At 40.2% G+C, this 57,671-nt stretch carries 52 protein-coding genes (1 of these 52 running past the window's edge); 23 read left to right on the top strand and 29 right to left on the bottom strand.

All coding sequences use genetic code 11. The annotated features are described in order from the left end of the window. Nucleotides 1-974 precede the first annotated feature (974 nt). From LA313_RS03260 to LA313_RS03225, 8 genes are all read left to right on the top strand, one after another. Entirely contained in the window at nucleotides 975-1,598 is a 624-nt protein-coding gene (locus tag LA313_RS03260) for a hypothetical protein (RefSeq protein WP_228913182.1), read from the top strand. Between the two features lie 189 nt (nucleotides 1,599-1,787). Continuing rightward, nucleotides 1,788-2,738, top strand: coding sequence for a Fic family protein (locus tag LA313_RS03255; protein WP_228913181.1), 951 nt, complete (start codon nucleotides 1,788-1,790; stop codon nucleotides 2,736-2,738). 159 nt (nucleotides 2,739-2,897) lie between these two features. Next, nucleotides 2,898-3,374 carry a DUF6155 family protein gene (locus LA313_RS03250; RefSeq protein WP_228913180.1) on the top strand — a complete coding sequence of 159 codons (477 nt, stop codon included), beginning with the start codon at nucleotides 2,898-2,900 and terminating at the stop codon, nucleotides 3,372-3,374. Between the two features lie 185 nt (nucleotides 3,375-3,559). Continuing rightward, complete coding sequence (locus LA313_RS03245) at nucleotides 3,560-3,976, top strand: hypothetical protein (protein ID WP_228913179.1); 417 nt, start codon at nucleotides 3,560-3,562, stop codon at nucleotides 3,974-3,976. Nucleotides 3,977-4,125: 149 nt separating this feature from the next. Further along, on the top strand, nucleotides 4,126-5,058 hold the full coding sequence (locus LA313_RS03240; RefSeq protein WP_228913178.1) for a retropepsin-like aspartic protease: 933 nt from the start codon (nucleotides 4,126-4,128) through the stop codon (nucleotides 5,056-5,058). Nucleotides 5,059-5,304: 246 nt separating this feature from the next. Beyond that, nucleotides 5,305-6,087, top strand: a complete 783-nt coding sequence (locus LA313_RS03235; RefSeq protein WP_228913177.1) for an alpha/beta hydrolase — start codon at nucleotides 5,305-5,307, stop codon at nucleotides 6,085-6,087. 132 nt (nucleotides 6,088-6,219) lie between these two features. Continuing rightward, on the top strand, nucleotides 6,220-6,867 hold the full coding sequence (locus LA313_RS03230; RefSeq protein WP_228913176.1) for a hypothetical protein: 648 nt from the start codon (nucleotides 6,220-6,222) through the stop codon (nucleotides 6,865-6,867). A 324-nt stretch (nucleotides 6,868-7,191) separates the two neighbouring features. Further along, the gene (locus LA313_RS03225; RefSeq protein WP_228913175.1) at nucleotides 7,192-9,414 is read left to right on the top strand and encodes an amino acid permease; all 2,223 of its coding nucleotides are present in this window, start codon (nucleotides 7,192-7,194) and stop codon (nucleotides 9,412-9,414) included. 117 nt (nucleotides 9,415-9,531) lie between these two features. Here the strand turns inward: LA313_RS03225 and LA313_RS03220 are convergent, their stop codons facing one another. Then, a complete protein-coding gene (locus tag LA313_RS03220; RefSeq protein WP_228913174.1) occupies nucleotides 9,532-10,344 on the bottom strand; it encodes a response regulator transcription factor in 813 nt (270 codons plus the stop codon). Nucleotides 10,345-10,934: 590 nt separating this feature from the next. Between LA313_RS03220 and LA313_RS03215 the strand changes: the two genes are divergently transcribed. Further along, complete coding sequence (locus LA313_RS03215; protein WP_228913173.1) at nucleotides 10,935-11,816, top strand: cation diffusion facilitator family transporter; 882 nt, start codon at nucleotides 10,935-10,937, stop codon at nucleotides 11,814-11,816. A 109-nt stretch (nucleotides 11,817-11,925) separates the two neighbouring features. Here LA313_RS03215 and xth read toward each other — a convergent pair whose 3' ends face one another. The 5 genes from xth to xseA form a co-directional block, all read right to left on the bottom strand. Further along, nucleotides 11,926-12,702 carry an exodeoxyribonuclease III gene (gene xth / locus LA313_RS03210; protein WP_228913172.1) on the bottom strand — a complete coding sequence of 259 codons (777 nt, stop codon included), beginning with the start codon at nucleotides 12,700-12,702 and terminating at the stop codon, nucleotides 11,926-11,928. After that, nucleotides 12,699-13,865, bottom strand: coding sequence for a PQQ-dependent sugar dehydrogenase (locus LA313_RS03205; protein ID WP_228913171.1), 1,167 nt, complete (start codon nucleotides 13,863-13,865; stop codon nucleotides 12,699-12,701). Before LA313_RS03205 ends, xth begins: the two co-directional genes overlap by 4 nt. Before the next feature lie 348 nt (nucleotides 13,866-14,213). Beyond that, nucleotides 14,214-15,338, bottom strand: a complete 1,125-nt coding sequence (locus LA313_RS03200; protein WP_255702463.1) for a GAF domain-containing sensor histidine kinase — start codon at nucleotides 15,336-15,338, stop codon at nucleotides 14,214-14,216. A 199-nt stretch (nucleotides 15,339-15,537) separates the two neighbouring features. Then, a complete protein-coding gene (gene xseB / locus LA313_RS03195) occupies nucleotides 15,538-15,738 on the bottom strand; it encodes an exodeoxyribonuclease VII small subunit (protein ID WP_228913169.1) in 201 nt (66 codons plus the stop codon). Next, nucleotides 15,738-16,988: an exodeoxyribonuclease VII large subunit gene (gene xseA, locus LA313_RS03190; protein WP_228913168.1), complete on the bottom strand. Its 1,251-nt coding sequence runs from the start codon at nucleotides 16,986-16,988 to the stop codon at nucleotides 15,738-15,740. Before xseA ends, xseB begins: the two co-directional genes overlap by 1 nt. A gap of 200 nt (nucleotides 16,989-17,188) precedes the next feature. Here xseA and LA313_RS03185 point away from each other — a divergent pair, with 200 nt between their 5' ends. Beyond that, nucleotides 17,189-18,259, top strand: coding sequence for an NADH:flavin oxidoreductase/NADH oxidase (locus LA313_RS03185; protein ID WP_228913579.1), 1,071 nt, complete (start codon nucleotides 17,189-17,191; stop codon nucleotides 18,257-18,259). An 83-nt stretch (nucleotides 18,260-18,342) separates the two neighbouring features. Here LA313_RS03185 and LA313_RS03180 read toward each other — a convergent pair whose 3' ends face one another. From LA313_RS03180 to LA313_RS03170, 3 genes are read right to left on the bottom strand one after another with little or no spacing between them, the layout of a single operon-like run. Continuing rightward, nucleotides 18,343-18,699, bottom strand: coding sequence for a phage holin family protein (locus LA313_RS03180; RefSeq protein WP_228913167.1), 357 nt, complete (start codon nucleotides 18,697-18,699; stop codon nucleotides 18,343-18,345). 24 nt (nucleotides 18,700-18,723) lie between these two features. Continuing rightward, nucleotides 18,724-19,377, bottom strand: a complete 654-nt coding sequence (locus LA313_RS03175; RefSeq protein ID WP_228913166.1) for a flavodoxin family protein — start codon at nucleotides 19,375-19,377, stop codon at nucleotides 18,724-18,726. A 9-nt stretch (nucleotides 19,378-19,386) separates the two neighbouring features. Then, a complete protein-coding gene (locus LA313_RS03170) occupies nucleotides 19,387-20,244 on the bottom strand; it encodes an SDR family NAD(P)-dependent oxidoreductase (RefSeq protein WP_228913165.1) in 858 nt (285 codons plus the stop codon). 231 nt (nucleotides 20,245-20,475) lie between these two features. Here LA313_RS03170 and ku point away from each other — a divergent pair, with 231 nt between their 5' ends. Both ku and ligD read left to right on the top strand, forming a co-directional pair. Further along, entirely contained in the window at nucleotides 20,476-21,255 is a 780-nt protein-coding gene (gene ku, locus LA313_RS03165; protein ID WP_228913164.1) for a non-homologous end joining protein Ku, read from the top strand. Next, nucleotides 21,256-23,679: a DNA ligase D gene (ligD, locus tag LA313_RS03160; RefSeq protein WP_228913163.1), complete on the top strand. Its 2,424-nt coding sequence runs from the start codon at nucleotides 21,256-21,258 to the stop codon at nucleotides 23,677-23,679. 2 nt (nucleotides 23,680-23,681) lie between these two features. Here the strand turns inward: ligD and LA313_RS03155 are convergent, their stop codons facing one another. Next, complete coding sequence (locus LA313_RS03155; RefSeq protein ID WP_228913162.1) at nucleotides 23,682-24,728, bottom strand: helix-turn-helix domain-containing protein; 1,047 nt, start codon at nucleotides 24,726-24,728, stop codon at nucleotides 23,682-23,684. A 431-nt stretch (nucleotides 24,729-25,159) separates the two neighbouring features. On the opposite strand from LA313_RS03155, the gene LA313_RS03150 reads away from it, so the two are divergent. After that, nucleotides 25,160-25,789: an NAD(P)H-dependent oxidoreductase gene (locus tag LA313_RS03150; RefSeq protein ID WP_228913161.1), complete on the top strand. Its 630-nt coding sequence runs from the start codon at nucleotides 25,160-25,162 to the stop codon at nucleotides 25,787-25,789. On the opposite strand, the gene ribB is transcribed toward LA313_RS03150, so the two are convergent. The 13 genes from ribB to LA313_RS03085 all read right to left on the bottom strand — a co-directional run bounded on the left by ribB (nucleotide 25,786) and on the right by LA313_RS03085 (nucleotide 38,579). After that, nucleotides 25,786-26,922: a 3,4-dihydroxy-2-butanone-4-phosphate synthase gene (gene ribB, locus LA313_RS03145; protein WP_228913160.1), complete on the bottom strand. Its 1,137-nt coding sequence runs from the start codon at nucleotides 26,920-26,922 to the stop codon at nucleotides 25,786-25,788. The two genes, LA313_RS03150 and ribB, sit on opposite strands and share 4 nt — an antisense overlap. A gap of 31 nt (nucleotides 26,923-26,953) precedes the next feature. Continuing rightward, entirely contained in the window at nucleotides 26,954-28,405 is a 1,452-nt protein-coding gene (locus tag LA313_RS03140) for an LptF/LptG family permease (protein ID WP_228913159.1), read from the bottom strand. Nucleotides 28,406-28,409: 4 nt separating this feature from the next. Beyond that, nucleotides 28,410-29,054 carry a LolA family protein gene (locus LA313_RS03135; RefSeq protein ID WP_228913158.1) on the bottom strand — a complete coding sequence of 215 codons (645 nt, stop codon included), beginning with the start codon at nucleotides 29,052-29,054 and terminating at the stop codon, nucleotides 28,410-28,412. Nucleotides 29,055-29,072: 18 nt separating this feature from the next. Further along, nucleotides 29,073-31,439 (bottom strand): DNA translocase FtsK, encoded by a 2,367-nt coding sequence (locus tag LA313_RS03130; protein ID WP_228913157.1) that lies wholly within the window; start codon nucleotides 31,437-31,439, stop codon nucleotides 29,073-29,075. A 315-nt stretch (nucleotides 31,440-31,754) separates the two neighbouring features. Further along, nucleotides 31,755-32,114 (bottom strand): diacylglycerol kinase, encoded by a 360-nt coding sequence (locus LA313_RS03125; protein ID WP_228913156.1) that lies wholly within the window; start codon nucleotides 32,112-32,114, stop codon nucleotides 31,755-31,757. Beyond that, entirely contained in the window at nucleotides 32,114-32,614 is a 501-nt protein-coding gene (tpx, locus tag LA313_RS03120) for a thiol peroxidase (RefSeq protein ID WP_228913155.1), read from the bottom strand. Before tpx ends, LA313_RS03125 begins: the two co-directional genes overlap by 1 nt. Nucleotides 32,615-32,744: 130 nt before the next feature. Then, nucleotides 32,745-32,993, bottom strand: a complete 249-nt coding sequence (locus LA313_RS03115; protein WP_228913154.1) for a DUF6952 family protein — start codon at nucleotides 32,991-32,993, stop codon at nucleotides 32,745-32,747. After that, nucleotides 32,974-33,285: a thioredoxin family protein gene (locus LA313_RS03110; protein ID WP_228913153.1), complete on the bottom strand. Its 312-nt coding sequence runs from the start codon at nucleotides 33,283-33,285 to the stop codon at nucleotides 32,974-32,976. The genes LA313_RS03115 and LA313_RS03110 overlap by 20 nt, the downstream gene beginning before the upstream one ends. 13 nt (nucleotides 33,286-33,298) lie before the next feature. Further along, nucleotides 33,299-33,937 (bottom strand): peroxiredoxin, encoded by a 639-nt coding sequence (locus LA313_RS03105; protein ID WP_228913152.1) that lies wholly within the window; start codon nucleotides 33,935-33,937, stop codon nucleotides 33,299-33,301. A gap of 142 nt (nucleotides 33,938-34,079) precedes the next feature. Continuing rightward, the gene (gene nhaC / locus LA313_RS03100) at nucleotides 34,080-35,561 is read right to left on the bottom strand and encodes a Na+/H+ antiporter NhaC (RefSeq protein ID WP_228913151.1); all 1,482 of its coding nucleotides are present in this window, start codon (nucleotides 35,559-35,561) and stop codon (nucleotides 34,080-34,082) included. Nucleotides 35,562-35,761: 200 nt separating this feature from the next. Further along, on the bottom strand, nucleotides 35,762-36,460 hold the full coding sequence (gene deoD, locus LA313_RS03095) for a purine-nucleoside phosphorylase (RefSeq protein WP_228913150.1): 699 nt from the start codon (nucleotides 36,458-36,460) through the stop codon (nucleotides 35,762-35,764). Beyond that, entirely contained in the window at nucleotides 36,457-37,107 is a 651-nt protein-coding gene (deoC, locus tag LA313_RS03090; protein WP_228913578.1) for a deoxyribose-phosphate aldolase, read from the bottom strand. The genes deoD and deoC overlap by 4 nt, the downstream gene beginning before the upstream one ends. Before the next feature lie 248 nt (nucleotides 37,108-37,355). After that, on the bottom strand, nucleotides 37,356-38,579 hold the full coding sequence (locus LA313_RS03085) for an aminotransferase class I/II-fold pyridoxal phosphate-dependent enzyme (protein ID WP_228913149.1): 1,224 nt from the start codon (nucleotides 38,577-38,579) through the stop codon (nucleotides 37,356-37,358). A 158-nt stretch (nucleotides 38,580-38,737) separates the two neighbouring features. Here LA313_RS03085 and LA313_RS03080 point away from each other — a divergent pair, with 158 nt between their 5' ends. Continuing rightward, nucleotides 38,738-39,196 (top strand): Lrp/AsnC family transcriptional regulator, encoded by a 459-nt coding sequence (locus LA313_RS03080; RefSeq protein ID WP_228913148.1) that lies wholly within the window; start codon nucleotides 38,738-38,740, stop codon nucleotides 39,194-39,196. Nucleotides 39,197-39,462: 266 nt separating this feature from the next. After that, nucleotides 39,463-40,869, top strand: coding sequence for a dihydrolipoyl dehydrogenase (gene lpdA, locus LA313_RS03075; protein WP_228913147.1), 1,407 nt, complete (start codon nucleotides 39,463-39,465; stop codon nucleotides 40,867-40,869). 339 nt (nucleotides 40,870-41,208) lie between these two features. On the opposite strand, the gene LA313_RS03070 is transcribed toward lpdA, so the two are convergent. Both LA313_RS03070 and LA313_RS03065 read right to left on the bottom strand, forming a co-directional pair. Beyond that, nucleotides 41,209-41,493, bottom strand: coding sequence for a hypothetical protein (locus LA313_RS03070; protein WP_228913146.1), 285 nt, complete (start codon nucleotides 41,491-41,493; stop codon nucleotides 41,209-41,211). A 113-nt stretch (nucleotides 41,494-41,606) separates the two neighbouring features. Further along, a complete protein-coding gene (locus LA313_RS03065; RefSeq protein WP_228913145.1) occupies nucleotides 41,607-43,004 on the bottom strand; it encodes an MATE family efflux transporter in 1,398 nt (465 codons plus the stop codon). A gap of 216 nt (nucleotides 43,005-43,220) precedes the next feature. Between LA313_RS03065 and LA313_RS03060 the strand changes: the two genes are divergently transcribed. The 4 genes from LA313_RS03060 (at nucleotide 43,221) to LA313_RS03045 (ending at nucleotide 46,150) form a co-directional block, all read left to right on the top strand. Further along, a complete protein-coding gene (locus tag LA313_RS03060) occupies nucleotides 43,221-43,364 on the top strand; it encodes a hypothetical protein (protein ID WP_228913144.1) in 144 nt (47 codons plus the stop codon). Nucleotides 43,365-43,554: 190 nt separating this feature from the next. Next, the gene (locus tag LA313_RS03055) at nucleotides 43,555-43,773 is read left to right on the top strand and encodes a hypothetical protein (RefSeq protein ID WP_228913143.1); all 219 of its coding nucleotides are present in this window, start codon (nucleotides 43,555-43,557) and stop codon (nucleotides 43,771-43,773) included. Nucleotides 43,774-43,847: 74 nt separating this feature from the next. Then, nucleotides 43,848-44,717, top strand: a complete 870-nt coding sequence (locus LA313_RS03050) for an SDR family oxidoreductase (protein WP_228913142.1) — start codon at nucleotides 43,848-43,850, stop codon at nucleotides 44,715-44,717. Continuing rightward, a complete protein-coding gene (locus LA313_RS03045; RefSeq protein ID WP_228913141.1) occupies nucleotides 44,717-46,150 on the top strand; it encodes a phytoene desaturase family protein in 1,434 nt (477 codons plus the stop codon). Before LA313_RS03050 ends, LA313_RS03045 begins: the two co-directional genes overlap by 1 nt. Before the next feature lie 205 nt (nucleotides 46,151-46,355). On the opposite strand, the gene LA313_RS03040 is transcribed toward LA313_RS03045, so the two are convergent. Continuing rightward, the gene (locus LA313_RS03040; protein ID WP_228913140.1) at nucleotides 46,356-48,548 is read right to left on the bottom strand and encodes a M3 family metallopeptidase; all 2,193 of its coding nucleotides are present in this window, start codon (nucleotides 48,546-48,548) and stop codon (nucleotides 46,356-46,358) included. Nucleotides 48,549-48,672: 124 nt separating this feature from the next. On the opposite strand from LA313_RS03040, the gene LA313_RS03035 reads away from it, so the two are divergent. Then, nucleotides 48,673-49,236, top strand: a complete 564-nt coding sequence (locus tag LA313_RS03035; protein ID WP_228913139.1) for a TlpA family protein disulfide reductase — start codon at nucleotides 48,673-48,675, stop codon at nucleotides 49,234-49,236. Here LA313_RS03035 and LA313_RS03030 read toward each other — a convergent pair. The 3 genes from LA313_RS03030 to LA313_RS03020 all read right to left on the bottom strand — a co-directional run bounded on the left by LA313_RS03030 (nucleotide 49,233) and on the right by LA313_RS03020 (nucleotide 55,026). Continuing rightward, nucleotides 49,233-50,765, bottom strand: a complete 1,533-nt coding sequence (locus tag LA313_RS03030) for a GH3 auxin-responsive promoter family protein (protein ID WP_228913138.1) — start codon at nucleotides 50,763-50,765, stop codon at nucleotides 49,233-49,235. The genes LA313_RS03035 and LA313_RS03030 overlap by 4 nt on opposite strands. Nucleotides 50,766-50,873: 108 nt before the next feature. After that, nucleotides 50,874-53,228 carry an ATP-binding protein gene (locus tag LA313_RS03025; protein ID WP_228913137.1) on the bottom strand — a complete coding sequence of 785 codons (2,355 nt, stop codon included), beginning with the start codon at nucleotides 53,226-53,228 and terminating at the stop codon, nucleotides 50,874-50,876. Nucleotides 53,229-53,676: 448 nt separating this feature from the next. After that, nucleotides 53,677-55,026: a DEAD/DEAH box helicase gene (locus tag LA313_RS03020; RefSeq protein ID WP_228913136.1), complete on the bottom strand. Its 1,350-nt coding sequence runs from the start codon at nucleotides 55,024-55,026 to the stop codon at nucleotides 53,677-53,679. Nucleotides 55,027-55,152: 126 nt separating this feature from the next. On the opposite strand from LA313_RS03020, the gene LA313_RS03015 reads away from it, so the two are divergent. The 3 genes from LA313_RS03015 to tilS all read left to right on the top strand — a co-directional run. Continuing rightward, nucleotides 55,153-55,689: an NADPH-dependent FMN reductase gene (locus tag LA313_RS03015; protein ID WP_228913135.1), complete on the top strand. Its 537-nt coding sequence runs from the start codon at nucleotides 55,153-55,155 to the stop codon at nucleotides 55,687-55,689. After that, nucleotides 55,689-56,999 (top strand): anthranilate synthase component I family protein, encoded by a 1,311-nt coding sequence (locus LA313_RS03010; protein ID WP_228913134.1) that lies wholly within the window; start codon nucleotides 55,689-55,691, stop codon nucleotides 56,997-56,999. Before LA313_RS03015 ends, LA313_RS03010 begins: the two co-directional genes overlap by 1 nt. 454 nt (nucleotides 57,000-57,453) lie before the next feature. Continuing rightward, nucleotides 57,454-57,671, top strand: the start of a protein-coding gene (gene tilS, locus LA313_RS03005) for a tRNA lysidine(34) synthetase TilS (protein ID WP_228913133.1). The gene runs 1,093 nt beyond the window's last position; 218 of the gene's 1,311 nt are visible here — the first part of the coding sequence; the start codon lies at nucleotides 57,454-57,456; its stop codon lies off the right edge, out of view.

The following is a 57,671-nucleotide window of genomic DNA, read 5'->3' as shown; positions in this document are numbered from 1 at the left end:
CGATTGCAAAAGCCTTTTTACTCAAACGCGTCGCCAAATTTGGTAACAACGTATAAAAAAAATGCTCAAACCTGTCTCAATTCGAAACTCCGTGCTCGCTTGCTGCGCCTGATTGTCCTGCGGACAATCAAGCTCGCCAGCTCGCACTATTTTTTATACGGGACGTTGCCAAACACACTGCTGACAAACAACACGCGGAGCAAAGTAAAACCAAACTCAAACTAAACGGATCTTTAAAACATCATTTTTTTGGAAGGAAAGAAAAATGAGTTCTCCAGGAAAAATGGTGACGGATTACTTACTCGGACGGAAAAAAAAGAAGCGTAAAAAATGTCATTTTTGAGAGGTGAGAAAAATTGAGTTTGAAAGAATAATTTCCAACGGATTTTCTCACTCGGGCGGAGAAAAAAAGAAGTGTAAAAAATATCATTTTTGGGAGGTGAGGAAAATTGAGTTTTAAAGAAAAAATTACAGCGGACTTTTTCACTCAAACGGAGAAAAAAGTTTGGCGTTAAAATACCATTTTTGAGAGGTAAGAAAATTAGAATTTAAAAAAGTAACGGAGCGGATTTAAAAGCGAAGCGGCTCACTCGGGCGGGCAGTGCATTTGGCAACAATGTATAAAAACAATGCTATCTTAGAGTCGATTCGAAAGTCAGTGCTCGCTTGCAGCGCCTGATTGTCCTGCGGACAATCACGCTCGCTAACTCGCACTATTTTTTATACGGGACGTTGCACACAATTCGATGAAATTCTGTTTTAGAAAGCTTCTTGTGTTACTATTTCCCATTCTTTCTTATGGGCAGACTTCCATTGAAATTAAATTTAAATGGAAACCAGCCGAATCTGACATTCAAAGGTTTGATAAAGCAGTTATGCTCATACCTATCAAATTCGAGTCGGACACTACATCATACTATTTACAATTCGACACAGGTGCCACTCATTCTTATCTTTATAGCAATCGTCTTGATTTGGAATATCCAGACGATAAAGTATTTAAAACTTCAATAGGACAGATTAATTTTAGAGACAATAAGTCTATTAAAGCAACGGACGAAAAGAATGCTCCTATTGGTACTTTAGGAGCTGATTTTTTGCAAGGAAAAATAGTCCAAATTAATTTTGTTGACGAAATAATAAGGATTGGAGCTACTTACCATCCTACGGATTTTATAATTAAGCCTTTACTCACTTTGAATGGCCGCCCTGTCCTAAAATTAAATGTCAATGGTAAGGAGCAAAACTTGCTTTATGATACTGGCTCAAGTTTGTTTGGCATTTGGACCAAAAAGAAAGACTGGAAAAAATTAAGAGAGAAATCTGACCCAATAAAATCCTTTCCTATTTCTTCCTGGGGAAAAATCAACAAAGGATTTCACAGTAGTTTTGACAAAGCAATACCTCAGATCTGGAATGACTCAACAGATGATACAGATTTACAAATCTGGTATGTTGATAACAGAAACTATAGAAGATTTTTTCGCAAGAATGACCTTTTCGGTATACTTGGAAATCAATTATTTTTAAACAAAGAAATAGTAATAGATTACAGCGAAGGACTGTTTGGGATTAGAACTGTGTGCAACAATGAATAACACAAATTGCGGAATAACTGTTAAAAATGACATTTTTGACTATCTTTTAAAATTGAGTTTAACAGACAGTTTTTTCTGTCCATCCCGCAACTTGCGTTATACGAGACGTTGTGGCCAATTAAAACCTGATTTCCTTTCAATTGAAATAAAATGATCTTACTTTTGATAATATCAAATGATAGTATCAAGATGAAACCTCCCTACGAAATTACTCCTAACATTTTAAAGATCATAACTTCTATTGCCGAGAAGTTAGGAGCTATTAATGCGACTTTTTTAAATAAACCCTCTCCTAAATTAAGAAAGGAAAATAAGATTAAAACAATTCATTCTTCATTGAAAATTGAGGGAAATACGCTGACTGAAGAACAAATTACTGCACTCATAGAAAACAAAAGAATCATAGGTCCAAAGAAAGATGTAAAAGAGGTTTTAAACGCCATTGAGATTTACGAACATTTAGGAAAATATGATCCTTTTAATGAAAAATCATTTTTGAGAGCTCATAAAGATCTAATGCAAAACCTGATAAGTGATGCAGGAAAATATAGAAAACAAGGTGTAGGCATTATGAAAGGTTCCGGAGTGGAACATTATGCTCCTCCATATCACAATGTACCTTTCTTGATGAAAGATCTATTCGAATATTTACAGACTTCAGAAGAAATTGAACTGGTTAAAAGCTGTGTGTTTCATTATGAAATGGAGTTTATTCATCCATTTTTAGATGGAAATGGAAGAATGGGCAGACTGTGGCAGACTTTAATTTTAATGCAGAAGTATCCTGTATTTGAATATCTACCTTTCGAGACATTAATAAGTAATGACCAGGACAAATATTATTCTGCCTTATCTGTTAGTGACAAGGCAGGAAATTCAACAGCATTCATTGAATATATGCTTGGGGTAATAAACAGATCATTAGAAGAATTACTCAATTTCACCAATAGAACACTTACTGAGAAAGACCGACTCGAATATTTTTTGTCCTTGAATAAAAGAGAATTCACCAGGAAGGATTATATGGAGGTGTTTAAAGATATTTCTGGAGCAACAGCAAGCAGAGATCTCAAGAAAGGTGTAGAACAAAACTTATTTGAGAAAATCGGAGATAAAAATAAAACTCGGTATAAGATATAACTGGCCACAACAACGGTTAACACAGATCCGGCAAAACAGTCAAAAATCACATTTTTGAGTACCTTTAAAAATAGCAATTAAAAGATCAATCCGTGTTCCCAACTCCGCACTTGCGTTAACCGGGACGTTACCAACAAGCTAAAAAACCAATAGTCATAGATGGCTTTTAAAGAAGTTAAAAAAGAATTAATCGGGATGGACAAATCTGATATCATTAAACTGATTTCAGAGATGTATAAAAAAATTCCAGAAGCAAAAACTTATTTAGATATAATTGCAACTGGAGAAATCACTGAACTTGTACAAAAATATAAAAAAGAAATTGAAAAGTATATATATCCTAGTGGTCGCGCTATGCAGCTGCGTGAAACGCAGGCTCGTAAAATAATAAGAACTGTTCAAAAAATGAAAATCACAGAACTAAATGTAGAATTGGAGCTCCATTATGTAGCTTGTTGTTTGGAGGTGATCGAGGATTTCGGATATTGTGATGAAGGTTATTATATAGCTCTTGGGAAAATTTTCAATAATGCGACGGACGGGATCCGGGAGTTGGGATTCGAAGAAAAATATGAAGAGCGTTTAATTGAAATTACATCCAAGGCAAGTGAATTCGGACTAGAACTATATTACTAATAAAATAAACCAGTTGGTAACAATATATAAAAACATTGCTTAAACCTGCCTCGAATCGAAACTTCGTGCTCGCTTGCAGCGCCTGATTGTCCTGCGGACAATCAAGCTCGCCGGCTCCACTGTTTTTATACGAGACGTTGCCAACAATACAAAACTACCAGAACAAATAAAAAATTCAGGAAAGAATGCAAAATAGAATTTCCATAATATCAGATGAACTTCATATTGAAGAAAAGGAAAAGATAACTTCCCACTGGTTAAGATTTCTCTTTGTTGTTTTAGGAATACAAGCCGGTGTTTACTGGTATAAATTTTTTGAAAATCAGCAAAATTATGATCTCTTCATAGCAATATTTATAACCATACTTGTAACCATTTTTATTGCCAGAGAAATATTCTTTCGGACTTATAGAAATGTAATTAAGCTAAAAGAAATCAGGAATGTTTCAATTGAGAAAATCACCTTCGAAAAAGAAAAAGTTTACTTGAATATCAAATTGAAAATAAAAAGCCGTGTAATTCTGACTAATAAGAATCAAGCTGTGGAGATCAAAAATGATATAGAATCCGCGAAAAAAAGTACTGTTGGCAACAACATATAAAAACAATGCTAAAACCTGTCTTGAATCGAAAGTCCGTGCTCGTTTACAACGCCTGATTGTCCTGCGGACAATCAAGCTTGCCAGCAAGCACTGTTTTTATACGGGACGTTGTACGTAAGCCGCAAAAAACTGTAATAAAAAAATCAAAAATGAAATTATCCAAAGTATGTATTTATTTGATAGCCCTTGTTCTAATAAATAGCTGTTCACTCAGCAAAGCCGCTAAACATCTTAAAGAAGGAGAAACAGAACAAGAGGATTATAAGGTTACGTTGCCTTTCAAAATTAAAAATGGGTTTATAATTGTCCCCGTAGAAATAGAAAATAAGAATTATAACTTTCTTTTAGATACAGGTTCACCCACACTTGTATCAAAAGAACTTGCTGCGAGTTTAAATCTAAAAGCTATCGATTCGGCAAAAGCCGGTGATGTATATAATGATAAACTACAAAATAAATATACCAGACTAAAATCCGTTAAAATTGGAACTATAGATTTTACTGGAACAACCGCTTTAATAAATGATTTTAATGCTGTATCAGTATGGTCTTCTTTGAATATTGACGGATTTATAGGGGCTAATCTAATGCAACACGCTATTTGGGATATTGACTTTAGAAAACAACAAATAACAATAACCGATAATGAATCAAAACTAGAAATACCTGAAGATATAATTGAAAACAAGTTGTTTATCGGTGTAGCAGGAATACCTGCTATTGCTTGTAAATTGAATGATAAGAAAGTCTGGAATTTCACTGTTGATTTAGGGTATAACGGAGGTATAGTCGTACCGTTTTCTGAATTTGAAAAGCAAACAGAAAATGGTGAAATTTTAGACTTCAAGAAATCTAATACAAAGGGTGTTACTGGAATTTACGGAGGACAGAACACAACCAGAGAATCTTATATCGGAATTATTGATGAAATTGAATTTGGGAATTCAACTCTAGAAAATGTAAGAGTGTACTCAGAGCAATATTTAGAAAAAAGGTTTGGTTCAGATTTTTTTAAAGATTATCGCATTATCCTAAATTGGAATAGTAAAAAAATAAAGTTGATAGAAAACACAAATTCTTAGTAAGGCCTACGCACACCACGTATTCAAACAATGCTCAAATCAGGTCCCAAATCGAAAGTTCGTGCTCGCATGCAACGCTTGATTGTTCTGCGAACAATCAAGCTCACCAGCTCGCATACGAGACGTTAGCTACCATCTAACCAAAAACCCAAAAATGAAAAAACATTAAAAGTAGTCGGAGTAGTAATTCTGATTTTAATCTTATTGACAGCTGGTGCAGGATTCTATTTCTATAAAACTGACCCAATGGTTAAAGCCATAGTAGACAATGATGAATCTAAGCTTTATTATTTTCCAGTAAAGGAAATGGAAGATATGAATGATTTAAAATATTCTGAGACCATTCTTAGAGTCGAAGATTCCCTGAAAATTTACTCATACTACTTTCAGGCAGCAACAGAAGAACCAAAAGGGGATATATTTTTCATTCACGGTGCCGGTGGAAATGTAAGTAAGTATAAAGTCTTGATTAAGCCTCTTGTGGAGAATGGATATGGAGTATATGCAGTGGACTGGCGAGGTTACGGCAATTCGACTGGTAAACCAGGTTATAAAGGAGTACTGAAAGATACAGAAGTTGCATTCGCCGACTTTAAAAATAAAACGGAGTCTGATAGTTTAAAAATGATAATTTACGGCACCTCTCTTGGTGGGCAATTAGCTGTCAAAATAACAAAAGATAACGAGAATTATGTAGATGCGCTCGTTTTGGATGGAAGTATCCAGTCTGCTCAACAAATGGCAATTGATTATGCCCCAGTGGACTTTTTGAAAGAGAAAGCGAGGAAAAATCCCGAGAATTTTAATCAGGATTATGTGGCTATTCGCGACATTAAAGAAATTTCCAATACGCCAAAACTAATTATTCACAGCCAGTCGGATCGTGATGTTTCGTTCATACAAGGAGAAAATTTGTATGAAGCAGCTAAAGAACCGAAAGAATTTTGGATAACGGACACAAAACATATAATGACTTTAAAGGAACATCCTAACGAAGCTATTCAAAGGATTGATGAACTAATAATGTAGCTAAAACTGTATAAAAACAATGATTAAATTAGTTTCAATTAAAAACATCATGCTAGTTAGTTTAGCGGATCGTCCTGCTGACAATCAGGCCCCACAGTTCACACTGTTTTTATTCGAGACGTTGGTATACATATGAAAAAAATACTGATCATATTATTTTTAGTTCTGTTTTTATCCTGTAGTTCTAAGGAAAATTTAGAAGGAACCTGGATTGGAGCTTATTCCTATTCGACTAATTCCGACTCCAAAAAGATGCCAACACGGATCCTCATTACTTTCGAAAAAGATAAATACTTTGCAAAAAGCTTTAAATACGACTATAGATCGGAATCCGACTTTGAAAAGGGAACATATGAATATAATAGGGACACCATTTTCTATAACTCTGACCAGACAAATACTGCCCTTCTTGAAATCATAAGTAAGGATAGTTTGGTTATGAAAGGATTGGAAGGAGCCAATAATACCGTTTATAAAAGACTTGAAGACTCATTAAAGAGTAAATCCGACAATATCAATTTAAAAGGCAAGCGCTTTTTAAGAACATCTTTAAATTATAGTGATACCCTGAATTTCACAAATGATAGTATAATCATCAAGAGTTGGGAAAATAATAGGACATTGGAAATACATTGGGAAAGAATTAGCCATAACGGCTTTGAAATTCTTTTTTTGGACTTGGATATCCCATATATTATTAGGAAGGGAAGAGATGGAACAATAAAACTGACCGGTCTACATAAAAATAGGTATGAGTTAGAACTTAGAGAATTGAAATAATACGTATGCAACATTGTATAAAAACAATACTTAAACCAGTTTCAAATCGATCCCGATAGCTATCGGGACCTTGCTCGCTTGTCTTTAAAGGACCGTCGACCATTAATTAGATGGCCTCTTCAGATAAAGATAAATTAGGGATGAGATTTAAGAACTGCTCGATTTCTATTTTAATACTTCATAGAATACCTTCTACAGCTACCTCCTCGCAACCTAATTCTGCCGATGAAATTCTTTTCCAGGAATTAAAATTGTAGAACTAATGCCTTAATTTAGCATCTCATAACTTTTCTCCATAAGCTGTTCTCCAAAATATAATTAATTATGAATACAGATCCATCCTCTTCGGTAACAGCACGCACAATTGGGTTTTTTGGTGCGTTAGGTATTGGGGTGGGAGCGATGGTAGGGGGTGGAATTCTGGCCCTGGCGGGAGTAGCTTTTGCCGTGAGCGGCCCTTCGGCGATACTGGCCTTTGCGCTTAATGGATTGATCGCCTTTATTACTGCCCTTAGTTTTGCTGAAATGGCTTCGGCGAATCCGCAGTCTGGGGGTACCTATACTTATGCCAAAAAAGCTTTATCTCTTCAGGTTGCATTTGGGGTGGGGTGGATCGTCTGGTTTGCTTCCCTCGTGGCCGCAGTTCTGTATGCTCTTGGATTTGGGGCCTTTGCGGTGTTTGCTCTTCAGCAAATTCCTTCAGATGGGCTCAGTAGTATCCTTAAGTTTGGAATGCTGCCGGTTTTGTTAGCTTTGGGTGCTATAGGATACTTCGCGTTTAGTCTTACCAGAGGTTCCGGCGATGGCGGCGCAGTCATTAATATTGGAAAACTCGCAGTGTTCGCAGTACTCATAGCCGGCGGACTCGCTGTTTTTGTGCAAACGCCTTTTAGTCAAATCACTCAAAGCCTCGATCCCTTTTTCTCAGATGGTTTTAGCGGAGTGATAGCAGCGATGGGTTATACCTTTATCGCTCTTCAGGGGTTTGATTTAATTGGTTCTGCCGCCGGAGAAATTAAAACTCCCGAAAAAGTAATTCCCAAAGCGATGATGTGGACACTTGCAGTAGGTCTTTTAATATACCTGCCCTTGCTTTTTCTAATGTCGACAGTAGGGGTGCAGCCGGGAGAGTCAATAACAGAGTTGAGTAGGCAGGATCCCGAAACCGTTTTGGCTGTTGCTGCACAAAATTATCTTGGAGCCTTTGGGTTCTGGCTGGTTCTGGTAGCGGGAATATTTTCAATGTTATCGGCTTTACAGGCTAACCTCTTTGCCGCTTCACGAATCTCCCTGAGTATGGCAAGAGATCGTACTTTAAACCATCACCTCTCGAATATCAATAAGAAATTTGGAACACCGGTAACATCAATATTTGTTACATGTGGAATTGTAGCTTTTCTGGTTCTGATCCTGCCAGATTTGGCGGCGGCTGGTGCGGCTTCCAGTTTAATCTTTCTTATCACTTTTGCACTTGCGCATCTTATCATGATCCTGATGCGAAATCGTGGATATAAAGAGAGTAAAACATTCCGGGCGCCTTTTTTTCCGGGCCTTCCCATTGTGGGAATAATCACATGTCTGGGACTTGCAGTATTTCAGGCCATTGTAGTGCCGGCTGCCGGAATCATTGCAATAATATGGCTTCTCATTGGAGCAGTTCTTTTTGTCTCCTTTTTTGTAAAAAAAGCCCGGGCTATTGAAGCCTCAGAACATGCCCTGGATCCCGATCTTGTGCGGTTAAGAGGTTTAAGCCCTCTCGTGCTGCTCCCAATCTCCAATCCGGCGAATGCAGAATCCATGGTTTTCCTTGCGAATGCCCTGGCACCTCCGGTAATAGGAAGAATTTTGCTGCATTCGATCGTTATTCCAAGTACAGAAAAGGATGATCTTGAGAAACGTCTTTTGTCAAGCAGGGATGTCACCCAGTATGCACTTAGAGCCTCTTTTGAAGCAGGGTTACGACCGGAAACTCTTACTACCATTGCCGAACATCCATGGGAAGAGATTGAACGGGTTATCAAAATTCACAATTGCAGCAGTTTATTAATGGGTTTGAGTGATCTAAATGACTTTCAAACTAATCAAAATCTTGAAAAACTGGTAAAACATACGAAGGCAGATGTTGTTGTGTTCCGGCAGCCTTACAGCGGATGGAAAATTACTGCAGCAAAAAAAGTCCTTATTCCGGTAGCCGGTTTTGAAAGTCATGACCCTCTGCGGGCACGAGTTGCTGCCAGCCTGTGGCGTACTTCCCAGCCCGAAATTACGTTTATTCAAATTCTGCCTGTGAATACACCACAAGAAACACGCGAAAAAAATAATTTAAGGCTTTCTCGTTTTGCAGGGCGTATAATCCCGGGAAGGACCGAAGTGCGTATCCTCACTAGTGATGATGTGGCATCAGAACTAATCACCCAGGCTGCCGGGCATGATCTGGTAATCATGGGATTGGGGAAAGCCGGCAAAAATCAAAAAGCATTTGGACACCTGGCTCTCACTCTGGCGGAAAAAACAGATACGGCATTGATCTTTATAAGTCAGAAATAAGAGATTTTTTGTCTCAACCTCTTTATAGAAGGATCACCTTGCTCGTTTGAAATTCATATTAAATAGCGTGTACTTAGTACATATCTCTTAAAACCTGAATGAAATTGTATTCAGTTATTAATTGAGAACCGGGGAAATAATCCCGTTAGTAAGACATTTTGCCACCAATTCTGCGGTATTTGTACAACCGCTTTTTTGAAGAATATTTCTTCTATGGGTTTTAATTGTATGATGTGAGAGATTAAGTTCTTCTGCGATTTGTTCCGCATTAAATCCTTTGGATAAACTAATCACGATTTGTTTTTCTCTTTCGGTGAGGAGCTCCGAAAAATCATTTCCACCGCCATCACAGTCCCCGGGATCAAATCTTCCATTGGAAATATCAATGTTGTAATAACATTTCCCGCCATTGAGATGAATAAAGGAAACTACATTGGTACTGGTCATCTTGAGGTGAGAAACATCTGTTTGTATACATAAAACATGCTCTGGGGTCCCATTTTCTAATACACTCAATGGAAATGCCTGGTACAACATGGTCCTTGTTTTTCCGCCTGCATCTCTCATCCGGTAAGAAAACATATTTTTATAATTCAGCACATCTTCTTTATCTAAAAAAGAGGTGTAGAAATCACTTATCACCCTGCTTTTAAGGTTAATGATTTCAATTTCTACAGGAAGAACCGTTTGCAGCAGGTCCTTTAGCTCAATATCCTTAACATCCTTACCTACAAAACCCTTTGCCGAATCTGAAATATATTCCAGTTTAAAATTATGAAGATTCACAATATATAAATAGGAGTTTCCAGGAGCGAATATGGCGGCATACCGTTTAAAGTCTTCAGAAATTTCGAAAGGACGATACTCTTTTACCTGTTGGGAATATATCTCATTCCAGTAATCTGAGATCATTTTAAATTTCTTTTGCATGTAGGGAATATTAGATGATAAATATAGGAATTATCAAAACCCTGAAAAATTTGCATCAATTTTTTAAAACCCTTTACAAGATTATTAATCTGAATTAAAAAACCTTCAGGAAATCCTGAAGGTTTTGGGTCAATTATTTCTTTGAAGTAATTGAAAATTGATCACTTGAATGTTTTTACCCCTAGTAAAACATTCCGGAAGCATCTTCCTTGTGAATCAAAACTATTACTACAGTCCATAATTTGATGATGCTAAGATATTGACAAAAAGGCTTTCAAAAAATACCACAAAAAGGGTAATTTTTTGAACGGGAATCGAAAATCAATTTAGAAGTGAAACTTACATATCTGGAATTATATAATACTGAACCATAAGTGTATAAATCCAAAATAACACAGTTTCTGTTCGCCAAATCCCGGGAAATTTACAGTGATGAAATTCCCAATGGTTTTTGGACTTTTCCATAAATTGCCTCCGGACACGAGATTTTTAAACATTAAAGCCTATTATCTAATGGCGAGATCCAAAAAGATGACGGCACGTGCAGTCATTAAACCCTGAAAAAATTAATTTTAAAGAAAATAAAAAATATGGGTCACGACCATTCTCATGATACTTCCGGAAAGAACTTAAAACTGGCTTTTTTTCTCAATCTTGGTTTTACAATTCTTGAATTTATTGGAGGTATCTACGTTAACAGTGTTGCCATAGTTTCCGATGCTGTCCACGATCTGGGGGACAGCTTGTCCCTTGGTACTTCCTGGTACCTGGATAAGAAAAGTAAACAGGAATCAAGTTCTACTTTTTCTTTTGGATATCGAAGGTTCTCTCTTTTGGGAGCCTTGATCAATAGTCTTGTGTTAATAGGAGGTTCCATTTATGTAATTTATGAAGCTGTAGGAAGGCTGTTTGAACCCGAACATTCCGATGCAGATGGAATGATCATTTTTGCCATTATAGGTGTCGCTGTGAACGGTTATGCAGCCTACAAGTTGAGTGGCGGGAAAACGATGAATGAAAAAGTTGTTTCATGGCATCTACTCGAAGATGTTCTGGGCTGGGTAGCGGTACTTGTGGTAGCCATAATTCTTAAGTTTGAGGATATACATTACCTCGATCCTGCGCTTTCCCTGTTGATCACCATGTATATTTTATGGAACGTGGTAAAGCGCCTTAAAGAGACCCTGTTCATTTTTCTACAGGGGGTCCCTAAGGAAATCGATCTTGAGGAAATCAAAAGAAGACTTCTGAAAATTGATAAAGTGGACTCTATGCATCATACTCATGTTTGGTCCCTGGAAGGAGAACATCATGTGTTTACTGCTCATATTAAGCTGAAGTACATCACGGAATTCAGGGAAATCCTCGCAGCTAAGAGAGCAGTAAAGGATATCCTGAAAGAATATTCATTTGAACACTACACCATCGAAACCGAGCTGGATAATGAAACCTGTGAACTCACGCATGATTAAGAAAACCAGATTCGGGTTTGTTCTATGAAACCTGAGCCAGTGCTTACACTAAATCTTATAACTTAAAGAGCTGCTCTATATTAGTTAGTGGAGGAGTAGTTGCAGGTAGCTAGTCCTTTAGTTCGATCCAAACAGGTGCGTGGTCGCTGGATTTTTCCCAGCCCCTCACATCTTTATCCACACCTGCAGCTTTCAGCCTGTCGCTTAGGTGTGGACTTAAGAGAAAATGGTCAATTCGGTGTCCGGCATTTCTTCCGTAGGCATTTCTAAAGTAATCCCAGAAAGTATAGATGGTCTCTTCAGGATAAAGTTTTCTTATGGCATCTGTCCATCCCTGCGCGACCAGGTGGTGAAATGCTTCCCTTACTTCAGGTCTAAAAAGGGCATCATCCACCCATCTTTCAGGCTTATACACATCTTTTTCGGTAGGCATGACATTGTAATCTCCGGTAAGGACAACAGGAACATTGTGATCCAGCAGCTCTTTTGCCCTTTTGGAAAAGCGCGCAAACCAACGCATCTTATATTCGAATTTTGGTCCTGGAGCAGGATTGCCATTTGGCATATATAGGCAACCGATTACTGTATCATTTATAACTGCTTCTATGTAGCGACTTTGTTCATCTTCGGGTTCCCCTTCAAGTCCCCGGCTCATTTCCTGTATTTCAATATTTTCTTTTGCCAGGATGGCCACTCCATTCCAGCGTTTTTGACCGTGCCATATAGCTTTATATCCTGCTTCTTCAATCTCCGACTTCGGAATTTTTTCATCCGGTGACTTTAATTCCTGAAGGCAGACTACATCTGGTTTAGATTCTTTTAGCCACCTAAGCACTACTGGAAGCCTAGCGTTTATTCCATTTACATTGTAAGTGGCTATTTTCATTGCAGGGGTTCAAGCTTAAGGATAAGGCCATTGTCCTCATCTGTAAGTACCCATAGGTTACCGTCGGGTCCCTGTTCCACATCCCTTATTCTTTCACTCAGCGGAATGCGTTCTACTTCTTCTGCCTGTCCATTGTTCACCTGTACTCTAACAAGACCGGAAGATGTAAGTCCCCCTATAAACATGCTTCCTTTCCATTCGGGAAAGCTGTCTCCATTGTAAAAGGCCATTCCCGATGGAGAAATTGTTGGTGTCCATACGATTTCGGCATCAGTAAACTCCGGTCGGGTAGTGGGATCGGGAATTTTGCTGCCATCGTAATTGTCACCCCAGCTCACGACGGGCCATCCATAATTGTTTCCGGCTTCGGCAATCTGTAGTTCATCTCCACCCAAAGGACCAAATTCGGCTACCCAAAGTTTCCCTGTTTCTGGATGAAGGGCTGCACTTTCTATATTTCTATGCCCGTAGGACCAAATCTCGTCCAGGGCATTGGGATTGTCAAATGTGGGATTGGCTTCAGAAGCAGTTCCATCCTCTTTCAGCCGTACTACAGTTCCAAGATGACTGGAAAGATCCTGTGCCGGTTCAAATTTAAATCTTTCGGCAAGGGTGAGGAAAATATCATTTTCGGGAGTAAAGACTATGCGCCCGCCAAAATGATTGGGGCCTTCCACCGCCGGTTCCATTTTAAATATCGTTTCAAAACCCTCCAGCCGTTCATTCTGCAGTTTACCTCTTCCCAATGCAGTAGTGGCAGTTCCATTTGGTCCTGGTTCAGAAAAGGAAACGTAGACCATCTGATTCTGTTCGAAATTAGGATGAAGCGCAATATCCAGCATTCCTCCCTGGCCTTGTGAGAAAACTTCAGGTGTACCTTCTAATGGCCCTGAGACAATTGAATCCTTCAGGATACGAATAGTTCCTGCACGCTCGGTGAAAATTAGTCTTCCGTCGGGTAGAAATGCCATTCCCCATGGGTGATTCAGGCCTTCAGCTACTTTTATTATTTTTACATCGCCGGCATCTGTCTTTACGGTACCCTTGATATTTTGAGCTACCGCAGCGAGGCTGAATAGTAACATTATAAAAATAGCTATTCCGGTTTTTTGAAATTTGGGGAGATCAAATGTGATTTCCCTGATTTGTATTTTCTTCTTCATGACATATTTTTTTACTTACCTAAGATATAAAGAGTTGGTAGTCATGCCAAAAGGCTTAGTAAACACTTAACAGGGGATGTTTAAGTTTTCAGAATATTTCGATGTAAAAATTGCATTGCAGAAGTTTTCACTGGGGAAAAATTGATTTTTGTAAAAAGCGTTGCATGATGTAACTTTAAGTTTCAAGTTCTACTAATTCATTAGGTGTACTCGATTATATATGAGATATATGTCAGTTCAGGACTAATACACTAAGCTGAAACATAGAGAGAAATGAGTTGTCTTAAATAAGGAGAGAGTGGAAAAAAGAGATCCAAAAATGTCATTTTAAACTCTTAAATTTTAAGATTATTGTTTGGTTAGAGGGATTTGCAGGGAAAAAGAAGTTTCTTTCTCCGTTGAATTCACCTCGAGAACACCCTTATGTGCTTTAGCAATTTCCGAAGCTATATAGAGGCCCAAACCAAGACCTTTGGTATTACTTCCTTTAGGATCCCTGTAAAAAGGTTCAAAAAGATGGACCTGGGAATTCTCAGGGATCTTATCACCTTTATTGGAAACGTTTAATTCAAAATGATGATCTGTGGTTGATGCCTTCACTCTAATAGGAGCATCCGGTGAACCATGTTGATTGGCATTGCTCAATAAATTAGCGAACAGTTGACCAATCCTGTCCTTATCGCAGAATACTTCCTCTCGAAGTGTTGCATCAAAAAGAATATCCCTTTTTGGTGCACTAACTTTTACTTCTTTTATTACCTGTTCCAGTATCTGGGTTAATTTTCCATTATTGGCTTTCTTTTCAAGGACAATACCTTCCCCCAACTTTCCTTTTGCGAAATCCAGCACGTTTTCTATTAACGTCTGCATCCTGAAAGATGTAGACTTAATCATAGCAGCCTGTCTTTTGGTAAAATCTTCTTTAGACATCTTAAGCAGGATGTCTGCACTCATACGCATCGTGGCTATGGGGTTCTTTAAATCATGACCCAGGATTGCGATGAATTGATCCCTCAATTCTGCAACTTCTCGCTCCTCCTTTAATTTCTCTTCGGCCAACATCATTTTTTCGACAACATCAAGATGAAAGGAAATAAGCTCGGAAAATAGCTGGAACATCCCGGTAATTTCGGGAGTATTGATCTCTTTGGGATTGGGATCTATAGCGCACAGGGTGCCAAAAAATTCCCCGTTTTTCCTGTATACAGGAACCGAAATATAGCTCTGGATCCCGTAGATCTTTGGAGTATGGTGGTCGCAATAGGCTGGATCTTTGGCCACATGATCAATATACACGGCCTTACTGTTCTTATGTACTTCGTGGCAAATTGTAGTTTCCACCTCCAGTTCATCTCCCGGTTTAAGCCCAAAAGAAATAAGGTCTTTTGCCGCACAGGTGATCCAGCGATCATCGGTTACTCTTGCAATAGCAGCAAATCCCATTTTAGTAGATCGACAAATGACATCCAGCAATTGTGGAACGACAGAGATTTGATTAACGGCAGCTACATCGCCTGTAAAATCTTTTTTAATGGTATCGATATGTGAGTGAAATTAATTTTTCTAAAAAACCAAAAGGCAAAATACTAATTTTTAATTTCATCTGGAAACTTTTTTATGTTGCACTATTCAGGAGAATGATAAATGCTACCGGCATAAAATCCTGATAAATCTATTCTGTTTCTATACTTTTTAAAGTCTCAAGAACATTCTGCTCAGTTTTATAAAGCTTTTCCCTGCAAAGCTTTAACAGGAAAGAAGCTCGTTTTACCCTTGCATCCAGTTCATCTATGCCAATTTCGGCATTTTCCATCTCCAGGACTATTTGTTGTAATTCTGCAAAAGCCTCGGTATAAGTCAGTTTTGTTCCCATTATTTGCTGTTGATATTTTTAATTTCTGCGGAAGCTTTTCCTGAGAGGAATTCGGTTTCTACCAGGTCTCCTTCGGCCAGTACAGCGGCATCTTTAACGACTTTCCCGTCCTTTCTGGTGATGCTGAAACCTCTTTTCAGGATATTTTTTGGCGATAGATGTTCGACTGAAGTAGCTATGTTCTTTAATGCTGTAGTTTCCTGCTGAAACATATTCTTTGTTTCCATTGCGATGATGCGTCCAAAGTTGAAATGCTTATTATTTTCCCGGTCAATAACCTTGGTGGCCAGGAACCTGAAGGAACTTGAAACCCGCTCCAGCTGAGTTTCCTGCCTCTCAAAAAGGAGGTTTGCGCCCAAAGATATTTTCTGAATATTTTCCTTTAACGGTTGTGAAAAATTATGGAATTCCTGAAGTAGGAATTCTGCTATTTTAGTTGGAGTGATAAAGCTTTTAAAGCTCACCAGCTCACTAACGGTCTCGTTGGTGGAATGCCCTATTCCGGTTAAAACCGGAAGCGGAAATTGAGCGACTTCTTTCGCCAGATTATAGTTGTCATAGCAGCTCAAGCCAATCTCGCCACCGCCCCCACGAATTATGGCCACAGCATCAAAAATCCTTTTATGCTTTTTGATCCTTTTAAGCTGTGCAGTGATGGTTGAAACCGCCCGCTCCCCCTGCAGGATCGCCGGGAAAAGTTTGCAGTGGAACTGGTATCCCCACGGATTGTTTTCTATGACATTTAAAAAATCCTGATATCCCTTGCTGCTGTTCACCGAAATAATGGCGATGGTTTTTGGCAACTTCGGAAGAAGCAGCTTCTTATTGGCTCCAAAAATGCCTTCAGCAGTCAGTTTTTTTATAGCTGCGGCACGCTGTTTCGCCAGTTCTCCCAGTGTATATTCGGGATCTATGTCGAGGATATTGAGGGCAATGCCATAAACCGAATGAAAGGTGACCGTCGCCTGGACCACCACCGTCATATCGTCCCTTAGATCTTCATTCAAAACATTCCTGAACTTTTCATTAATAAGCTCAAAATTGGCTTTCCAAATATTTCCGCGTAACTCAGCCACAATCTTCCCATCCCTTTTTTCCACAAGATCTGGATAGCAATGGCCGGTTTGAGGATAATGATTGAGTTTTACAATTTCAGCTTTTACCCACACCACCTTACTGCAATACCGGTTGATCACATTCTCAATGGCTTCGGTAAGTTTAGATAAAGGAAAAATTTGTTTGGTGGACATAGCTTGATCTTCCTAGCTAAGATATTGCAAAATATGAACCCGAAAAACAAATGCTCCAAAAATGACATTTTTGATGCTTCTTTTTCCATCGGTATTACTTTGGTTGATCTGTAGATGTTGTTTTACTATTGGCTGAATAAGATTAACCTTAGTGTTTTCGCTATTTTTGAAGGAAATTGAAATTATAGATTATGAGTAAAATGTCCCCGCGGCTGTTTGAGCCATTGAAAATAAAGTCCATTCAAATTAAGAACCGCATTGGAGTTTCTCCCATGTGTATGTATAGCAGCAAGGACGGTTTTGCTAACAACTGGCACCTGGTGCACCTGGGAACACGTGCTACAGGAGGAGCAGGCCTTGTAATTTCTGAAGCTGCCGCAGTTTCACCCGAAGCCCGTATCACCCCCGATGATCTTGGAATATGGAAAGATGCACACGTTGAAAAACTGAAGGAAATAATTGCATTTTTGGAAGGGCAGGGGAGTGTGCCGGGAATTCAACTTGCACATGCAGGTAGGAAAGCATCCACGACCAATCCCTGGAAAGGCGGGAAGTTCCTTTTTGAAGAGGAGGGAGGATGGCAACCGGTTGCGCCTTCGGCTATTCCATTTTACGAAGAAAACCCCGCACCAAAAGAACTTGATTCTGCCGGTATCGAAAAAGTTATTTTCGATTTTAGAGAGGCTTCAAAAAGAGCACTTTCGGCAGGTTTTAAAGTTGTGGAAATTCATGCCGCTCACGGCTATTTATTACATGAATTTCTTTCTCCCCTAAGTAACCACAGGAAAGATGAATATGGCGGTTCCTTTGAAAACCGCAGCAGGCTTCTTCTTGAGGTGACAAGGGCTGTAAGGGAGGTATGGCCGGAGAATTTGCCTTTATTTGTAAGGATTTCGGCTACAGACTGGGCTGCAGGAGGCTGGAACGACAAAGAGTCGGTTGAACTGGCTAAACTTCTTAAAGTGGAAGGTGTAGATTTGATAGACTGTTCTTCGGGCGGACTCGTACCCAACGTAAGCATTCCGGTTCAAAAGAAATACCAGGTGCCTTTTTCAGAAAAACTAAAATCTGAAGCAGACATTTTAACCGCTGCTGTTGGTTTGATAACCACCCCCAGGGAAGCCGAGGAAGTGCTGGAAAAAGAGCAGGCCGATATTATTCTTTTAGGTAGAGAAATGCTTAGAAATCCCTACTTCCCTCTAGAAGCCGCTGCCGAATTAGATGCCGCTGTTGATTGGCCTAACCAGTATCTACGGGCAAAGCAAAAATAATTGGAGTCTAAGGTTTCTTGAAAATCATGAAAAAACCACGGAGCTGTTGCGCCGTGGTTTTTTTATCTTTTGATATATTGGTGCTATAGAATAATCCAGTCCACAAGGGAACCTACAATTGCTATGATAATAGCCAGCCAAAGGGATGGCATAAATCCATGGGTTTTAAAACCAGTACTCAGTTTATCGGCCAGTTCAATGATGATCGCATATGCCACGATCCTGGTGATAAAACCAAGGCCGAGGAAGTAAAAGATTCCGAGAGTGGCAATATTGAGAACCACGGTGAGGATCCAGCTTAAAAAGAAGCTCAACACTCCAATTAAAAGCGCAACAAGAATAGCTGTTTTCCAGCCTTTTAGTTCTACTTTGGGTAACATTTTTGCTGCGATCAAAAGTACAGCAGCATCAATAATGACATGTATGAGCCAGTCAAGCATAGTGGTTGGTTTTTATAGTTAGTCTTAGGAATTACTTATTTTTTCTGCCTTTTTATTCAAATCATTAATGTTGGTGTCGTAAGGAATTTCCTTTAGCACTTTGGCAAGATGCACCATATTGTGCACCATGTGGTAAAGGTTTCGGTTGGTGAAAAAATGTTCATCTCCCTTCGCCTCGATATAAGCGGGCCCTGGTCCTGCCTTTCCAACGTAATAACTAAAAGCGTTTACCGGAATAGTAAAACCGTGTTCAGAAAGATCAAAACAGATACTTGAAATGGCTTTTTTAGCGCCATCTTCATTTCCATCTACCATTACTCCTCCAACTTTATTAAAAGTGGGATAACGACCTGTATCTTCATCGGCTTCCTCCCAGATGCCGTCAAATCTTTCGGCTACAAGTTTAGCGACTGCACTTCTGTCTCCCCTCCAAATAGGAGTAGCGATGATCATGATATCACTTTCCTTTACTTTTTGGAGGATATTTGGCCAGTCGTCCCCTTTGCCTTCGTCTGAAGAATTTCCGAATTTTACATTGTGATCTACTACCCTTACTTCTTCGGTTTCAACATCCAGCCCGGCAAATATTTTCTGGGCCTGCCCTATGAAGGCTGCGGTATTTGAAGTTTCGGGTGATTTTTTGAGTGTACAGTTTAAAAAGATTGCTTTTAAAGCCATTTTTATATTTTATCTAAGGTTAGTAGCGCCGTCCATTTGATGTTTAAGGTTCAAACTTCCTTTTGGTTCTTTTTTTAGTTTTGATGGAACTTCATCTCCCACAGGTCCTTTTCCAATGGTAATTCCGCCATCGACAGAATAGACTGCACCTGTGATATAAGAAGCTTCATTTGATGCCAGGAAGAGGTAAACATTCGCAATCTCTTCCGGAGTACCACGACGACCTAAAGGAGTGGCACTCATCATTTGCTTTTCCATTTTTTTGGTTATGTCACTGATCTCTTTGTGTGTCCAGGCTGTGTCTATAGGGCCTGGAGCAAGGCAGTTCACTCTTATTCCATTTTTCGCCTGCTCTGCTGCGACTCCTTTCATAAAGGCGTGCATAAAGCCTTTCGTACCTCCATATGGAGAAACATTAGGGATTCCAATTTTCCCGGCTTCTGAACCTGCAGAAACTATGCAACCTCTATATTTTTTGAGATGTGGAACCGCATATTTGGTCATCAAAAATGCCGTTCTAAGGTTATTTTTCAGAAGGTTGTCAAAAGCTTCGGTAGAGAATTCATCTATAGTATTTGCTTCAGGATAAACTCCGGCGTTATTTATTAAAATGTCGATACGGCCGAAGTGCTTAATGGCTGTTTCGATTGCTTCTTTCGCATTTTCTTCAGAAGATATATCGGCAGAAAAACCAATAGCTTTAGCTTTGGACTTTTTCAAATCACTTATCACATCCTTTACTGGGTCCTGGGGCATTCCCACTACCAGAACGCTAGCGCCTTCGGCTGCGAATTTTTTGGAAATTGCCTCCCCAATTCCTGTTGCGCCACCGGTAACTATCGCTACTTTGTTTTCAAGTCTTTTCATCTTCATTTCGTTTTTAAGTATTAATAAAATGGGGGGCAAAAAATGCCTTTTTCTAAGATAATTTCTTTTTCGTGTCACAACAAAATCATTAAGAAAGCTTTAGCGACTTTTTCCTAAAACCTTAACGTGCCTTATTGCAAAAGCTTCAGGTATCGTTAAGACAATGCTAATCCCTCGGGAATGATTGAAAAATCGGGTATCTTGTAGAGAATCATCTAAAATTCACATGATATGAGGTCTATCTGGAATGGATCAATAAGCTTTGGACTGGTAACAATCCCCATTAAAATGTATTCGGGCAGTGAGGAGCGAAAACTCGATCTGGACATGCTCGACAAGAATGACCATGCCAGGATAAGGTATAAAAGGGTCAATGAAGCAACAGGAGAGGAAGTAGAGTGGAAGGATATAGTGAAAGGTTATAAACAGGATGATACTTATACCATTCTTGAAAAAGAGGATTTTGATAAGGCGAACATGAAGAAATCCCGAACTATTGATATTGAGGAATTCATTGAGGAAAAAGATGTGGCCGATGTGCTTTTTAAGAAACCTTATTTCCTGGAACCGCAAAAGGACGGTGAGAAATCTTATAATTTATTAAAAGCTGCATTAAAAGAAACCGGTAAACTGGGCGTTGCGACCTTTGTGATGCGCGCCAAGGAAAACCTAAGCCTGGTAGGAGTTTACAAAGATGCGCTGGTGCTTCATGTGATAAGGTTTGCAGATGAGATACGCGATCCTTCAGAATTAAAACTACCCGATACCAAAGTTTCAAAAAAAGAGATCGATATGGCCAGGTCTCTTATTGAACAATATACCTCTGAGTTTGACTTCGAAAAATATAAGGATGTTTACAACGATCAACTCTTAAAGATCATTAAAGCCAAAACCGGCGGTAAAAAGACCAGGACTGAAAAATTCGAATCAAAAGCCACTCCGGCTACAGATCTTATGGCGCAGCTTAAAGCCAGCCTGGACAAAAAGAAGAAAAAAAGCAAAGCTTCCTAAATGGCACTGGACGAGTATATCAAAAAACGGAATTTTTCTAAAACTCCCGAACCTGATGCTGCTTACGAAAAAAACAAGGGTCGGCTTCGGTTTGTGATTCAGCGACATAGGGCTACCCGATTACATTATGACCTGCGCCTTGAAATGGAAGGGGTACTTAAGAGTTGGGCGGTACCCAAAGGACCTTCTATGAACCCTGTAGATAAACGCCTGGCGATCCAGACTGAGGATCATCCCATAAAATATCTCAGCTTTCACGGTACTATACCAAAAGGCAATTACGGAGCGGGGGAGATGAGCATTTGGGATGAAGGGACTTATGAAGCCTCGGGAGGTGGCGACGAGAAAGACCTTTTAAAAATGATGAAAAATGGAGATCTTAAAATCACATTTTTCGGCACTAAGATCAAAGGAACTTTTGCGCTGGTTCATACCCGAAGGGGAGGAGAAAAGGACAATCAATGGCTTCTTATCAAAAAAAGTGATGACTTCTCCACAGACTTAGATTACGATGCCGAAAATCTCAGTGATCACGCTGCTTCCGAAAAAGTGAAGCAGCTGGAAGTTACGGAGCTGGTAAAACCTATGCTGGCTACCAAAGCTCCCGAGATCTTTAATAAAGCTAACTGGATCTATGAGTTGAAATGGGATGGTTACAGAGCTTTAGCCAATATTCAAAAAGGAAAGGTGGATTTCTATTCCCGAAACGGGATTTCCTTTAAGACCAAATTCAAAGAATTATATGAACATTTAAAAGCTGTTCCTCACGATGTGATCCTGGATGGGGAAGTGGTTGCGCTTGATGAAACCGGAAAACCGGTTTTTCAGAAACTTCAGAATTACCAGAAAGAACCTTCAGGAGAACTCAGGTATTATGTTTTTGATCTCCTTTATTTAAATGGCCATAATATCATGCACCTTCCCCTTACCGAAAGGAAAAGTCTGCTTCCGGAGGTCATTGAAGATATTCCGCAGGTGTATTACTGTGATCATGTTGAGAGTATGGGAAAGGCCTTTTTTGAACAGGCGGTAGAGATGGGAATGGAAGGGGTGATTGCCAAAAAGGCCGATTCTCAATACATCCCCGGCTCCCGAAGTGATAAATGGTTAAAGATAAAAGCTTTTGAAAGTCAGGAAGCGTTGATATGCGGGTATACAGATTCTGATAGCGGCGGCCCGTTTGGCTCCCTTATCCTGGGAATGCATAAAGGTGAAGACCTGGTTTATATTGGCAACTGCGGCACCGGTTTTAGTGAACAGGATAAGAAAGATCTTTATGAAAGTTTTCAAAGTTTAGTGACCGAAGCGAAGCCTTTTAAAAAAAAGCCTGCTCTCAAAGGCCGGACCGCAACCTGGCTTGTTCCGGAGCTAATATGTGAAGTGAATTTTTCTGAATGGACCCACTCGGGACACATGCGACATCCTTCTTTTAAAGGTTTGCGCATGGATAAGCTTCCGAAGGAGATCACTAAAGAAAAAACAATAAAAGTTCCTAAAAAGAAACCTGCGGCTAAAAAAGAAGGAGATGCTCTTGAAATAGGAGGGATCTCGGTTCCTATAAGCAATTTAGACAAGGTCTACTGGCCCGAATCGGGTTTTCGAAAGTATGATCTTATTGATTATTACCTTAAAATAGCCGATACCATTTTGCCATTTTTGAAGGATCGTCCTCAAAACTTACACCGGCATCCTAATGGAATAACGGGAGAAGGATTTTATCAAAAAGATACAGCCGGTATTTTTCCCCACTGGCTTGAATCAACCAAAATTTTTTCCAAGCATAACAACAAGGAATTGGAATATATCATGTGCCAGAATGAAGCTAGTCTTATATACATGGCAAACCTGGGATGTATCGAAATTAATCCCTGGAACTCAAGAGTCCAGAACCTTCTTAATCCCGATTTTACAGTTATAGATATTGACCCTTCAGAAAAAAACACTTTTGAGCAGGTAATTGAGGTGGCACAGGTAGCTCATGAAGTGCTGGATAAAGCAAAAATTACGGGTTATGCCAAGACATCCGGCTCCAGCGGGATACACATTTACATTCCTTTGGGGGCGAAGTACACTTATGATGAAGCGCGGGATTTCACTAAAATACTCTGCTATTTTATCAACGAGCAACTGCCCGATTTGACGTCTATGGAAAGGAATGTGAAGAAAAGGAAAGGGAAAATTTACCTGGATTTTCTTCAAAACAGGAAAGGGCAAACCCTGGCAGCACCATATTGCGCACGTCCCAAACCGGGAGCGACTGTCTCGGCACCCCTGGAATGGGATGAGGTAAAATCGGGGCTGGATATGAGAGATTTTACAATAAAAACAATGCCGGACCGAATTGAACAAAAACCGGATTTATTTAAGCCGGTGCTTGGGAATGGTATCGACATTGAAAAGGCTCTCGACGCATTGGCGGGTTAAAATCAATCTTCCTCGCTATCCCCGTTATTTTCGCTGTCTGGAAATTTATGATTAAGGAAATATTTTGGGCTCACCCCGTATTTCTCCTTAAAGATCTTAGAAAAATAACTGCGGTTATTGAGGCCAATTTGCCCTACAATCTGGGAAATATTATGATCAGATTCTGTCAATAATTCTTTGGCTGCTTCTAGTTTTACCTGCTGAATGTATTTGTTAACAGTAAGGTCAAACATGTATTTAAATCCTTCCTGTAACTTATTCACGTTAGTACCTACCTCCTTTGCCAAATGGTCTACAGAATAATTCTGATTAAGATCCCGATTTATTATTTCTACAGCATTCTTCACCTTTTCAACATCGCTTCTTCTTAACAGGATGGCTTTATGTCCATTTTGTTGATCATCGGTAAACTGACTGATTTGCTTTGCGAGCATTTCATAAACTTTAGCCTCCAGAAAAATTAACCGCAAAAATCCAGTATGTTCTTTATGGGCTATGGATTCCACAATATCGGCTGCCTGAATGCTGTAGTTCCCCTGATAAAAGAATAATTCTTCGGCATTGTTATCCTGAAACAAGCGCTGTAACTGTGGATCCATGTCTTTATAATCAAAATTCTTCCTCTGGTTGAATTCTTCTCTTATGATCTCCAAACTGAAGACATGGGAGGTTTCATTAGCCTTAAATAACAGGACATGCCCGTTATGGCCACTACTGGAAACAATTACATTTTGGTAAGTATCTATGTTGTGTACATCGTCATTTTCTTCAAAACCATGTCTCACCCTGCCTTCTGAACAAAATATAAATTTTAAAGGGTGAGTTTGATTGATCGTGAAGTGGATCTCAACATCTTTAAAGAAGGTTACATTGTATTCAATAACCCCAATTCCCCAGTTGAAACTGGTTCCTCTTATAAATCCCTTGCCCCATTTTTCGGGTAAGTCAATGATAAGTTCTCCACCATCTCTTTGAATTGGGGTGTTAAGCTGCTTCGATAAACTTTCTATAATCTCTTCCACAGGAAGAGCTTTTACAAAAATTTCCATTTTAAAAAAATAAATCTTGTTATGTTATTATTTATCAGCGTTACATGCTACTGGTAACTATTATCTGTTCAACCTTTATAGACCAAACGTTCTAAACTTAGGATTTTTTTGAAGATCATCTATTTAAAGTTGTGTTATAAGTTGTATTTGTTGTGTCTTTAACGGTAATCTTTAACAAGCATTTAAGGTAGTTTTGACAATTGGTCCTTATGGGTCCTGTAAATCTCCTCTATGACAGTATTCTATTTAATGTTAGGGCTCGAAATCCTGGTTGTCCTGATTGTAACCGGATTTTTGATCCGGAGGATATACAATCTTTACCGGGACCGGAGGGAACAAAAACGCAACAACTTCTAGAATCCCTCTTTTCAGTTGTTTCTTCCATTTGCAGCCTCTCTCTGCGTGGCGTATCTTTGTGAAAATCTTTTAGCATGAATAGTATAACCGCCTTAAAGTGGCGATATGCAGTGAAAAAATTTGATCCAGACAAACTGGTTTCCGAAGAGAAGATCGATGTTTTAAAAACTGCCTTTAACCTTACTGCTACTTCTTATGGCCTGCAGCCGCTAAGGCTGGTCCTGGTTCAAAATAAAGAAATTCAGGATAAACTGATGAAGGCGTCTTACAACCAAAAGCAAATAGGAACTGCTTCTCATCTACTGGTCATTTGTATAGAGAATACAGTTGACAAAGGCTTTATTGAAAAGCATTTTAAAATGGTTCAGGACATTAGGAAAACCCCCGATGAAATCCTGCACCCCTTCAGGGAATCACTTATTGGAGATTTTGAACAGAAGCCTGTAGATGAAGTGAAGATATGGGCTACCCACCAGGCATATCTTGTGTTAGGTACTCTACTTACTGTTTGTGCCGTAGAAGGAATCGATTCCTGTCCCATGGAAGGTTTTGAACCTAAGAAATACAACGAAATCCTTGAACTTGAAAAGTATGGTCTGGAAGCCGTTCTGGCTTTGCCGGTAGGCTATCGCTCTGATGATGATTTTTTTGCATCCTTAAAAAAGGTGAGAAGACCTTTAAAGGACACGGTGATCGAGATCTAGTAATTTACGTATTCTGTAATTTCAAGACCATAACCTATCATACCAACTCTTTTAGTTTGTTTGGTATTGGAAAGGAGGCGGATTTTATGGATCTCAAGATCATGCAGGATCTGCGCTCCAATTCCAAAATCCTTTGCATCCATCACCAAAGGAGGAGCTTTCATTTCTCCTGCTTTCTGAAGATCTTTTAGTTCTCCAAGCCTTTTGATAAGATTGAGGGACTGGCTTTCCTGGTTAATGAATACAATAGCTCCCTTTCCTTCCTCATTAATGGCCTTAAACATATAATCCAGCTTCTTATCGGCATCATTGGTAAGGGTGCCTAAAATGTCATTATTGACAAGGGTTGAATTCATACGCACCAGGACGGGGTCCGAAGATTTCCAGGTGCCTTTGGTAAGGGCAATGTGTACCTGCTTGTTGGTAGTCTGTTGATAGGCTCTTAATCGAAAAGCACCGAAACGGGTTTCAATGTCAAAATCTTCTTTTTTGACAATAAGGGAGTCGTGTTGCATCCTGTAAGCCACAAGGTCTTCAATGGATACGATCTTAAGATCGAATTTTTCGGCTACTTTAAGCAGTTGCGGAAGCCTTGCCATGGTACCGTCTTCATTCATGATCTCTACAATCACTCCGGCAGGAGGAAAGCCTGCCAATCTTGCGAAATCTATTGCGGCTTCTGTATGACCGGTTCTTCTTAAAACTCCGCCTTCTTTAGCTTTAAGCGGAAAAATGTGACCCGGTCTGCTAAGATCGAAAGGTTTTGTTTCGGGATCGATTAGAGATTTAATAGTCTCAGCCCTGTCTGATGCCGAAATACCCGTTGTAACCCCTTTTCCTTTGAGATCGACAGAAATAGTAAAGGCCGTCTCCATAGGATCTGTATTGTTGCCCACCATCATCTCCAGTTGCAGCTCTTTACAGCGCTTTTCGGTAAGAGGAGCACAAATAAGTCCGCGGCCATGGGTGGCCATGAAATTGATCATTTGCGGCGTCACTTTTGAGGCGGCAGCCAGGAAATCTCCTTCATTTTCCCGGTCCTCATCATCAACAACAATAATCACCTTACCGGCTCTAATGTCATCAATAGCTTCTTTTATTGTATGTAATTTAAAGGAGGTTTCCTGGCTCATAACTTGCATTGCATAATTGCCGGCAAAGATATTAATCCTTTTCGGAACGGCCCATAATTTGCGTCCTTTTCAAAAGTCTCTTAATGGGCTCAAAGAGAATGCTAAAGCTGAATAAACCCTGATCTGTTGTTGCTCGATAGGTTAGAAAGATCCCTAAAGGTAACATAATAAGGGTAGAAAGCCACGTCCCCAGGAAAGGGCTTATTTGTCCTTCCTCTGCACTGTTCTTCGCAAATATCCCAATGAAATGGTATGTAAGAAAAAGAAGAATTGCTATGACCATTGGTAATCCCATTCCTCCTTTTCTAATAATAGCCCCAAGGGGAGCTCCTACAAAAAAGAGTATCACGCAAGCTACAGCAAGTACATATTTTTCATGCAGGGCAATTTCAAATTTATTCAATCTTTTAGAGGCGCTAACCAATTCTACTTTCTTGTTAGTTACCGTAGCCACAGCCCCGTTCACTCCTCCAAGGGCAAGATTTATAATTTGAGAGGCCTGGTGAGTCTCATAAAGCGGTAAAATTCCTTTTTCAGGATCAATAGCTGTATCCTTTTTGGGTTTCACCTCTTTCTTTAGGTTCTCAATCCCGGTACGATTGTACATGTTTCGGGAAAAGATTTCAACTTCCTGGTTATAGGAAGTTGAAAAAGAATCTATGGTACGGTTTAGCTCAGATATCTTGAGCATGTTATGAGAGTTACTGTACCTTTCCTCATCAAGATCAACATCATTAAACCCCGAAAGATCCATGTTGATCACATACTCTTCAAAATAGCTTTTTGCAAAGGGTTTTTTCATCCGGTCCCGGGGGGAGGAGGGCAAAATCTCATCGTAATAGTTCCCATCTTTAAGGATGAGACTTAGAATATTGGAACCTGTACTTCCAACCAATTCACCTTCAGAAGCTTTTATTACTGTGAAATTTCCGGGGCGGCGCTCGTTCTTTTTATGAATGATAACATCGTGAAGGTATTGACCTCGCTCTCCTGTCTTCTCATCAACTTTTATATTGATCTGTCCCAGGTCATTAAAAACACCTTCAGAAATAACCATTGCAGGTTTAAGCTGGGCAATATTCTTCCGCAGGTTTATGGATTTATATTCGGCTGCGGGAATGACATTATTGGCGAATAGAAAAGCGGTTACACTTACCAGCAAAATGAAAACGGTAAGGGAACGCATTGCCCGCTGCAAGGAGATACCTGCCGATTTCATCGCGGCAAACTCGTAGTTTTCAGCAAAATTTCCGAAAGTCATTATGGAAGTCAGCAGGATACTCAGGGGCAAAACCAGTGGTACCAGCTTGGGACTAAAATAGAGCAGGAATTTAAAGATGATATCGATGTCGAGATCCTTACCCGCTAATTCCCCGATGTACAGCCAGATGGTTTGCAATACAAATATGAACATGAGTATCACAAAAACCGAAAAGAATGTCTTTAAGTAGCTGGTAAGTATGTACCGGTCTAATATTTTCAATTACTTAGTCTAACCTGTTAATATAGTAGTCTTTGTACCTGTCCTCTTTAAAACTGAAAAGGGTTTGAGGAAGAGGTTGATTGGTCTTGAAGCTGTTCACAGTAATTGTGATCTTCGTGCCATTATCCTGCGTCTGGATTAAATTGTAAATATTTTTCGTCTGCTTGTCAATCCCCAGCTGTATCTCTTTGATTTCGGCATTAGAATCAATTGGTGTAAGCTTTACGTACTGGATTTTCCGGCCTTTGAGATCCTTTACGGGACCAAGTTCAGATTTGTATCCGTTGTTGTAAAAGGTAAGCATTTTGGAGGGACTAATGTCCTGATCTTCTTCAGGATTATGAACTGAGATATTGATCTCTTCATCTTCAGGAATAATAGTATACAATTTCTTACCATCAAAAAGACGGGTTGTTCCCATGATGTTGAGCAGGTATTTTTCTCCTTCAAGGCTTACATCACCCCGGGTTTCATGCTTCACATTTTCGGCGGTATTCTCCAACGCATATTTGAACTCGATGATAATGTTGTCATAAGATTCAACCTTGGAGGATACTTCATTTAGCAACTCTTTTGCACCTTGTGAAGACTGGGCATTAGTATTCAAAAATGTCAAAAATGCTACTGCAACTAAAACTAATTTTTTCATAATTTTTATTTGGTTATTCTATTCATCATTCAACAGCTGGTTAAGGCTTTCAATATCCTGTACCAGCACCTGCCGTGCCTTGCTGCCTTCAAAAGGTCCAACAACTCCGGCTGCTTCCAGTTGATCGATGATTCTCCCCGCGCGATTATACCCCAACTTCAATTTTCTCTGAAGCAAAGAAGCCGATCCTTGCTGTGCTATTACTATGACTTCGGCGGCTTCGCGAAAGAGCTTATCCCGATCGCTTACATCAATATCAAGAGATGTGCCACTTTCCTCTCCGCTATACTCGGGGAGGTGATAAGCATCGGCATAAGCTTTTTGTGAACCAATAAATTCTGTGATCTTGTCAACTTCGGGAGTGTCTACAAAAGCACATTGAAGTCTTAGCAGGGTATTACCTTGGGTGAAAAGCATATCTCCCTTTCCAATAAGTTGATCTGCACCCTGGCTGTCAAGAATGGTGCGGGAATCGATCTTTGAGGTAACCCTAAAAGCGATCCTCGCGGGGAAGTTGGCTTTAATTATCCCAGTGATCACATTGACCGATGGTCTTTGCGTAGCGATAATTAAATGGATACCAATTGCTCTGGCCAACTGGGCAAGCCTTGCTATTGGCGCTTCAACCTCTTTACCTGCCGTCATAATGAGATCTGCAAACTCATCTACCACCAGGACAATGTAAGGCAGGAACTTGTGACCTTGTTCAGGATTTAATTTTCGTGCTTTGAATTTTGTATTGTATTCTTTAATGTTCCTCACCATCGCATCCTTGAGCAGCTCGTAACGGTTGTCCATTTCGATACACAGGGAATTGAGGGTATTGATCACCTTGGTATTGTCTGTTATAATCGCCTCTTCGGTATCGGGCAATTTCGCGAGATAATGCCTTTCGATCTTATTAAAGAGGGTTAATTCTACCTTTTTTGGATCTACAAGTATAAATTTGACTTCGGCAGGATGTTTACTGTAAAGCAGGGAAGTAAGAATTGCATTGAGTCCTACAGATTTTCCCTGTCCGGTAGCTCCCGCCATGAGCAGGTGAGGCATTTTTGCAAGATCTACCACAAAAGTTTCATTGGAGATAGTCTTTCCAAGAGCCATGGGCAATTCCATCTCGGCATTCTGAAAGCGGGGAGAGGCAATCACGCTTCTCATGGACACCATGGTAGCATTTTTATTGGGAACCTCGATCCCAATAGTTCCTTTCCCGGGAATTGGGGCAATGATCCTTATTCCCAGGGCCGAAAGTGAAAGTGCAATATCATCTTCAAGACTCTTTATCTTCGAGATCCTGATCCCTGCCTCCGGAATGATTTCGTAAAGCGTCACGGTGGGCCCTACGGTAGCCTTGATCTGCGCTATATCAATTTTATAGTTCTTAAGGGTATCAACGATCTTATTTTTGTTCTCCTCAAGCTCTTCCTGGTTAATGGTAATACCACCACCATTAGCGTTATGGTCCTTTAAAAGTTCGATCGTAGGGAACTGGTAATTTCTTAATTCCAGGGTAGGGTCAAACTCCCCGTAATCTTCGACAGCTTTGCGGCTTAAACTATCGTCCATTTCTTCCTCTTCGGCTGCAGTTTCCACTTCCATAGCAACATCATCGGGGTTTTCTTCTGAACGTATTACCACCTTTTCTGGTGCGGGTTGTGGTACTTTGGGTTTTTCAGGCTCAGGAGTTACTGGTTTTTGCTGTGCTTCGGATTTAATTTCTTCTGAAGGCTTTTTGACTTGAATAGAGTCGTCAGAAACTGAAGAAGAAGATTTGAAATCTTCAGAAATGTCTTTTTTGGTACTTCTAAAGGCTGAAATTAATTTATCTGGGGTGATCTTAAGTCTTATCACCAGGTAAACTATCAGCAAAAATGATAGAAGGAGAATAGTTCCTGTAAAGCCCAGGTAATCCTGGAGGTAATCATTAGTTTCATATCCCACTGTACCTCCCAGTAAAGCATTAGAATCGACAAAAAATCCGAAAAATACCGAAATCCATATCATTACTAATATTCCCCAGAACCAATACCGGAATAATGGAGTCTTGTTCAGGCTCATAAAATAATAGATCCCGGTGGTGATTATGAGAATAGCAAAGGCAAAAGCTGCAATTCCAAAACCTTCGTAAATAAAGAAGTTACTTATAGCTGCACCAAATTTACTGAGGAGGTTTTTGGTTTCTACCTGTCGGTTTTCGAGTTGTGTGAGCGTGCTTTGATCTGCCTCCCAGTTGAAAAGAAAAGAGGTGAAAGCTATTAAAAGGGCTAACCCGAAAAAGATCAAAAAACTTCCCAGGATAACCTTCCCACGTGGGGAAAGTTTAAAGGAGGACTTCGAAAAAGTGGATTTTGAAGAAGATTTTTTTACAGCTTTCTTTTTAGCCATGATAGAACTGAAGGTTTGGGGGCAAAAATACAAATTAGCACCAGCTAATATAAAGAAAAGGAAAAATCTATTTCAAAGATGTTTTTCAGGGTCATTAATGTCAGGCAAAAATTTTCCAAAGTTCCTTGTATCCAGGGTTTACCACCAGAGACTATTAGGCTTTAAAATATTAATTGTGCTTTTCTATAGTAAAGGAAATTGTTATTTTCTCTTCAACAGGTACTAAGGATTAAAACCCGAATGGATATTAAAAATAGATCTATCTGGGTTTTGTTCTGTAAGTATCAATTTCTACGGAAATAAAATCTGGAGATTTTAAAAAATGTAGGGAATATATATAATTAGACCAATGATGACGGCAACTACAGCTGCAAAGAAAACAGCCCCGGCTGCCACGTCTTTGATTCGACCTATCTTGACATGAAAATCGGCGTGAACAAAATCTGCAATATTTTCAACGGCTGTATTAAGACCTTCGGCAGTCATTATGAGACCAATAGCCAGGATTTGCATCATCCATTCTGTGGAAGTAATATCAAAATAAAATCCGGCAATGGTTACAAAAATGGAAATGACGAACTGTACCTGGATGCTTGGTTCGTGTCTTAGCAAAAGCCAGGCACCTTTAATTGCATAACCACCTCCCTTTATACGGCCGGTGATAAAATCATACATTACAACAGCGGTTTAAGTGCCTCCAGGTAATTAGGTTCCTGCCCAATTTCTTTCACCTGTTCGGTGTGCAGGATCTTTCCGTTTTCATCGAGGACGATCACTACCCTGGACAGCAATCCCTCAAGGGGACCGTCTATAATTTCCAAACCATAGTCCTTTCCAAAATTGCGCTCCCTGAAATCTGAAAGATTGACCACATTGTCAACTCCGTTTTCTTTTTTAAATCTTTCCTGGGCAAAAGGCAAATCTCTCGAAATATTCAGCACTGTTACATTCTCCAGGTCGGCTGCTCTATCGCTAAAATTATTTACAGAAGTTGCACAGACGTTTGTGTCTATACTGGGAAATATATTCATAATCACTCGTTTTCCCTTAAAATCCTGAAGGGTAGCTACACTTAAATCAGATTTTAATAATTCAAAATGTGGAGCTCTTTCTCCTTTTTCCGGAAGGTGTCCGTAAGTGGTTATCGGTTTCCCGTTGTGCGTTATCTGTGACATATTTGGTTTCTTCGTTGTTGAATTACTAAAATTAAAATTTTAGGGTTTGTATTTTACTAAAATTGTCATAAAACAAAAAGGCTGACTCAAAAACATGAGTCAGCCGTTATTTTGTGAAAAAATGTGTGGGTTATTTATCTATAGAACTTAGCACTTTTTTCATGAAGTTGTTTGCCGCATCTCTTTCGGACATTCCTTCATCTATCATTTTTTGAACCTCGAGTGCACCGCAAATATTACTGATCATTTCGCCCACCATATCCATTTCTTCGTCGGTAACCGACCTGTGGTCGCAGAACGATTCCAAAACTTCAAGGGTATGCTCAAGTTTTTCCTGATCATTATTCTTTTGCAGATGTCTAATTACTGGTAACTTCATTAACTAGGTCTTTTAAAAGTTCAAATTTGTTAGTTTGCACCTGGTTTACCAATTCCCCGTTCTTAAAAGCGGCAAAAGTTGGTAAGTTGTCCACCTTAGCCAGTTTTCTGGATTCAGGATATTTTTCGGCATCAACCAGGAGAAATGTCGCATCTTCATTCTCGGCAGCAAGCTTCTTGAACTTGGGCTTCATCACCCTGCAGTTACCGCACCAGCCGGCCATATATTGCACGACTACAGTTTCATTTTCAGCAACTACTTCTGCCAGATTATCATTTGTCAATTCTCTCATCGTTATGCTTTTTTTAGTTAGAGCTTAGGTAAGAAGCCACTCCCTTGCGGTTTGCGTTCATTGCCTCTTTTCCTTCTTCCCAGTTTGCAGGACATACTTCACCTTTTTCCTGAACGTGCGTGTAAGCATCGATCAAACGGATGAATTCTTTAACGTTTCTTCCAAGTGGCATATGGTTGATGCCTTCATGGAATACAGTTCCTTCTTCATCTATTAGGTATGTAGCACGGTAAGTTACGTTGTCACCTTCTACAGTGTAAACTCCTGTTTCTTCGTTGTAATTCTCGTTGCTTATATCAAGAATTCCAAGTTGATTTGCAAGGTTTCTATTAGAATCGGCAAGGATAGGGTAAGTAACTCCTTCAATACCTCCGTCATCTTTTGGAGTGTTTAACCATGCAAAGTGAACCTCTGGAGTATCACATGAAGCGCCAACTACCATTACATTTCTTTTCTCAAATTCAGCAAGTGCTTCCTGGAAAGCATGTAGTTCTGTTGGGCAAACGAAAGTAAAGTCTTTTGGATACCAAAAAAGCAGAACCTTCTTTGAGTTGTTCTTAGCTTCTTCGAATACATTTATTTTAAAAGTATCGCCCATGTCATTCATTGCGTTTACTTCTAGGTTTGGAAATTTTTTTCCTACTAATGCCATATTATTTTATGTTTTTTGGTTATTGATTTATTTCTGATGCAAAGATAAGAACAAAGAGCGGCCCCACTAGGGCCGCAAATCTTTATTTTTTATTCGAGTATAGTATTTGTCAATAGGAATAACTCTTCGTCATAACTTCTTATTATGCAGTTGCGGTTTTACTCCCCAGTTGCCGGATCTTTATATTAAAGGCCGCGAAGAATAGGGTCATGAAAGGACTAAGGTAATTGAAGATGGCATAAACAAAATATGATGCCACCGGTACTCCCAGAACTCCGCTATGGTAAGCTCCGCAGGTATTCCACGGAATTAAAACCGAAGTCACTGTACCCGAATCTTCCAGGGAACGGCTCAGGTTCTCCGGCGCCAGGCCTTTATCCCTGTACGCCTTAGCAAACATTTTTCCGGGAACAACGATTGCGAGATACTGATCGGATGCAGTAGCGTTAAGTGTTACACAACTAAATACTGTACTGGCAAAAAGACCAAAAGTAGTGTGGAAGAGGTTGAGCAGGGCTTTACTTATAGTTGCAAGGGCACCAATGGCATCCATTATTCCGCCAAAGACCATTGCACAAATGATCAACCAAATTGTTCCAAGCATCCCGTACATTCCTCCAGATGAGAAAAGATCGTTTAGCTGGTCATTATCTGTCACAATTGAAGTGTCCACAGTTATGGCATTCATAAGGCCAACATAAGCTGCTTCAAAAGAAAGGTTTTCATAACCCGATACTGCAGTCACAACTTCTGGCTGAAAAATCATAGCTGCAGCAGCTCCTAAAAGGGTTCCCAGCAAGAGAGCGATTAGAGGTGAGGTTTTCATCACGATAAGCACAATGACAAGGGCCGGCACCAAGAATAACCACGCAGTTATATTAAAGGCATTGTCAATGGAAGCAAGGATCTCACTCGTATCTGCCGTTCCCGAAGGCTCAATGGTAAAACCAAGAATTATAAAGACGATTAGAGTAATGCTAATAGTAGGTACAGTGGTGTAGGTCATATACCTTATATGAGTAAAAAGATCTGTTCCGGCCATGGCGGGAGCCAGGTTGGTAGTATCGCTCAGCGGTGACATCTTATCCCCGAAATATGCTCCCGAAAGTATAGCACCTGCAGTCATTCCCACCGAAATACCCAAAGCTTCGGCAATACCAATTAAAGCTATACCAACAGTCGCCGAGGTCGTCCAGCTACTACCGGTCGCGACCGAGATAACTGAGCAAATAACGACTGTGGCCGCAAGGAATATTGTTGGGTTGAGGATCTGTAATCCATAATAGATCATCGTTGGAATAATACCACTAATAAGCCAGGTTCCGGCGAGGGAACCAACCATAAGCAGGATGAGGATAGCACCTGTGGTAGATTTAATATTATTCGCTACCTCCTCGATCATGGTGTCAAAGGAGACTTTATTAAAGATTCCAACTATGGCTGCAACAGCGCCGCCAAGCAGGAGAATAAATTGATTTGAGCCTCCCAAAGAGTCATCGCCATAAACAAATACATTGTAGGCGAGCATCCCAATAAGAGCAAAAACAGGAAAAAGAGCTTCCCAGATATTTAATTCACGATTTTCAAGAACTTTGGTGTCTTTAATAAACTTTTCGTCTTCCATTTACGAGATCTAAAATTTTTGATTGCGTAATGTTACGATTTTTCGGTAAAAGTTAAAAGTTGACGCTTCAATACTTGGTTCCCGGGCGGCTGTTTTAAACATAAAAAGGCAAATTGTATCAATCCTTAACAGCTTATGAGGAAATAAAAAAGCGGAAGATCCAAAGGACCTTCCGCTTCTGTAGTCTTATTGAAATCAAATTACCCTAATTCAAGGGCGATCTCAACCATACCTTTAAAAGTAGTTTCCCGCTCCTCGGTGGTTGTTTTTTCTTTGGTTACCAAAGAATCAGATATTGTAAGGAGAGACAAAGCATTTACATCGTGTTTGGCTGCAATAGTGTATAATCCTGAAGATTCCATTTCCACGCAAAGCACTCCAAATTTTGACCAAAGTTGATAGGATTCAAATTCATCGGCATAAAATTCGTCACTGGTAAGCACATTTCCTGCCTTTACAGGAATATTTTTTTCTTTGGCTTTTTCAATAGCCTGCTGAAAAAGATTAAAACTTGCTGTAGGAGCAAAGTCGGCACCCTGGAACCTGGCCTGGTTTATTCCTGAAGTAGAGGATGCTGCCATAGCGATCACTATATCCCGAAGTTTCACACTTTTTTGGTAAGAACCGGCACTACCTACACGAATCAGGTTTTTTACATTGAAATCGTTGATAAGTTCATGCGCGTAGATGGAAATGGAAGGAACGCCCATTCCCGTACCCTGTACCGAAATCCTTCGGCCTTTGTAGGTACCTGTATAACCAAACATGTTCCGCACTTTGTTGTAACATGTTACATCTTCAAGGTAAGTTTCTGCTATCCATTTTGCCCTTAATGGGTCTCCCGGTAATAAAACTGTTTCTGCAATATCGCCTTTTTGGGCGTCTATGTGTATGCTCATTTTTTTAATTCCTTTACTATTGATACTCCAGATGATGTACCTATTCTTTCCACACCTGCTTCAATAAAAGAGAGTGCGGTGTCTAAATTCTTTATTCCGCCAGAGGCTTTAATTTTTGCTTTTCCCTCAACTGCTTTTTTCATCAGTTCAATATTTTCCATCCTGGCACCGTCATCCCCAAATCCCGTTGAAGTCTTTACAAAGTCTGCCTTGGCTTTTACAGCAATTTCACTTGCTAGCATTATTTCCTGCCGGGTGAGGTAACAGGTTTCAATAATAACCTTTAGTACTTTATCTCCTGCCTCCTTTTTAATGGCTGCGATCTCTTCCTCAACCTTTTTGAAGTTTTTGGACTTTAATTCACCAATATTGATCACCATGTCCACTTCTTCTGCTCCATCCTTCAAAGCCTGGCGGGTTTCAAAGACTTTTGCCTCTGTAGACATTGCTCCCAAAGGAAACCCTACTACAGTGCAAACTTTTATACTGGATCCTTCCAGCTGTTTGGCGGCAAGGCTAACATAGCCGCTGTTTACACAAACCGAAAAGAAATTATACTCTTTCGCTTCTCTACATAGTTCAATAATATCCTTTTCTGTAGCTGTTGCTTTAAGAACAGTATGATCTATATACTTGTTTATTTCAATCATATCAACAAATGTTTTTGCAAAAATGTAACAAATTTGCCGCTTCAAATATGATCCTAATCAAACCTCTAAGGAATATTCTTACCGGCAAAACCTCACAAATATAAAGATTCAGACTTGCTTTTGCAGAGATAATGAACAAAAATAAGAGGCTCCAAAAATGTCATTTCCGGAGCCTCTTATTTTATATGCTTAATATCAGAAAATTAGCTCTTCCGATTTTCTTCTGAAAGTTTTATCATTCTGAATTATTGAGCCCTTTCTTCTGAAGCTTCTAGGATCCCGATCTCTTCCATGCAATCCCTCATCATTTGATAAGTTCTCTCGATATCATTGTCAAGACCTATGGAAAATCTTATGATCCCATCAGAAAGTCCCATCTCCTTTTGCTCTTCTTCAGGAATTTCTGAAGAAGTTGAAGTTCCGGGTGCACTAAATAATGTCTTGTAGAAACCGAGACTTACGGCAAGATAACCCAGGTTTTTTTCCTGCATCATTTCCATAAGAGCATTGGCTTTGTCAAGGGAACCGGCGTCTACTACGAGCATTCCGCCGTAACCGTACTCGTCATTCATCATGCTTTTGTACATCTCATGTCCCGGATGGCTTTCAAGGCCGGGATAAACCGTTCTCAAACCGTCCTGCTCAAATTTTTCAGCAAGATACATTGCATTGTGACTGTGTTGCTTGATGCGGATATGAAGGGTACGAAGATTCTTCAGGATGGAAGCGGCACGTAAAGAGTCCATTGTGGGGCCAAGTAACATGCTGGCACCATCATTTACACTGCGGAGTTCATTGATGAATTCCTGTGTCCCGCAGGCAACTCCTCCCACAGTGTCGCTGGAGCCATTAATGAACTTTGTAAGACTGTGGATCACCACATCGGCACCCATTTCTGCAGGAGAAATTGCCAGTGGTGAAAAGGTGTTATCAACTACGAAATTAAGACCATGCTTTTTCGCAATTTTTGAAAGCGCTTTAAGATCGGCCACCTCAAGTAATGGGTTACTCACGGCTTCACAATAAAGAACTTTCGTATTCTCATTAATTGCAGCCTCTACCTTTTCAAGATCAGTAATATCTACAAAAGAGGTATTTATATTAAGACGGGGTGCGAAATTCTTTAGAAAAGCATAAGTTCCGCCATAAATGGTGCGGCTGGAAATAATGTGATCGCCTGCCTGGCAAAGTTGCAGGAGAACAGGCGTGATTGCACCCATCCCGCTGGCTGCAACGTTGGCTGCTTCAGTACCCTCCATAGCTGCAAGTGCTTCCCCTAAATAAAGATTGGAAGGAGAGGAGTGACGGGAGTATAAATAACAACCTTCGGCGTTGCCTTCAAAGGTGTCAAACATTGTTTTTGCTGAAAGGAAAGTATAAGTAGAAGAATCTGAAATACTTGGGTTCACCCCTCCAAATTCCCCAAAATACTGAAGATCCTGTATCTTATCTGCCGGTTTAAATTTCATGTCGTACTGGTTTTGAGTTCTTATCAAAGAAAAGGACTTTTAGAAATAAAATCAATGATAAACCTCATAAGCGGAAAAAATACCTGCTAAAAATGATATTTTAGGATGATATTTCAGTTATATTCGTTCAAAATCATTTTTTCAGGAAAATTTTACAGATGCAAACAGACGGAATTGATAAAAAACTACTTGCGCTCCTTCAGGATGATTCAAAAAGGACGAATAAGGAGCTGGCTGGAAAACTTGGTCTTTCGGTTACTGCAGTTTATGAACGCATAAGAAAACTTGAAAGGGCAGGGGTGATTTCCAAATATGTCGCTCTTGTAAAGCCCGAGAAGGTTGACCGTTCCTTTACGGCTTTTTGTATGATCAAACTTGTGCAGCACACCAAGAAAAATGTTACCGGCTTTGAAAGCCAGGTGGCGAAATTAACCGAAGTGCTGGAAGTTTTTCATGTAAGTGGTGAGTACGATTATATCCTCAAAGTGATGGTGAAGGATATGGAAGCTTACCGCGAATTTATGCTGAACAAGCTAACCGCCCTGGAACATATTGGAAGTACCCAAAGTACTTTTGTAATAAACCCTGTAAAGAATACGACGGTATTGAGTATTTGAAGTTCAAGCACCAAATTCCAGACACCAAATTCCAAAAAAGGATTTGAAAATTTGATGATTTGAAAATTTGAGGATGAAAAGCTTTTTTGAAACATCATTGTGAATTGACAGGCAACAGGCAACCTGCAACACGCAACCAAAACTCCCTGGTTATAACTTTTTTTTACAGTTCAGTACTAACTTCTCAATACTAACTACTGTTTTCATTTGTCATTAATAGTCGTACTTTTGTTACTCTTTGAAAAAAATCAACAAAAAAAATACTTATGAGCAAATATGATGTTGCTGTTATAGGTTCAGGCCCGGGAGGATATGTAGCCGCGATTCGCTGCGCCCAGTTGGGAATGAAAACCGCACTTATAGAGAAATATTCCAGCCTTGGAGGTACTTGTTTAAACGTGGGATGTATACCCAGCAAAGCTTTGCTTGATTCTTCACACCACTACGATGATGCTATCAAGCATTTTGAAGAGCACGGGATCGAAATCCCGGGAGAGGTAAAGGTGAACCTGGAGAAGATGATCGAGAGAAAACGTTCTGTTGTTAACCAAACCGTGGATGGGATCAAGTTCCTGATGAACAAGAACAAGATCGATGTTTTTGAAGGAGTGGGATCTTTTAAAGATGCAACGCATATCAACATCAAAAAGTCTGACGGGGAAACCGAAACTCTTGAAGCAAAAAACACCATTATTGCGACAGGGTCAAAGCCTGGAAACCTTCCTTTTATTGAATTGGATAAGGAAAGAGTGATTACTTCCACCGAGGCGCTGGAGTTAAAAGAAATTCCTGAGCACCTTGTTGTAATTGGCGGCGGAGTCATTGGACTTGAGCTTGGGCAGGTTTACATGAGGCTTGGTGCAAAGGTTTCTGTGGTGGAATATATGGACAGCATTATTCCTACAATGGATTCTGCGCTGGCCAAAGAATTGACCAAGAGCCTTAAGAAGCAGGGAATGAAATTCTACGTTTCGCATCAGGTGAATGCCGTGGAGAGAAAGGGAGATGAGGTCGTTGTAAAAGCAAAGGACAAAAAAGATAAGGAAGTAGAATTTAAGGGAGATTACTGCCTGGTTTCTGTAGGTAGAAAACCTTATACCGAAGGTCTTAATGCCGATGCCGCAGGAGTGAAGATTGGTGATCGCGGAATGATTGAGGTCAATGAGCATTTACAGACTTCCACAAAAAATATTTATGCGATTGGAGATGTTATCAAAGGACCAATGCTGGCGCACAAAGCTTCGGAAGAAGGAACCCTTGTAGCTGAAGTTATCGCGGGACAAAAGCCGCACATCGATTACAATCTTATTCCGGGAGTTGTTTACACCTGGCCAGAAGTTGCAGCAGTTGGAAAGACCGAAGAGCAACTTAAGGAAGAAGGAGTGAAATACAAGGAAGGGAAATTTCCAATGCGTGCTCTTGGACGTTCCAGAGCCAGTGGCGATACAGATGGATTTGTGAAAATCCTTTCAGATGAAAAGACCGATGAAGTTCTTGGGGTTCACATGATAGGCGCCAGAACAGCCGATCTTATTGCTGAAGCCGTTACCGCAATGGAATTCCGTGCCTCGGCTGAAGATATTTCAAGAATGAGCCATGCACATCCCACGTATGCTGAAGCCATGAAGGAAGCTGCACTTGCTGCAACCGAAAACAGGCCGATACATATGTAGATTTAAAAGGCTAATTTTAAAAATAGCTCACTAAAACACCCTCTTCAAAATCCCATTTTGGAGAGGGTGTTTTTTTGTATTCTTAGGAAAGAAAAATTTTTATATTAATCCATTTTGCTTCATCTCTTTTACTACATTTATCTCAAATTAAAATCGTTACAAGATGCCAAAAGAAAAATCACCTTCAAAAAATTCAGCTAAGAAAGAACCTGTGCTGAGCCTGAAAGAAAAGCGTGCTGCCAAAGCCGCTAAGAAGAAAACCAGAAGCTAATTTATAGTACCATAAAAAAGAAAAGGCTGTCGCAAGACAGCCTTTGTTGATTAAAAAAGTCTTCAAACTTAATTCTTATCCACAAATTTAAAAAAGCGGCTTTTTTCACCGTCTTTGGTTTCTTCCTGGTAAAGGAACTGTAGATCATTCTCGTCAAATATCCTGAAGAATTCTTCCCAGGATATATTTTTCAGGTTATCCTCTGCATAACCGGGAAAGTTGATGCGAAGTAATCCGCCGCCTTCACTGCTGTTGGAAGTGCTTTCCACCACAGCGGGTTTCCCATCTCTTTCCTCGCTCCATTTTTTAATCGTTGTATGATCTTTAGTTGTCTTTGAATCTGAGTTTGCCATTGTTAGTGAATTTTGTGATTACCTCTCTAAAATGCCTTTTTTGAAACGGAAGGAAAAGTGTTTTAACAGCAAAAATATATTTCTGTTAAGATATTGTAAATCAGGTAAGGTGGTTAATTTCTCCTGCGAAAAAGCCTCAGTTTCCAATACCCTTGCTTAAAGTAAATAAAAGCGGCCAGGGCGGCGACCAGGTTGGATATTGGGAAAGCCCACCAGATTCCTTCATAGCTTAGATCTGTTTTATGGGAAAGCATAAAGGCGAGGGGAAACCTAATGATCCATAAGTTGAGAATGGAGATAAGCATAGAGGCTTTGGTGAACCCTGCGCCGTTAAAAACCCCATTCAACACCTGCTGTACGCCCAAAAGACCGAAACTAGGTGCCATGATCTTTATAAAAAGGGAAGCATCTTTAATTACATCGGGATCATTAGGAATGAAAAAAGCAGTAATGGGTTCGGCGAAAAAGTACATGAGCATTCCCATCCCGGTAAGGCCAAAAAAGGCGATTTGACTACTCAGGTTTGCAACCTTTTCGGCTCTTTTGATCTTGATAGCACCAATATTTTGACCCACCAGCGAAGTCGTGGCAATGGCCAGACCCAGTGCCGGGATAACAATAAAACTCAGAATTCGGGCGCCAATTCCATAGGCTGCAACCACTTCACTGCCAAAGCCGGTAACCAGGACCACCATAAAGGTCATTCCAAGGGCTCTTGTGGACTGTTCAATACTTGCAGGTATGCCAAGGTTAACTATCCTTTGTAACGTGAAGAGGTGCGGTCTCATTTGATTAAAATGGATCCTTATACCACTTCTTCCTTTAAATAGTATCCAAAGTCCTATTGCTGCCGAAATGGCCTGGGTAACAATACTGGCCACCGCGGCTCCTGCCACACCATAACCCGGTATGGGGCCATAGCCATAAATAAATAACGGGTCCAGGATAAGATTCAGAAAAACCGTGGAAAGAACTATATAAACCGGAAGCATCACGTTTCCAATTCCTCGCATAAGTGATTGGAATGCAAAGAACATGAAGAGAAAGACAAAGCCAATGGAAGAGACCTTAAAGTAGCTTACAGAATCCTTGATAATTTCGGGTCCGGCACCAATAAGCCGCATTAGAGGTGCAGCTGAATAATAACTCAACACTGAAAGTAAGAGAGAGATAAAAAAGACGAGGGAAATAGTCTGGGAGGAATTGAAATCCACTTTTTCCTGATCTTCGGCACCAAAATATTGAGAGACCAATACTGTTCCTGCAAGCGTTAATCCAGAGCCCAGCGATAAGACCAGAAATAGCAGTGGAAAACTTATACTTACTGCCGCAACAGCATTAGCTCCCAGTCTACCCAGCCAAAAAGTATCTATTAGTTGGTAAGCAGTTTGAAGAATGTTTGCCAGAATAATTGGTACCGCCAGGTGGAATAAGGAATTGAAAATTTTTCCTTCGGTATATTTCTTCTTTTGCTTCATGTGCCACAAAAATACTGCAGCGGGGGTGCACATTGTACTAAAAATTTAATAATTCCTTTCTATCCGGGACTAAAGTGGATTGATGCTGAAAGTTTTTCTTTTCCAAGACATTTTTCTTCCATAAAAAAACCTTTAGGAAAATTTAATTATTCCGGAATTTGTAAAGCCTGATTATTTTTCGTAATTTCATACAAATCAGTGCTTTATATTCGAATATGGTATAATTTTTACTAAATATTCTGGCATACTATGAGCGTTTTTACAAACATCTGGAACAATTACACAGTTGAGTTTTCCACTACTCAAAAGGTGATCATTACCATTGTACTGGGAATGATCTTTTTGATCGCTCTTTTAGCAATAGTATTGGTCATTATGGAAATTGCCCAATAGCAGGGGTATCAAAGAAGTGTAAAACAGCAGCCTTTTCTTCAAGGGGGTGATTTCCTTGTGTTTAAATATTTTTATAAAACAAGATCCCGAAAGACGTTACTTAGACTTGAAAGTATTGTCCTTCCTCATTTTATTTATTTTTAGTATCTTTAGGTACAACCAATTAGCCGTTGCTACTAAAATTTCATTTATGGATGTTATTACAATCTACAAATTGATGAAGCCTCATCTAGATTTGTTGAATCCCTCAGAAAAAGCTGCTCTTTCAAAATTGATTAATGCTCAAAAGCCTGAGAAAATTACCTGCTACCACAGAAAAAAATTATCTCTTTCAAAAGCAAAAGAACGTCTTAAAACTTTCTGCCGAAGAGAAATGGAGCGGGAAAAATTAAAAGAAACGGCAGTCTAATTTTTTGTTAATCACATAATTTCCTCAATTACTTCAGATAATTTCCTGTATTTTCAAGAAAAAAGAAGAAATCTATGAGGGAGAAAATTTTATTGGCTGGTGCTTCGGGAGCCTTGGGTCTGGAAGTTCTGAAAATACTTCACCAGCAGGGAAAGGATGTCCGGGCCCTGGTACATTCAGCAGATGGATCCGAAAAGGTATCCAAATTTACACAGGATATATGGAGAGCGGATGCCAGTGAAGGCAACGAGATCATTAAGGATATTACCAAAGATGTTTCAATAGTTATTTCCACCCTTGGAAAGAGTGTTAGTCTTTTCACCGACAGGGGCAAATCTTTTATGGAAAATGACTTCTACGCCAATTCTAATATCCTGGATGATGCAGTTAAGAACGGTGTAAAGCGTTTTCTTTACGTGTCCATAAAAGGTGCCGAAAAAGCCCTGGAATATGAAGTAGCCAAATCTCATAAAATGTTTGAAGATGCACTGGAGGCTTCGGGGCTGGATTATACCATAATAAGGCCTGTAGGTTTTTTTTCGGGGTTGAACGATCTTGCAATTATGGCAAAGAGGAAAGTTATTCCCATAGTAGGGGAAGGGAAAGCCCGCACGAATAGCATTCATCAAAAAGACCTGGCAAAAGTAGTTGTTGGAAATTTGTATGAAGGCCCCGCAATCAAGGAAGTAGGTGGTCCTCTTGTGCATACCCGCCGGGAAATGGCAGATATGATAGCTGAAAAAATTGGGGGTAAAGTTGTTCCCGTTCCGGAAAAAATTGCCGAGTGGGGGATGTTCCTGCCCGAGATGGTGGATGATAGTCTTTCGAGTAAACTGAAGTACTTCAAATTTGTAACAACTAATGATATGATTGGGGAGAAAAATGGAGAGATAACTTTTAAGGAGTATCTGGACAACCTCGATCTTGAAAAAGATTTACCTTAATGTCTAAAAAATACGATGCAATAGTTATAGGCTCCGGTAGTAATGGGATAGCTGCCGCTATTAGATTACAGGAAAAGGGACTAAAAACTGCCATTTTTGAACAGGCAGCAGTTCCTGGGGGTGCTACAAAGACTCAGGAGTTGACTTTGCCGGGATTTAAGCATGACGTAGGTTCAGCAATTATGCCGTTAGGACTGGCTTCTCCTTTTTTTAAAGATCTTCCCCTGGAGCAGTATGGCCTGGAATGGATCTTTCCTGAGATCGCCTATGCCCATCCTTTTGAAGACGGTACAGCCTATGGATGCTATAAAGACATCAATAGTACCGCAGCCCAACTGGGAGAAGATGAAAAGGCTTATCTGGACCTTATAGGACCGTTGCTTGATAATTGGGATAAACTGGGAAAGGATCTGCTGGGACCTTTGGGAATCCCCGATCATCCCATGGCCTTCATGAAATTTGGGATCAAGGCATTACCTTCAGCAAAGATCATTGTAGACAAATATTTTAAGAATGATAGATCCAAAGCCTTCTTTTATGGATCGGCGGCTCATTCCACACTTCCAATGAACACTTTGGCATCAGCTTCTTTTGGGCTGGTGCTTACCACCAGTGCACATAAATTTAACTGGCCTTTTCCTAAAGGAGGTGCAGGGAATTTTGTCCATGCCCTTACCGAGCATTACAAGTCTTTGGGGGGAGAAATATTTTGCGACACCTGGGTGGAGGATATAAGGGATCTGCCTAATGCCTACGCATACCTTTTTGATCTTACCCCGAGACAATTGCTGAAGATAAAAGGGCTTAATTTCAGCTCTCTTTACAGGCAGCGACTGGAATCCTATAAATATGGCGCCGGAGTTTTTAAAATGGACTGGGCCTTAAGTGAACCCATTCCTTTTACTAATGAAAAATGCCGAAAAGCCGCAACAGTCCATTTAGGTTTCACCAAGGAGGAGATAGAGAATTCAGAAAAGGGCATTCATGAAAAGAACATGACAAAAACGCCTTACGTTCTTATTGCTCAACATTCTCCTTTTGATCCTTCCCGTGCACCCGAAGGAAAACACACTGCCTGGGCTTATATTCACGTCCCCAACGGCAGTACAGAAGATTTTACAGAGATCATTGAAAATCAAATAGAACGTGCTGCGCCCGGTTTTAAAGATACCATCCTGGAGCGCTCTACTATGAACACTGTTGCCCTGGAACAATTTGATCCCAATCTTGTGGGTGGAGATATAAATGGCGGAAAACAGGATATCACACAGTTGTTCACACGACCTGTAGCACGTATTTCCCCTTATTCCACACCCGATCCACGGGTCTATATATGCTCTTCATCAACTCCCCCGGGAGGAGGCGTCCACGGAATGTGTGGTTTTCATGCGGCTGAAAAAACTTTAAAAGATCATTTTAAGGAATTGCTTTAACAAGAAAAAAGGCTGTCTGAAAAGCATATAATACGTCATCCTGAATTTATTTCAGGATCTTATCCAATTGAAAGTCATAATCAATTAGAAGCTGAAACAAGTTCAGCTTGACGAAAAATGGCCTTTTCAAACAGCCTCTTTTTTACCTGAACTGTTTCAGGTTCTATGTGATAATCTGGTAAAGAAAATTCTTTTCTAAATCCTCCTATTGTGCTTCTTCTTTAGATGGAACAGGGAAACCACGGTCTCTCATTAGAGCATCTATGGTCGCATCCCTTCCTCTAAAAAGCCTGTAGGCTTCCGCAGGGTCCATGGCATTTCGTGGTGCAAATAAATACTTCACCAGCCTGGCAGCTACATTTTCATCATAGAACCCACCCGGAGCCTCCTGGAAAGCTTCCGCAGCATCTGATGTTAATACATCTGCCCATAAATAACCATAGTAACCTGTTGCATAACCTTCACCCGAGAAAACGTGTCCAAAATGCGGAGTACGATGTCTCATCACAATTTGTGAAGGCATATTAAGTTCATCCAGGGTTTCTTTTTCAAAAGTATCCATGTCGATCTCTTCAGGATCTGTTGTATGCAATTTCATGTCCATCAAAGCTGAAGCAAGAAACTCTGTCGTGGCAAATCCCTGATTAAAAGTAGAAGCCTTTTTGATCTTTGCTACCAGTTCCTGCGGGATAGGTTCCCCGGTTTCATGATGAACTAAAAAGCGGTTGATCACCTCATCTGTAGATAACCATCTCTCAAGAAGTTGTGATTGAAATTCGGTATAATCCCGCACACCACTGTTAAGAATAGGATACTTTACTTCTGAAGCAAAGAAATGCAGGGCATGTCCAAACTCGTGGAAGAAAGTGGTTGCATCATCCCAGGAAATTAATGCAGGTTCTCCGGGAGCAGGTTTTACGAAGTTGGAATTGTTGGAAGCCAGAACGGTCTCTTCTTTTTCATCCATTTCTGCATGGCTGCGGTATTGAGATGCCCAGGCACCAGATCGTTTTCCTGTGCGGGCATAAGGATCCAGGTACCAAAGTCCTATGTGTTTTCCAGAATCTTTATCGGTCACTTCCCATACTTTCACGTCTTCATGAAATACAGGTACTGTACCTTCGGGAACGGGAGTAAATTTGTAATTGAAGATTTTCTCTGCTGTGAAGAAAAGTGCATCTGTTAGTTTTCCCAGTTGCAGGTATTGCTTAACCTCATCAGACTCCAGGTCGTACTTTTGCTGTCTTACTTTTTCGGCGTAGTAACGATAATCCCATGGAGCTATGGTAATGTCTTTACCTTCGGCTTCGGCTACCGCCTGCATATCGGCTACTTCTTCTTTTACACGGGCAAGAGCGGCAGGCCAAACGGCTTCCATGAGTTCCATAGCTCTTTCCGGCGTTTTGGCCATTCTGTTCTGTAGCCTCCACTGTGCATAATTTTCATAACCTAAAAGTTCTACCCGCTCATCGCGTAACTTGAGGATCTCTTCAATAAGTTCTTTATTGTCATACTCGTCATCATTATCTCCCCGCGAATAATAATTTTCCCATACCTTTTTTCTGAGTTCTCTTTCATCTGAATAGGTAAGGAAAGGATCCATGGAAGAGCGGGTATTAAGTACTGCAAACTTGTCCTCTTTCCCACGATCGGCCGCCGCTTTTGCAGCTGCTTTGGTATAGGATTCAGGTAAGCCGCTTAATTGATCTTTTTCCAGAAAAACCACATAATTCTCTTCCTCGGCTAATACATTGTTGCTAAACTGGGTGTAGAGACGGGAAAGCTGCTTATTGATTGCGGCATAACGCTCTTTGTCTGCTTCATTAAGATCTGCCCCTTCCATGGCAAAATCTTCATACATAAGCTGCACTGCACGTTGTTTTTGTGGGGAAAGAGGGCTTTTTTGTGATTGCTCATAAACTGCCTTCACTCTTTCAAAAAGTTCTTTATTCTGAGAAATTTTTGAAGAATACTCTGAGATCTTTGGCGCAAGTTCCTGCTGAATTTTCCTGAATTCCGGCGAAGACATATTGCTGCTCCAAATACTGTAATAGGTAAAGGCGCGGTCAAGTGCCTCTCCCGATTTTTGCATTGCCAGGACAGTATTCTCAAATGTGGGAGGGGCAGGATTTGTTGAGATCATTAGAACTTCCTGCAGGTGAGAAGCCATTGCCTGCTCCATAGCAGGTTGAAGTTCTTCAAGATTCATTTTATCAAAGGCCGGCACGCCGCCGTAAGGCCCGGTCCACTCCTGTAAAAGGTCATTTTCCATAGTCGTTTTTTGTACTGTAGCAGTCTGTTCACCATCGGGTGTTGGGGCAGGGGAGTTACCCGACCCGCATGCCGATATGGCCAGAGCTGTAATTAAACCAACACTAAATTTTTTTGTGGGGATCATTTTCTGTTTCATTTAAGTTTTCGGATTTCAAGATACTAATAATCTAAAAAAGGGAAGGGTTTCAAAAATGCCATTTTTGACAGGTGAATTTTAAAACTTACTTTTATACAATCTAAACAGCGGTATGGAATTTTTAAAAAAGAACTGGTCGAATATCCTGTTCATCATTCTAATTGTTCTCCTTATCATTCCTCAAACCAGGAAACCCATACAGGTAACGCTGAACCGTATTATTGCCTTTAGCCCGTCAAAAATAGCTGCCGATGACCGTGAGACTCTGGAAGATTATAACTGGAACCTTACAAATCTCCAGGGAGAACCTGTTAATTTTAAGAAAAGTATAGGAGAAGTAGCTGTTATAAACCTATGGGCTACCTGGTGTCCTCCCTGTATAGCAGAAATGCCTTCTTTTCAAAAACTGTACAATGAATACGGGGACAAAGTGGATTTTTATTTTGTTTCTACCGAAGATCAGGAAAAGCTACAGCGGTTCCTCGATAAAAAGAATTACAGGCTTCCGGTTTACCAACCCTTAAGCATGGCGCCACAAAAGCTCCAATCGCGCAGTTTGCCTACTACTTATGTGATCTCCAGGGATGGTAAAATTGCGGTTAATAAAAAAGGATCTGCTAACTGGAATGATGCAGGCTTTAAAGATCTTCTCGACCAATTGCTAAAAGAAAATTAGACCTCGGGCTGCAGGGATTTTCTAATGCTTAGCAGTTCCTCCACAAATTCCCGGCTATTCGACAATCGGGGTACCTTGTGCTGGCCTCCCAGTTTATTTTTTCGTTTGAGCCATTCATAAAATGTACCTTCAGGCATTTCGCGCACTACAGGCTTTTCAATAGCAATATCGTTCTTACGCTTCGAAGCATAATCGTCATTATAAATGCCCAATTCTATATCCAGAATTTCAGTAAATGCCTGAATGTTTTCAGGAGACCTTACAAATTCGATAAGCCATTCATGATAACCTTTTTTGCGGCGATCGTAAAAATAAGGGGCCGCTGTGAAATCCCGAAGAATAGCTCCAGTTTCCCTACAGGCCTTGGAGATGGCTTTTTCGGCATGTTCTGCAAAAAGGTCTTCTCCAAATACATTGATACAATGCTTGGTGCGGCCGCTTATGGTAAAGCGATAGGGACTGGTGCTGGTGAATTTCACGGTGTCGCCAATTTTGTAGCGCCACAAACCGGAATTCGTACTAATGACCATGGAGTAGTTCTTACCCATTTCCACTTCGCTTAATGGAATCACCTTTGGATTCTCTGAAAGAAATTCTTTTTCGGGAATGAATTCGTAGTAAATTCCATAGTTGAGCATAAGCAGGAGGGAAGGGTCTTCCTTTTGATCCTGAAGACCAAAAAAACCTTCGGTGGCATTAAAGATCTCAAGGTATCTTAAGCTTTTGTTCCTGTCCAGCTCCTCAAATAATGGCCTGTAAGGCGCAAAGGAAACAGACCCGTGAAAGAAAACTTCAAGATCTGGCCAAACATCCTGGATGTGTGTAATTTTTTGCTCCTTTATAATATGTTGAAGCAATAGCAACATCCACATTGGGGAACCAGCGAGGCTGGTAACCTTTTGTTGGGAAGTAATTTCGGCAATCTTTTCTATCTTCTCCTCCCAGTTGTTCATCATGGTCACCTCTAATCCCGGAGTTCTTCCGAACTGGGCCCAAAAAGGCAGGTTCTTCATGACAATAGCCGAAATATTAGCTATATAATGACTGTTATTGCTGGAATGCTTGGCTTCCTGGCTTCCTCCAATAGACAGGTTTTTTCCTGAAAATAATTTGGCATCAGGATAATTCCTGATGTACAGTGCGAGCATATCACGACCGCCCTGGTAATGACACTGTTCCAACCCTTCGGTAGAAACCGGAATGATCTTACTGGTAGCACCGGTAGTACCCGATGATTTCGCAAACCACTTAATAGGGGTGGGCCACAATACATTGTTTTCTCCTTTCAGGATTAATTCGATGTACGGGTAGAGATCTTCATAACTATTTAGTGGCACCTGCTCAATGAACTGCCGGTAGTTGTGAATATCTTTAAAATGGAATTTTTTTCCGTAGAAGGTGTCTTTAGTACTTCCCAGAAGTTGATGCAAGACTTTTTGTTGAGTCTCATGAGGATTATTAATAGAATTTTCTAAGTCTTCGATCCGGCTCTTCATCACCAGATTGCCTATGGAATCAATTATCCCCATACAATGCGATCAACTTTTGTAATAATTTTTAGACGGGATCCATAAAAAAAACAGATCCTTACAATCGCCGAAGATACACAATAATAGCTTTTTTACAGTTGCACCAGCTTATTTTCCTTCAATTACGTCTTCATGACAGGGAAAAGTAAGTACAAATGAAGTCCCTTCACGGGGTACGCTTTGTACTTCAATAGTAGCACCATGATCATCCAGTATATTTTTGACCGAACTTAAGCCAATTCCCATGCCACCCGGTTTTTGTGTGTAAAAAGATTCAAAGAGCCTGTCGAGTTGTTTTTGCTCCATACCACAGCCGTTATCGGTTATGGTGAGGGCATAGTTATTTTTCTTTTTCTTGATACTAATATTTAACACTCCTTCATGGGGAACCATGGCTTCACTGGCATTAACGATAATGTTAAGTATGGCGATCTGGAGTTTTTCCTCATCGGCATTAATAAAATAAGGACCCCGATATTTTTTGTGAACGGTAACCCCCGAGAGGTAGATCCTGTCCTTTGCATGGCTCAAAGCTTTATTCGTAGTCCTTGCAAGACAGCATTTGGTCATTTGAGGTTTAGAATAATTGGAAGCTGTTAAAAGATCTGTCACTAAATTATTCAATGTCGTTGCACTCCGTTTTATAATCCCCGTATAATTCTTTAACAACTTCTTCCTGGAACCGGTATTTATCTTTTCCAGTATGTCTGCAGACATGCTTATGCTAGCAAGAGGATTCCTTAATTCGTGGGCAAGAGTTCTTGCAATCTCTCCTTTTATGGAAAGTTTTTCTGCAGTGATCAATGCCTGCTGGGTCATTTTTTGAGACTGGACATTTCTAAGAAGTAATATATATTCCACCACATTGAACTTCCTGTTTCTCTTAAAAACTTTTCCCCTTGCATTGTAGTAGTCCCAGTGCTTTTCCTTCCCTTTTAGCCTGAACTCAACTTCAACTACATCCTCATCTGAGGCTTCCATTAGGTCTGTATGAAATGATAGTGTTTTTCGCCTGTCTTGCGGATGGATCAATGGAAGAATATCCAATAAATGCATGCCTTCGACTTGCTTTACAGTCATTCCTTCTTCTTCTGAAAGATCCCGGTTAATGAACTTTACTTTTTCATTATAAAGGTCGAAGGTCATTATGATATCGGGTGAGGTATCTATGAGCTGTTTCTTAAACTTTACATTTTCTTTTAATTTCTGGGCTTTTAATTTGTCCCTGGTTATATTTTCCAGAGAACATACCAGCAAACCACTTTGCCGCCTGCTGGTGATCCTGAACCAGTTATTCTTCTCATTGCGCTCCACTTCGATCTCAAAATCGGCAGATTCACCCGTAAGCATGGTTTGCTTTAGGGTCTCAAAAACCCCTTTTTCGGTAGATTGTGGATTGTGTTCAAGAAAGCTGCGGCCCACCATTCGGTTTTGATTATAATAGCGGTTTATAACCTTGTTAACCCGTATATAGGTGAAGTCCACTATATCATAGTTTTCACCGAACAGGGGCTTCATTACGAATATTCCCTGGTTAACCGTGTCAAAAACCATTTGAAGGAGTTCGTTGTTCTCCTCCAGTTCGTAAGTGCGACTTTTTACTTTTAGCTCGAGATCATCATTGAGCCTTCTTAATTTTTCTTCGGTTTCTTTTCGACGTGTAATATCTGAAAAAAGACATGCTACTTTTCTACTTTTTTTACTACCAATTGGAAACGCGTAAACATCAAACCAGCGATTGCGAGCGGCTGCATAATCTTCAAATCGCACGGCCTCTCCGGTAAACGCAACCCTTCCAAGGGTGTTGAACCATGGGTTTTCATGCTTCTTATAAAATTCTCTCATGGTTTTACCAAGAGGATCTCTTAAACCGGTGTGTTTTTCAAAAGCAGGATTAACCTCTACAAATAGGTAATCTATAGGTTTCTTTTGCAGATCAAAGATCATTTCTACAACTCCAAAACCCTGGTCAAGGGAATTTACCAACACCCTATAGTGGTTAAGGCTCTCTCGAAGTACACTTTCAGTTTCTATTTTATGCTCTTTTCTCCCCTGTGCCCGGATGTTTTCCACAGGTTTTGCAAGAGTAAGAACAAAATTTTCGCTCTCTTCATTAAAGCCACCGTAGAACCTGCTTTCTAAATGAAATTTCTTCCAATACCCAAAGGTGGACTTCATGCGGATAATCCCAGAACTTTCACCTGTCTCCAATTCCTCGCTGTAGTTGCCTAAAAGGTGTAAAAATGAAAGATAGTCTTCAGGATGTATTTTTTCTTTAAAGAAATCTTCTTCACCTTCTTCAAGCGGAAAATAATTTCTGAAATACTGCATGCACCTGTAATTAACCGCTTTCAAAGAAAGATTTTCAGCAGAACTAATGAATAGCAGAAATTCCTGTTTATCATGCCCGTTATAAGCATTGAAAAGGCTGTGGGCGGCACCTATAGAAATTTCGTCCGGCATAAAAGTAGTTTTTTGCATCTAGATAAAATTTTTGAATAGCAGGTAAGTAAATTCCTGTTGTTCTGGTATTCTACAAATGTGGGGGAGAAGTTAAATTTAATATAAATTTTGGATTTTTAATCATCACAGGGCCAGATTTTTACAAAATGATTCGGCTATAATACCTTAAGCTGTATCCCTGCTGGGTTTTCCCGTTTTTAAATTTGAATTAAATTTTTATTTCAGGGAGGAGATTAGGCAGGAATATTTTTACAGAGGAGCTATTGTAAAAGAAAATGGGAGGAAATTAACAGCTTTTGATTGATTGAAAAGATAAAAATTTAAGTATTTATTTAGGAGCAGGTGTAGGAGGCATTGTGCGAATAATCGCAGAATTCTGTCCTTTTATCGCCGTTAAAACATTGAACCTTGGACAATTAATTGATTTTCCCTCCAGGGAGGAGAATAGTTATTTCTTGTTTCTGCGATTGTAATTTTTGTCACCTCTGGTCTTTGGCTTCTTGTACTTCTTTTGGACTTCCCTGCGATATGAACCACCCAGGTTAACCTTTTTGTTCTTTTCTTTTTTCTCATGAAAAGCCGGGCCCGGTTTATCTTCATCAGAAAATTTTTCAGGGTTGTAGATCTCTTCAGATTTTGGCTGTTCTTCGGGAATAAGTTCCGAAGAAACGGGAACGTCTTCGGGTAAAGAATGCATGTCTATCTTGAGATCCATAAGGGATTCAATTTTATCCAGATCCTCTTGTTCAGATGGAGTAGTAAAAAGTATGGCATGTCCTTCTTTCTCGGCTCTCCCGGTACGCCCAATACGGTGAATATAATTCTCGGGATACGCAGGGGTATCAAAATTGATCACATGGCTTACCTGTTCAATGTCAAGACCACGGGCCATAACATCTGTAGCTACCAGGATGCGGCAAAAGCCTTCTCCAAACTGGCGTATGCTTCGTAAACGATAATTCTGGGTTTTGTTGGAATGTATCACGGTACACTCTTCAGGAAATAAAGGATCGAGGTTTTGGAAAAGACGATCGGCTATACGTTTGTTTCCCGCAAAAATGAGCACCTTATGAAAAGTTTCCCTGTCTTTCAACAGGTCTTTAAGGAGGTTGATCTTGGTGTAGAAATTAGGAACCTCATAACCTTGCTGATTGATGTTTTCCAGGGGAGCACCGCTGGCAGCAACAGACACTGTTTCGGGATTCTTGAAATTCTCCTGAATAAGCTTTTCTACATCTGCTGTCATTGTAGCCGAAAACATGATGTTCTGCCGGCTTTCAGGAATTAACTCCAAAATGTTGGCAAGCTGAAACCTGAAACCCAGGTCCAGCATCACATCAACTTCATCTATTACAAGCTTCTGGATCGATTTTAACTGCAAATCACGGTTTATAGCAAGATCATACAGGCGGCCAGGAGTGGCCACTAAAATATCAAGTCCCTGTGCCACCAGCTGCTTTTGGGTGTTGATGTTAGTTCCACCGTAAATTCCAAGTATTCTAGTATTTATATATTTTGTGAGCTTTTCAAGCTCTTCTATTACCTGTACCACAAGTTCGCGGGTAGGAACCAGGATGAGTACCCGTGGATTCTTTTGTTCAGAATACTTCAGGGTCTTTAGAAGGGGTAGAAGATATGCAAGGGTTTTTCCGGTACCGGTTTGAGCGATCCCCACCATGTCCCTTCCCGAAAGAATTACAGGTAAAGACTGCTCCTGGATTGGAGTAGGAGTAGAGATCTTTTGATCTTCAAGTGCATTTAAAAGGGGAGTAGTAAGATTGAGGTCCTGAAAAGTCACGGTATAAAATTTTAAGAGGGCAAAGTTAAGCTTAAATTGTTGAAAGCCTAAGAGTTTTGTTTCACGCATCTTCATCTTCATTTCATAAAGGTCGATTTTGTATTTTTGACCTTCAATTTTCCAATTATGAGTAAGATCCTGGCCTTTGCCGGCTCCAGTAGCCCAACTTCTATTAACCACCAGCTTATCCTTAATATATCCCAAAGGATTTCAGATCCTGTGGAGGTGCTTAACCTTCATGAACTTGAATTCCCCATGTACAGCATAGTAAAGGAGAAAAACGGAATTCCGCAGAATGTGAAATTTCTTTACGAAAAGATAGTAGAAGCCCCTGCACTTATTATTGCTGTCAATGAATATAATGCCAATGTATCAGGATTCTTTAAAAATATCCTGGACTGGCTTTCCAGGGTTGAAAGAAAATTTTTCAATGGCAAAAAGATCCTATTGATGAGTACCTCCCCGGGACAACGTGGCGGGGCCTCGGCTTTGGAATATTGTAAAAATCAGTTTCCCAGGTTTGGAGGCGAGGTAGTAGAAAGTTTCAGTCTGCCGCAATTCTATGAGAATTTCGATTCAGAAAAAGGAGTGATCGTGAATGAGGTCTTTGATCTTGGAGTTATTGATGTAGTCACCTCTTTTTCTCAGCAAATCAAAGTGTAGTGCGGGTATCCAAAAAGGTCATTTTAGAAGAAGGTTTTCCAATTAAAAAGGTCCTGCTCAACCGGGCACGGCAGTTTGAAGAAGTGGTTTGGTTTGACAGTAACGAGCATAAAGACCGTTACTCTCAATATGATGCCGTACTTGCTGTAGATGCATTTACTGCCATACAAACCGATGCTTCCAAAGCTTTTGATAAGCTGAAGGAGTACCAGGAAACAACAACCGACTGGATTTTTGGGTATCTCTCCTACGATCTTAAAAATGACGTGGAAAACCTGAAAAGCCAGAATTTCGACGGACTAGGTTTTCCGGAGTTATTCTTTTTTCAGCCAAAGAAGATCTTTTTTTTAAAAGATAACGAGCTTGAACTTCACTATTTGAGAATGGTGGACGACGAACTGGAAGAAGACCTGGAACAAATCCTTCAAAAAGGGCATTTTAAGGAGGAAATTTTATCGGGTGAGGGAAATCCGGTGAAAATGCAGCCCCGTATCTCCAAAGAGGATTATTTGCAAAAAGTGGAAGAAATGCTGGCGCATATTCAGCGGGGAGATATTTACGAGGCAAATTTTTGTCAGGAATTTTTTGCTGAAGGAGTGGAATTTGATCCTCTTGAGAAATTTATCGCTTTAAATGCCATATCAAAGCCCCCATTCGCTACTTTTCTTAAGAATCATGACCATTATTTACTTTCGGCTTCCCCGGAAAGATACCTTCAGAAGAAAGGCGATCAATTGCTCACGCAGCCAATAAAAGGAACAGCACCCAGAGCTCATTTTGATCCCGAAAAGGACAGGGAGCTGGCGCTTAAGCTTGAACAGGATCCCAAGGAAAGATCAGAAAATGTAATGATCGTGGACCTGGTTCGTAATGACCTTTCAAAAACGGCAAAAAAAGGAAGTGTTGAGGTCGCAGAGTTGTGCAAAGTATACAGTTATCCTCAGGTACACCAAATGATCTCCACAGTAAAAGCTACTTTGGAAAAAGGAATACCTGCAGTGGAAGTCTTGCGTACTACATTCCCCATGGGGAGTATGACCGGCGCCCCAAAAATATCTGCCATGGAAATAATAGAAGAGCTGGAAAAAACCAAACGCGGACTTTACAGCGGGGCGGTAGGATATTTTGACCCTTCAGGAGATTTTGATTTTAATGTGGTGATTCGTAGTATTCTTTATAATCAAACCACAAAATATGTATCCTTTTCTGTGGGAGGAGCTATTACTTCCAGGTCTGTTCCCGAAAATGAATACCAGGAATGTCTTGTTAAGGCTGCGGCACTTAAGCAGGTGCTGGAGGAGAATGAGTAGTGATCAGTGATCGGTATTCAGTGTTCAGTATCCCCCGCTAAAAAGAGGGCCTATTTTACAACATGACTTTTGGCAATTTTGTTCATTTAGTGTTGCAAAACTGTGGAGTATAAAAACCCCCGACGGGGCTCAACGTAATTAGCACGGGGTTTCAACCCCGGGCTCCAAAGAACCACGTCAAGAGCCAAGAGCCGCGGAGGGGCGACAGATTGGCAAATCGGTTTTCAAATTAAGTCCTATGATATTGTTCAGGTTTTGGAAACATTAGTGAATCCGTGGCTTTTAACATGATCAATTAATAATGAATAATTAGCATCTATATAAAGGTGTGAGTGTAGAACGGCTGAGTGAGGATAGGAAGAATTAGTGAATTCGTGGCTCACTATGCTACTACTTAAAAAGGCAAAGCAAAAAGACCGTAAAAAGCCACTTCATTTTTGATATCTTTGAGCCTATGCTGTTAGCTTTTAAAAACCATCTTAAGGAGCAGTTTCCAAATGTTTTTGAGGGGAAAATCCTTCTTGCCGTTAGCGGCGGGGTGGACAGCGTCGTCCTGGCCCACCTTTGCAGGGAAGTAGGTCTTGATTTTTCCCTTGCTCACTGTAATTTTCACCTTAGAGGAGAGGAAAGTCAGGGCGATGAGGCTTTTGTAATGGAACTGGCGGATGCACT

It is taken from the genome of Salinimicrobium sediminilitoris (assembly GCF_020866905.1).
GTDB lineage: Bacteria > Bacteroidota > Bacteroidia > Flavobacteriales > Flavobacteriaceae > Salinimicrobium > Salinimicrobium sediminilitoris.
This window is presented reverse-complemented; position numbering and strand designations above follow the sequence as displayed.

What these genes read in the sequence shown, in the direction of transcription:
- LA313_RS03250 (WP_228913180.1), top strand. Translation starts at nt 2,898, where the DNA reads ATGGCTTTTAAAGAAGTTAAAAAAGAATTAATCGGGATGGACAAATCT.
- ku (WP_228913164.1), top strand. Translation starts at nt 20,476, where the DNA reads ATGAGGTCTATCTGGAATGGATCAATAAGCTTTGGACTGGTAACAATC.
- LA313_RS03240 (WP_228913178.1), top strand. Translation starts at nt 4,126, where the DNA reads ATGAAATTATCCAAAGTATGTATTTATTTGATAGCCCTTGTTCTAATA.
- LA313_RS03255 (WP_228913181.1), top strand. Translation starts at nt 1,788, where the DNA reads ATGAAACCTCCCTACGAAATTACTCCTAACATTTTAAAGATCATAACT.
- LA313_RS03235 (WP_228913177.1), top strand. Translation starts at nt 5,305, where the DNA reads ATGGTTAAAGCCATAGTAGACAATGATGAATCTAAGCTTTATTATTTT.
- LA313_RS03110 (WP_228913153.1), bottom strand. Translation starts at nt 33,285, where the DNA reads ATGAGAGAATTGACAAATGATAATCTGGCAGAAGTAGTTGCTGAAAAT.
- LA313_RS03175 (WP_228913166.1), bottom strand. Translation starts at nt 19,377, where the DNA reads ATGGCTTTAAAAGCAATCTTTTTAAACTGTACACTCAAAAAATCACCC.
- deoD (WP_228913150.1), bottom strand. Translation starts at nt 36,460, where the DNA reads ATGAGCATACACATAGACGCCCAAAAAGGCGATATTGCAGAAACAGTT.
- LA313_RS03185 (WP_228913579.1), top strand. Translation starts at nt 17,189, where the DNA reads ATGTCCCCGCGGCTGTTTGAGCCATTGAAAATAAAGTCCATTCAAATT.
- ligD (WP_228913163.1), top strand. Translation starts at nt 21,256, where the DNA reads ATGGCACTGGACGAGTATATCAAAAAACGGAATTTTTCTAAAACTCCC.
- lpdA (WP_228913147.1), top strand. Translation starts at nt 39,463, where the DNA reads ATGAGCAAATATGATGTTGCTGTTATAGGTTCAGGCCCGGGAGGATAT.
- LA313_RS03060 (WP_228913144.1), top strand. Translation starts at nt 43,221, where the DNA reads ATGAGCGTTTTTACAAACATCTGGAACAATTACACAGTTGAGTTTTCC.
- ribB (WP_228913160.1), bottom strand. Translation starts at nt 26,922, where the DNA reads ATGAGCCAGGAAACCTCCTTTAAATTACATACAATAAAAGAAGCTATT.
- LA313_RS03055 (WP_228913143.1), top strand. Translation starts at nt 43,555, where the DNA reads ATGGATGTTATTACAATCTACAAATTGATGAAGCCTCATCTAGATTTG.
- LA313_RS03205 (WP_228913171.1), bottom strand. Translation starts at nt 13,865, where the DNA reads ATGAAGAAGAAAATACAAATCAGGGAAATCACATTTGATCTCCCCAAA.
- xseB (WP_228913169.1), bottom strand. Translation starts at nt 15,738, where the DNA reads ATGGGAACAAAACTGACTTATACCGAGGCTTTTGCAGAATTACAACAA.
- LA313_RS03085 (WP_228913149.1), bottom strand. Translation starts at nt 38,579, where the DNA reads ATGAAATTTAAACCGGCAGATAAGATACAGGATCTTCAGTATTTTGGG.
- LA313_RS03225 (WP_228913175.1), top strand. Translation starts at nt 7,192, where the DNA reads ATGAATACAGATCCATCCTCTTCGGTAACAGCACGCACAATTGGGTTT.
- LA313_RS03050 (WP_228913142.1), top strand. Translation starts at nt 43,848, where the DNA reads ATGAGGGAGAAAATTTTATTGGCTGGTGCTTCGGGAGCCTTGGGTCTG.
- LA313_RS03030 (WP_228913138.1), bottom strand. Translation starts at nt 50,765, where the DNA reads ATGGGGATAATTGATTCCATAGGCAATCTGGTGATGAAGAGCCGGATC.
- LA313_RS03105 (WP_228913152.1), bottom strand. Translation starts at nt 33,937, where the DNA reads ATGGCATTAGTAGGAAAAAAATTTCCAAACCTAGAAGTAAACGCAATG.
- LA313_RS03045 (WP_228913141.1), top strand. Translation starts at nt 44,717, where the DNA reads ATGTCTAAAAAATACGATGCAATAGTTATAGGCTCCGGTAGTAATGGG.
- xseA (WP_228913168.1), bottom strand. Translation starts at nt 16,988, where the DNA reads ATGTCCACCAAACAAATTTTTCCTTTATCTAAACTTACCGAAGCCATT.
- tpx (WP_228913155.1), bottom strand. Translation starts at nt 32,614, where the DNA reads ATGTCACAGATAACGCACAACGGGAAACCGATAACCACTTACGGACAC.
- LA313_RS03170 (WP_228913165.1), bottom strand. Translation starts at nt 20,244, where the DNA reads ATGAAAAGACTTGAAAACAAAGTAGCGATAGTTACCGGTGGCGCAACA.
- LA313_RS03230 (WP_228913176.1), top strand. Translation starts at nt 6,220, where the DNA reads ATGAAAAAAATACTGATCATATTATTTTTAGTTCTGTTTTTATCCTGT.
- LA313_RS03135 (WP_228913158.1), bottom strand. Translation starts at nt 29,054, where the DNA reads ATGAAAAAATTAGTTTTAGTTGCAGTAGCATTTTTGACATTTTTGAAT.
- LA313_RS03015 (WP_228913135.1), top strand. Translation starts at nt 55,153, where the DNA reads ATGAGTAAGATCCTGGCCTTTGCCGGCTCCAGTAGCCCAACTTCTATT.
- LA313_RS03065 (WP_228913145.1), bottom strand. Translation starts at nt 43,004, where the DNA reads ATGTGCACCCCCGCTGCAGTATTTTTGTGGCACATGAAGCAAAAGAAG.
- LA313_RS03070 (WP_228913146.1), bottom strand. Translation starts at nt 41,493, where the DNA reads ATGGCAAACTCAGATTCAAAGACAACTAAAGATCATACAACGATTAAA.
- LA313_RS03150 (WP_228913161.1), top strand. Translation starts at nt 25,160, where the DNA reads ATGAATAGTATAACCGCCTTAAAGTGGCGATATGCAGTGAAAAAATTT.
- LA313_RS03220 (WP_228913174.1), bottom strand. Translation starts at nt 10,344, where the DNA reads ATGCAAAAGAAATTTAAAATGATCTCAGATTACTGGAATGAGATATAT.
- LA313_RS03125 (WP_228913156.1), bottom strand. Translation starts at nt 32,114, where the DNA reads ATGTATGATTTTATCACCGGCCGTATAAAGGGAGGTGGTTATGCAATT.
- LA313_RS03130 (WP_228913157.1), bottom strand. Translation starts at nt 31,439, where the DNA reads ATGGCTAAAAAGAAAGCTGTAAAAAAATCTTCTTCAAAATCCACTTTT.
- LA313_RS03245 (WP_228913179.1), top strand. Translation starts at nt 3,560, where the DNA reads ATGCAAAATAGAATTTCCATAATATCAGATGAACTTCATATTGAAGAA.
- LA313_RS03115 (WP_228913154.1), bottom strand. Translation starts at nt 32,993, where the DNA reads ATGAAGTTACCAGTAATTAGACATCTGCAAAAGAATAATGATCAGGAA.
- xth (WP_228913172.1), bottom strand. Translation starts at nt 12,702, where the DNA reads ATGAAAATAGCCACTTACAATGTAAATGGAATAAACGCTAGGCTTCCA.
- LA313_RS03080 (WP_228913148.1), top strand. Translation starts at nt 38,738, where the DNA reads ATGCAAACAGACGGAATTGATAAAAAACTACTTGCGCTCCTTCAGGAT.
- LA313_RS03180 (WP_228913167.1), bottom strand. Translation starts at nt 18,699, where the DNA reads ATGCTTGACTGGCTCATACATGTCATTATTGATGCTGCTGTACTTTTG.
- nhaC (WP_228913151.1), bottom strand. Translation starts at nt 35,561, where the DNA reads ATGGAAGACGAAAAGTTTATTAAAGACACCAAAGTTCTTGAAAATCGT.
- LA313_RS03040 (WP_228913140.1), bottom strand. Translation starts at nt 48,548, where the DNA reads ATGATCCCCACAAAAAAATTTAGTGTTGGTTTAATTACAGCTCTGGCC.
- LA313_RS03035 (WP_228913139.1), top strand. Translation starts at nt 48,673, where the DNA reads ATGGAATTTTTAAAAAAGAACTGGTCGAATATCCTGTTCATCATTCTA.
- LA313_RS03025 (WP_228913137.1), bottom strand. Translation starts at nt 53,228, where the DNA reads ATGCCGGACGAAATTTCTATAGGTGCCGCCCACAGCCTTTTCAATGCT.
- LA313_RS03155 (WP_228913162.1), bottom strand. Translation starts at nt 24,728, where the DNA reads ATGGAAATTTTTGTAAAAGCTCTTCCTGTGGAAGAGATTATAGAAAGT.
- LA313_RS03215 (WP_228913173.1), top strand. Translation starts at nt 10,935, where the DNA reads ATGGGTCACGACCATTCTCATGATACTTCCGGAAAGAACTTAAAACTG.